We start from the raw sequence: 52,195 nt of genomic DNA, 5'->3' as shown, positions 1-52,195 counted from the left end.
TCAAGGGCGCAAACCTTATATCCTCCTTCAGCATTACCTTACCAGCATGGCAGAGAAGATAGTCATACCCAAGGATGCCGAGACAATAGCCGACACCTGGGTGCACAGGAATCTCAAAGAGGTCATCGGTGTGAGCTATGGCCTTGTTGCCAAGCACGGCGAGGCCTGGGTTGTGCGCGGCGAGGCCGAGCTCTGGAAGGGGCTCTTTGAGAGTGAGCGCGTACCCTTCGAGATGGAGATAAGCGACGAGGGCGAGATACTCAAGGTTGAGACCCACTAAAGCCTGTCCAGCACATAGTCCGGCTTAATTCTGCTCTTATCCACATCCCCGCGTCTGGTTGCGCCCGTGAGCACGAGGGCTGTGCGCATGCCCAGCGCCTTTCCCATGGCTATATCTGTATCCAGGCGGTCGCCTATAAGCAGAGACTCCTCCGGCTTTGCCCCGAGGTGGCGCAGTATCAGCTCCCCCATTATTTTTGAGGGCTTTCCTATTAGCCTTGCCTGCCTCTCGCTTGCCGTCTCCACGGCAGCGACTATTGCGCCCGCACCCGGAATAAGACCGCGCTCAGTCACGAGCGTGGGGTCGCGATTTGTGGCGAGCAGCTCGGCGCCGTGGAGCAGGTGGTGCTGGGCAATGGCGAGCTTCTTGTAGGTGAAGCGTCTGTCCAGGCCCACAACAACAACACTACACCCGCTCTCCCTAATGCTAATGCCCCGCCACTCAAGCTCCTTCTTCAGCCCTCCTTCTCCTATTACGTAAACCCCCGCCCTGCGGTGGTGCTCTGCTATGTACTGCGCCGCCGCATAGGCGGAGGTGATTATCTCGTCCTCGCCTGCCTCCACCCCAAGCGAGGACAGCTTCTCTGCATACTCCGCTCTGGTCTTTGTGGAGTTGTTGGTGACGAAGAGCACCTTTCCCCGCTTTTTTAGCTTTGCTATCTTCTCCTCCACACCCGGCAGAAGCTCGCGACCGCGGTACACCACCCCATCTAAGTCGAGCACAAAGGCCTTGAAATCCATGGGATAGGCTTAACGCGGTGTCTTAAATAGCTTACTCAGCCATGCCTGCCTGGGCAGAGCTCGCACCTACTCTGATACGGCTCTATTTCTTACTCTTTCCCCGCTTCATAAAAGGCTCAAACAGCTCTATGGGCACTGGCAGGATGAACACACTCGCCTTCTCACTCGTCGCCTCGCGCACCGTCTGAAGGAATCGCAGCTGCATCGCTCCCGGTTCGCGGGCCATAATCTGAGCCGCTTCCGCAAGTTTCTGCGATGCCTGGAATTCGCCCTGCGCCGAGATTACCTTTGCCCTTCTCTCGCGCTCCGCCTCGGCCTGTGCAGCCATGGCGCGCTGCATTGTCTGGGGTATCTCCACGTCCTTAATCTCCACCGCCGTGACCTTGACCCCCCATGGGTCTGTCTGCTGGTCTATAACCTCCTGAAGCTTTTCGTTGAGCTTCTCCCTCTCGGCGAGGAGTTCGTCCAGCTCCGCCTGTCCAATAATGCTGCGCAGCGTTGTCTGGGCTATCATCGACGTAGCTGCGAGATAATTCTCCACCTCAACTATGGCCCTCTCGGGGTCTATAATCCTGAAGTATACCACAGCATTCACGCGCACTGTAACGTTGTCCTTGGTGATAATCTCCTGTGAGGGCACATCCAGGGTAATAGTGCGCAGGTCCACCTTCACCATTCTATCAATCAGCGGTATAAGAAAGAGAATCCCTGGACCCTTGGCGCCTATAAGCCTCCCAAGCCTGAAAATTACGCCACGCTCGTACTCCCGCACAACGCGTATTGCCGCTGACAGCAGCAGGAGCACAACTATAAAAAGCGCAGGGATGGTTATGAAGTCAATCACCTAGCTCACCTCCTCAACTACTAAGGTAAGATTATCCACATCTACTACTTTAATCTTTTTATCCTTGGGTATGCTTCCCTGCTTTGCCGTAGCACGCCACAGCTCGCCCCTCACCAAAACATATCCCTCGGGCGAGAGGTTGGTCTTTGCTACGCCGACCAGGCCAAGCATGGCCCCTTTACCTGTTTTAGGCTCACGCCTCATGGCCTTGATTACCAGACCCATTGCAAAGATGAAGAAGAGTGCCGTAAAGGCGGTTGCTGAGAGTATAAGTTTTATGGAAATTGTGACGAAGGGCTCCTTCTCAGCATCTATGAGCATTAGAGAGCCCAGGAGGAGTGAGGCGATACCTCCAGCTGTAAGAATGCCATGGCTGGGTACCTTAAGCTCTGCTATAAACAGGATTATTGCGAAGAGTATAAGCACCACACCCGTGGCGCTCACACTCAGCGCCTGAAAACTCCAGAGCGCCATAATTAGGGATATCCCGCCTACGACGCCTGGGAGTATTGACCCCGGGTTTGAGAGCTCAAGAATAATTCCATACATGCCTATGAGGAAGAGGAGGTAGGCTATGTTGGGGTCTGAAATTTTGTGGAGCAGAGACTCGCGGGTGCTCATGGGAAGGCGCACCACCTCGGCGTCGCGGGTGCGCAGGACCTTCTTCTCCCCCCTCAGCTCCACCTCCATGCCGTCAAGGCGGAAGAGGAGCTCCCCATAGTTTGCCGCCACCAGGTCTATTATCCCCTGCTCCTGCGCCTCCGAGGCTGAAATAGAGACGCTTTCCACGACGAAACTCTCAGCCATGCTTATATTGCGCCCCCTGAGCTCCGCCAGGCTGCGCATGTAGGCGCGGGCGTCGTTGATCACCTTTTCGCTAACTGCACCCTCACCGCCTATAGCAACAGGATGGGCGGCGCCCACATTGGTGCCGGGAGCCATCGCCGCCGCATGGCTTGCCACGAGTATAAAACTCCCTGCCGAGGCCGCCCTGGCACCCCGGGGATAGACGTACACAACAACGGGCACGCGCGAATCCAGGATGTCCTGAATTATACTCCTCATACTTGCGTCAAGGCCCCCGGGTGTGTCTATTTCAAGGATGAGTGCCTCGGCACCCTGCCCCTCAGCCTGCTCTATGCCGCGGGCGACGTAGTCCTTCACCACGGGGTCAATTATGCCCTTTACCTCCACCACTATAACCTCGGCCCCCTCCGCGTGGGCAGAATTTATAAGAAAGAAGAGGCTCAATAGTATTGCAAAGATGCGCATACTAATAATCTTGTTCCTAGAATTTAAAGTTTTTGAGGTGCTGGAATGATAGAAGCGGTATGGGTTGAGAAGTACCGCCCCTCTAGGCTTGATGACATGGTGGGGCAGCGCGAGGTTGTGGAGCGTCTGAAAGGTTATGTCACCTCGCGCAATATGCCCAATCTTCTCTTCGCCGGGCCGCCGGGCACAGGCAAGACCACCGCGGCCCTGGCACTGGCGCGGGAGTTCTTTGGTAAAAACTGGCGTGCAAACTTTCTGGAGCTCAATGCCAGCGATGAGCGCGGTATAGATGTGGTGAGGGGCAAGATAAAGAACTTTGCCCGCACACAGGCAATAGGCGGAGACTTCAAGATAATCTTCCTGGATGAGGCAGATGCTCTCACCAAGGATGCGCAGCACGCACTGCGCAGAACCATGGAGATGTACACCTCCACCTGCCGCTTCATCCTGAGCTGCAACTATTCGAGCAAGATAATTGAGCCCATTCAGTCCCGCTGCGCCCTGTTCAGATTCCGACCCCTCACAGCAGAGGACATCACCCAGGTGGTGCGCAGGATAGCAATGAAAGAAGGTCTGGACCTCACCAAGGACGGACTGGAGGCGATACTCTACGTCGCAGAGGGCGATATGCGCAAGGCGATAAACCTGCTGCAATCAGCCGCCGCCTTCGGAAAGGACATAGATGCAGAGCTTGTGTACCGCATAGTGGGCAAGGCGAGGCCCCAGGAGGTGAGGGAGATGCTCAGCATTGCAATGCAGGGAGACTTCATAAAGGCGAGGGAGAGGCTGCGAGAGCTGATGATAAACTACGGGATGAGCGGCGAGGACGTCGTGGGGCAGATGCACCGGGAAACCTTCAGCCTCAACATACCGGAGCGTCAGAAGGTTGAACTGGTGGACATAATAGGGGAGTACGACTTCAGGATTAAGGAAGGTGCGAGTGAGCTCATTCAGCTGGAGGCGCTCCTTGCCCAGTTTGTTGCAATAGGAGCCCAGCGGAGTTCCCATCACCTTCCGGCAACCGGGGAACAAGGGGGTGCAGAAAAATAGACGCCCACCTGCATGAGGAAAAGAAAAACCACAGAAGCCACCGGGTGGAGAAGTTGGATTGTAACGCCTGCGAGCAGGAGATGCAGAAAATCCATGAAAAGGTTGGCGACAGGTACCGCAACCTCTTTGTGACAGACGCAAAGAAGATAGACAAACTTATCCAGGAAATAGGCGCGGAGGTCGGCGAGGTCTCGCAGGAGGCGGTGCGCTGCTATGTCTATGAGAACCTCAGCCTGGGCAGGCTTACGCCGCTGATGATGGACGACAACCTGGAGGAGATAATGATTGTGGCGCAGGGTTTGCCGGTGTACATCTTCGACAGAATCGCAGGGATGAAGGAGACCGATGTACTTCTGGAGGAGGATGAAATAGAGAGGATAATAAAGCGGATTGCAAGGTACAACGGCAGGGAGGTGGACGCGCGCTCCCCACTGCTCGACGCCCGCCTTCCGGACGGCTCCAGGGTTAATGCCACCCTCCCTGAGGTTTCGCCGAGGGGCTCCACGCTCACCATAAGAAAGTTCCGCAGAGAGTCCCTGACCATAGTAGACCTCATAAGGTTTGGAACCCTGACGCCAAGGCTGGCGGCCTACCTCTGGCTGGCGGTCGAGGGTCTGCGCACAAAGCCTGCGAACATCCTGATAATAGGCGGCACCGCCAGCGGCAAGACCACAACGCTGAATGCCCTCTCCGCCTTTGTGCCTGAGACTGAGCGCATAATCAGCATTGAGGACGTGCTGGAGATATCCCTGGTACACAGGCACTGGATTCCCATGGAGACCCGACCTCCGGACAGTGAGGGCAATGAGATTACCATGGACGACCTCCTTAAGAATGCGCTTCGCATGCGCCCTGACCGCATACTGGTGGGCGAGGTTCGCGGAAAGGAGGCTTTAACCCTGTTCACCGCCATGAACACCGGCCATGACGGCTGCATAGCCACACTCCACGCAAACTCGGCAAAGGAAACACTTTCAAGGCTAACCAGCCACCCCATGAACATCCCCAAGATAATGATACCCGCTCTGGACATAATAGTCGCCCAGAAGAGACAGCTCGAACGGGGCACCCTCAAGCGCCGCGTTTTTGAAGTGCTGGAAATCTCAGGCACAGAGGGGGATAATATACTCACCAACACCCTTTTCAGGCAGAATCCCAAGACAGGCAAGGTCGAAGAGGTGCTCATAAACGGCAGGTATCTTCAGCAACTATCGGTGATGAGCGACCTCAGCCTCAAGGAGATTGACGCAGAGCTAAAACGTCGAGAAGCTCTGCTCGAGGTGATGGCAAAGAAGAAGCTGAAGATGAAGGACATCCACGAGGTGGTGCAGCTCTACTACTGGAGCCCCAACAGGGCCGTGGAGGTGCTCGAGAGGCACATCACCGGGGTAGGGCAGGAGAAAAAAGGCTGGCTGGACATCTAGTCCAGCCTGATTCTGAGTTCCTTTTTCTTAACAGGTACAAGCTTCTTCAGCTCCACGGTAATCTCGCGCTCAACCACAAATTTATCCATCCCGACCTCAGGGAAGGTGCCATCCACCTCGTATATGTAGTACCCCTCCTCGCCGTCTATGCTCATAACGAACTCCCGCCCGCTGCGCCGCTCTATCTTTATTCCAGAGACCTGCTTGAGTGCCTCAAGCACCGTTGTGCCCTTCTTAACCCTCACCTCATGCCTCTCTGCAAGTTCATCAAGCGCAGAATAAATCACCTCCGGGTTTGCTCTGAGCACGTGGGTCTTCCCGAACTTCTGCCTCTCAACCAGTTTCGCCTGCTCGAGAATTTTTACATGCTTCGCTGCTACGGGCGTGGAGATTCCAAGCTCCTTTGCCAGCCCCGAGATGTGATACTCCCTGCGCAGGATGAGCTTGAGCATTCTGCGCCGGGTTTTGCTTGCCAGCGCCCTGAACATATATTTAGTCTCCATGCAATTAGTATTACCCTTCTGGGTAAGTATACGGCGACAAAGTTATAAAAAGTATGTGGACAACTCTGAATTATGGACATACGTATAGAGAACCTGCATGTTTTCAATGACATAACCTTTGTCGCCCACTCGGCCAGGGTGAGCGGCGTCGGGAAGGTGCCCTGTGAGTGTCGCGGCGAGGGGTGCGAGCGCTGCTCCGGGAGCGGTTTGAGGGAGCCCACCGACGAGGAGATTTTCAACATGATCCTCGAAAATGACTACTCCAGTGCTCTGGAGCATGTGGTCTTCAGCTTTGAGATTCGCGGGCTGAGCAAGGGCAATGCTTTGGAGCTATTGGAGCATCGAATTGCCTCGCATACCGGGCGGAGCACGCGCTACCAGAGCGAGGCAGGCTTCGACTTCAACCTCGCCCCAAAGGTGGAGGAGATTCTCAGAAAGCACGGCATACCCGAGGAGGAGTACAAGCGCTGGGTGCGCACCGGCAGGCTCGCACTGGAGCACCTTCCAGAGCAGGAGCAGGAGATTCTCAAACGCTACGCAGAGGCGATGCGTTGCTCCCGCGAGGTGTATGAAGCTCTTCTCGACCTGGGCGCTGGCAGGGAATCGGCACGCTATGCTACGCCCTTTGCGATGCACACCGCCTATACATATACAATAAACCTGCGCAGCCTGATAAACTTCTTCGGCCTGCGTTTGTGTGTGCGCGCCTCGCCGGAGATGCGTGAGCTGGCGGCGAAGCTCTACCTGGCGGTGCGCGAAAAGTTTCCCCAGATTTCTATGGTGTGGTGCAGGGGCTACAACTGCGCCGCCTGTCCTGAGAATGAGGTGCGCGACTCTCCTCAGGCAAGGGAGTGCCCCTTCAGGAACCCCCAGAGCGAGGTATTCATACCCACGAGGAAGCAGATTCGCAGTGGAATAAATCTCAAAAAATTCGACCGGCGTGTGTTTGAGAGGGTGAGGGAGAAGCTGCTGCGCAGATGGAGCGCTCTGTGAGAACTGTTCTCAGCCCTCTTTCTCCAGCCTGGGCAGGAGCTTGTCTTTGAAAAGCTCCAGGTACTCCCAGGTTCTCCTGGAGAATAGGCCCAGAATGAAGGCAATGCCGTAAAGGGCATAGGCAGGAGTCTGCATCCCCTCTTCCCGGGCTGGAATCATCTCAGAGAAGTTCATGCTTACACCCCCGCCAATGCCAAAGTTGATGCTCACCAGCAGGAAGAGCAGGGCGAGGGCTATGAAAGGTGCCTGGATAGACTTGGAGAGGTACCAGCTGACATGGAGCCTGTTGAAGTCCCTGTCCATTACGTGCTTTGAGGCGGAGTAAATCAGATTGGTCATTACCCCGAAAAAACTCCAGAAGGCTGCATGGATAGTCCAGTGAGAGATGCTTCTGTAGGAGGAGATGTAAAGAACCGCAGCCACACCTGTGGCTATGGCGAGGGTGACTATAACCTTCCATCCCATACGCAGATTTATCTCTTTCGCCTTTTCCAGGGCATCTATGGATAGGAGCCTGAGCTCCCTTGAGATGTTGAGAGCCTTCATCAGGTCGGCTTTGGTCTTGCTCTCTTCATAGGCGAGGACAGCCTCTTCGAGCTCCTTAAACTTCTGGTGCGCCTTCTTTATAAGCTCCTCCGCCTCGGGACTCTTGCCCTCGCACCTTTCAGCCTCGAGGATGTTCTCCCTGGCTGCCTCATAATCCTCCTTTACCTTTGCCTCCAGCTCCAGATCCATAGGATATTCCCCACCTACAATGTAACTTTCTTTTTGCCTGAATATAAAGGTAAAGGTTATTATTACCCTTTCAGGTAACACTTCGCATCTATTTCGTCAAATATTTAAATGAACCTCCGAAAGCATATAACCAGGTGATTATATGCACATTGCTGAAGGATTCCTACCCTCCCCCTGGTGGTACCTCTGGTTTATATTCACTCTGCCGGTGCTGGCTTACGGGCTCGTGAGAATGCGCACCCTTGTGGAGAAAAACCCTGAAATAAAGGTGCTCCTCGCCCTTGCAGGAGCCTTCGCCTTTGTGCTTTCAGCGCTCAAAATACCATCAGTGACCGGCTCATGTTCACATCCAACCGGCACGGGCCTGGCGGTGGTGCTCTTCGGGCCGGCGATTACATCACTTCTCGCGAGCATAGTTCTGCTGTTTCAGGCCCTTCTGCTCGCCCATGGTGGACTCACCACCTGGGGCGCCAATGTGGCAAGCATGGGCATCGCCGGTCCGGTGATAGGCTATGCCGTGTGGAAGCTAACCTCAAAGCTGAGCACAAGAGTTAGGGTATTTCTCACTGCGGCGGTGGCCGACCTGGCAACATATGTGGTAACCTCCCTGCAGCTTGCCCTAGCATTTCCTGCAAGGGAAGGTGGTGTGCTGAAAAGCTTTGAGATATTCATGGGCATATTCGCCATAACCCAGATACCCCTGGCCATAATAGAAGGTGTGCTTACGGTGATAGTGTTCAGGTATATCCTGGAGCTGAAGGGGGATGTGCTCGTGAAGCTCGGGCTGATAGAGAAGAGCACTGCAGGAGGTGTACGCCCATGAGGCTTGGTACTGTCTTCCTTCTGATGCTTCTACTTCCCCTCACCCTTGCGGAAGAGCCAGAACCCTGGAGTGGTGCAGATGCCCTGGCGGAGCAGAAGATAGTGGAGATCACCGGCGGCGAATATGAGCCCTGGTTCTCACCCATATGGGAGCCGCCCAGCAGCGAGATAGAGACCTTCCTTTTCTCTCTCCAAGCGGCGGTGGGCGCTCTTGTAATAGGCTACTTCGTGGGCTACTTCAAAGGAATTAAAGAGGGAAGGCGCAGGACAGAGGCGAGATAGAATATGCACATAGAGCAAGTGTTTGAGGGCTATGCCCATTACAATAAGCTTGGCAGCATTTCCCCCCAGCTCAAACTTTTTCTTGCAGCCTCTGCTCTCCTGGTGGCGGTGTTTTCAACCTCGCCTGTTGCGCCTGTTTTTATTTTTCTGGCGATGAGCACTGCACTTCTTTTTATGGCGGGAATCCCTCTGAAAGCGTACTCAGGCGCCCTGGCAGCGCCAGCACTCTTCACCCTGCCGGTGGCGCTGCTCATGCCCTTTTTTGTGGCAGGGGGTGAACCTGTGTTAACACTGAAGCTCTTCTCCCACGCCTTTATAGCCACGCGAGAGGGGGTAAATGAAGCCCTGCTCCTGGCCTCTCGCGTGCTCGCCGGCAGCTCCTCACTCTTCTTCATAATCTTCACAACGCCCGCCGCAGCGCTGTTCGCGGCGATGCGCTCCCTACGCATACCAGCACTATTCGTGGAGATGTGCATGCTGATATACCGCTTCCTCTTTGTGCTTATAGACGAGGCGGAACGCATGCTCACTGCCCAGAAGCTGCGCCTGGGCTATGCCAGTTACAGGCGAAGCTTTGACTCCTTCGCACTGCTTGCCAGCAACCTCTTCCTGCGCTCATACCTGCGGGCTGAGCACGCCTTCTCCGCCCTTGAGGCCAGAGGTTATGGCGGCAGCCTGGAGTTTGCGGAGCTGAAGAGGGCAAGACCCTCCCTGTCCGCCACCATCTCTGTGCTCACCTTCTCTGTACTGCTCGCCACCCTTGCATACTTTACCAGAAACATGGAGCTGGTGTGAACCATGAACATACTGGAAACCAGGAGCTTAGCCTACGAGTATCCCGACGGTACCCCCGCACTGCGCGGTGTAAATGTGACCCTGAGCAAGCGCAGAATCGCCTTCGTGGGCTCCAACGGCGCAGGCAAGACTACGCTTTTCCTCCACTTTATAGGCATCCTCCGCCCCTCCCGGGGTGAGGTGCTCTTCAAGGGGAGAGCTTTAAGGTACGATAAGGCTTCGCTACTGGAGCTTCGCCGAAGCGTGGGCATGGTGTTTCAAAATCCGGACGACCAGCTTTTTGCGCCCACAGTGGCTCAGGATGTGAGCTTTGGGCCAAAGAATCTGGGCATAAACAACGGCGAGGTCGAGGGGAGGGTGAGAAGGGCACTTAAAATCGCCGGCATAGAGGAGCTCGCAGATAAGCCACCTCACCTGCTCAGCTATGGTCAGAAGAAGCGCGTGGCAATAGCTGGTGTGCTCGCCATGGAGCCGGAGGCACTTATCCTCGACGAACCTCTCGCTGGTCTGGACCCCGCAGGTAAGCGCAGATTCATAGAATTTCTGGATGAGCTTGCCAGAAGGAAGACCATCGCCGTTGCCACGCACAACGTGGACTTCGCATACGAATGGGCAGATTATGTATATGTGCTCCACCGTGGCAGAGTTCTTGAGGAGGGCAAACCCGAGGATATATTCAGCAGAACAACCCCAGCCAGCCTCTCGCCGCCGAAGGTTCTGGAGTTCTACGAGGCACTTGCCCAGCTGGGACTTGCTCTGCCCCACTATAGGCCCAGAAATCTGTTTGAGCTGGTGAAGTGTGCCGCCCTGCCGGGGGTGAGGGTGGCCACCGCTGAAGATGGCCTTGAAGAGGGAGAGGCTGTGAGTATTGAAGTGGAGAAGGGCAGGATTGTAGCTAGGCCAGCGATGGAAAGCAGACCCTCGGGGAGGATAATAAGGAAGCTTGACGCCAGCGTGGTGGTCTCTGCGAAGGGGGATATACCTGCCAGAGGTAAGGTGCTCCTGTACCCGGCTGAGGGCTTCAGCAGGGATGCCTTCAGGGAAACGCTGCTCAAGCATGAGGTTGACTTTGTGGGCGCCCTGGGCAGCGAGGCAGGGCTTCTCGCTGAGAGCGAGGGAATAGAGCTGGACTCTGGCAATGCGGCGCTTGAGAGGTGTCTCCTCAGGGCTCTCGCGGGATACACTGCACTGCTGCTGGTGCCCCGGAGCCTGAGTGAAGAGACCCTTGAGAAGATACGCAGCTACCTCTCCGGCTGCGCCGCGCCTGAGATTGAGATTTTAAAGGATGGTGGTTAGTTTATATTGTTTACAGGGGTTATCCCAGAAAAATAGAGAGGTATTCCAATGAAAACCGGCATAGTTATAGTAGGTCACGGCTCACGCTTGCCTGAGACGCGCGGTATATACGAAACCATAGCAGGTATAGCACAGGCCAGGTCTGGCTACGAGGTGCGCGTGGGATACATGAAGCACCACAGCCCGAACCTGGTGGAGGCGGTTCAGGGGATGATAGATGAGGGCTTCAAGCGCATCGTGGTGGTGCCCCTCTTCATCGTACCCGGCCTGCATGTGCGCGACGATATCCCCATCCTCCTGGGGAATAAGGCCGGAGAGGTGCCGGAGTTTGGCTATGCGCGCGTAAATGCGCCCGATGACGTTGAGATACTATACGCCGAGGCAATAGGCAGCGACCCACGCCTGGCTGAGGTTGTTCTCGACCGCGTGAATAAGGTGTTGAACGGCTCTGAGTGAAAAAGCTTTTTAAGCAGCGCCGACAAGCAAGCTGTGGTTAGCATGGTAGCCCTTGTTACAGGAGGCGCAGGTTTCATAGGCTCCCACCTTGTTGATGCTCTTCTCAGTGAGGGCTACAGCGTGGCGGTGCTTGACGACCTGAGCACAGGGAGGGAGGAGAATCTCGCCGGTGTGAGGGACAGGATAGTCTTTCACAGAGGCAGTATTCTCAGCAGAGACCTTAAGGCTGTAATGCGCGACGTGGAGGTGGTCTTCCACCATGCGGCGCAGATAAATGTGCGCCGCTCCGTGGATGACCCGGCCTACGACCTTAAGGTTAATGCCCTGGGCACCCTTAACCTGCTGGAGCAGGGGCGGGATGTGGAGAGGTTTATATACATCTCCTCCGGGGGGGCGGTCTACGGCGAACCCAGATACCTGCCTGTGGACGAGGAGCATCCCACAGACCCGATTTCACCCTACGGGGCGAGCAAGCTCGCCGGGGAGAAGTATGTCCAGCTTTACGGGTACAACTACGGGCTTAAGTACGCTATCCTGAGATATGCGAATGTGTACGGCGAGAGGCAAGATGCGCGCGGCGAGGCCGGTGTAATATCGATATTCCTGGACAGGCTCAGGGAGGGCAGGCCTCTGACGGTTTTCGGTACCGGCGAGCAGACACGGGATTACATCTACGTGGGCGACGTTGTGAGGGCGAATTTTCTGGCGCTCAGGTGTGAGGGTGTATTCAACATCGGCACCGGCATTGAGACGAGTGTTAATAAACTTATTGAGATAATCTCAGAGGTCACAGGCACAACGCCGGAGGTGGAGCACGCACCCAGGCGAAAGGGCGAGGTTTACAGGATAAGCCTGGATGTTGCCCGTTCGAGGGAGGTGCTCGGATTTGAGGCAGAGACCTCCCTGAAGGAGGGAATTTCGCGGGTCTGGGAATGGATGAAGTGAAGTTTTATCTTGCATGGCGAAGTATTTAGTGGTATGGAGAGCTACGAGGTTATTGTGGTCGGGGGCGGACCCGCAGGGCTGAGCGCCGGGATATTCTGTGCAGAGCGCGGGCTGAGGGTTGCTCTTTTTGAGAGCGGGAGCCTGGGCGGCGCTCTTGCAGCAATATACCCCAACAAGCTGGTGCTAAACTACCCCGGCTTTCCTGCCGGCATTAAAGCAAAGGAGCTGGCAGAGCTTCTGGTTAAGCAGGCACATGACTACGGTGTGGAGTTTCGGCGGGAGCGGGTGCTGGAGATAACCTCCAAGCTGAAGGTGCGCACAGAGGAGGGGGAGTACTCCGCAAAGGCGATAGTCATCGCCACAGGCACCAGACCGAGAGAGCTGGGCATCCCTGGTGAGGCGGAATTCAACTACGCTGACCTGGGGGTTTACTACAGCGTCGCCAGCCCAGAGAAGTTCGCTGGCAAGCGCATTCTTGTGGTTGGCGGAGGAGACTCGGCTCTGGAAGCGGCGGTTGAGCTTTCGCAGGTGGCCAAGGTAACTCTGGTGCATCGCAGAGGCGAGTTCCGCGCCCTGACGAAGAATGTGGAGAGGCTGCGCAAGAGCGGTGTGGAGGTGCTGCTGAACACTGAGCTTGAGGAGATAGGAGGCGAGGGCAGAGTTGAGTGGGTGAGGCTGCGTGCTGAGGAGAGCTTCACCCGCAGCGTCGACGCCGTGGTGCTCGCAGTCGGACATGTGCCCAACACTGAGATCTTCCAGAAGCTGGGCCTTGAATGCGATTCCGACGGGAGGATTAAGACGGATGCAACGCAGGGCACCAGCATCGCCGGTATATACGCAGCCGGAGACATCGTGGCAGGGGTGGGCCATCTTGAGCTTCTCGTCGTGGCGGTGGCGCAGGGTGCTGTGGCGGCGCACAACATCTACCTCAAGCTTTATGAGCCCTACTGGGCATAATACCCCCGGTGCAATAAAGATTATTAATCCCATCACAAGAGTCTAAGTGATGTTCAGGAAAGTAGCTGTGGGCGGAACCTTCGACAGGCTGCACGCAGGCCACAGGAAGCTCCTCAGGGTTGCCTTTGCTTCGGGCGAGAGGGTGCTCATCGGCTTAACAGGCGACACCATTGCCGGTGCAAAGGGGGCGGAGAGCTATGAGAAGAGGCTGACGCAGCTAAGGCACTTCCTCATGGAGGAGGGTTTTGCTGAGAGGGCGGAGATTGTGAGACTCGACGACTACTACGGCCCGGCGATAAGCGACGCAGAACTTGAGGCGATAGTTGTGACAGAGGAAACCCTCGCCAGGGCGGAGGAGATTAACCGGCTCCGCAGAGAGCGGGGGCTGAGGGAGCTGGAGATAATAATGGTGCCCCTGCTTCTCGCCCAGGACGGCAGGCCCATATCCTCGCGGCGGATAAGGAGGGGAGAGATAGACAGGGAGGGCAGGTTATGCGCATAGCTGTGGGCTCAACCAACCCTGTTAAAGTAAAGGCGGTGGAGGAGGTACTCCGCGCATTTTACCCGGAGGCTGAGGTTTTCGGGGTTGAGGTGGACTCAAAGGTAAAGGCGCAGCCTCTTGGCATGGAGGAGACTGTGCACGGAGCTGTGAATCGCGCTCGAGAGGCGCTTGAGCACGGCGAGCTAGGCGTTGGCATAGAGGCTGGCCTTGTGGAGGTGCCCTTCACGCTCACCGGCTACATGGATGTGCAGTTCTGCGCAATTAGCGACGGCGAGGTTATTACCCTAGGTGCGGGCTCCGGCTTCGAATACCCTCCGCAGGTAGCGCGAGAGGTGCTCCGCGGGAGGACGGTGGGCGAGGTTATGGAGGAGCTGAGCGGCATCGCGAACATAGGCAGGAGGGGCGGCGCCATAGGCTTTCTCAGCCACGGGAAGCTGAGCAGGAGAGAGCTTACCAAGCAGGCGGTGCTCATGGCGATGCTGCCCAGGATTAATCGCGAGCTCTATGAGATATAGCTGCATGTAAGGATTAATACTCCTTCATCTACCGCCTCCTAAGGTGTCCAGAAGTTCCTCCATTCTTTCGACAAAATCATAGGCATCTTCTCTGGTTTTTTCAGCAAGGTTCGTAGTGGTGTCTTTGGTAACGCTGTACTGGGCGATTTCCCGCCGCTCCCTCGCAAGTTCGAGCTGTTCCACTTTTTCTTTTTCGAGCCGAGTATCTTCAAGCATTCTAAGATATCTTTCTTCCATGAGCTTTCTTTGAACAAAAAAAGTATCCAGAGCAACAATGGTGGCAGAGTGATTTTTACTCCTGTAGCCTACCTTGGCGATAACAGAAAGGGCTGCCATGTACATGGCATAATAGCCTGTGATGACAACCCACTCTGAAGGGTTGTAGTCATCGGGAAGATTCAATAATTCCATGGCTTCAGGCCTGGATGCATCAGACAAAAGGCTCATAGTAACCAGATTGTATCTGGCTTTCTCCATATACTTCTGGGCCAACCGACGGATAAAGGGAGTCCGGATAAGCAGCCCCTTATTCTCAAACCACTTGATGCTCCTTACCATATACTTTCACCTGTACACCTGCTCAAAGAAATACTCGAAGCCTTTAATAACAACGCCGAAATCCCGAATTTCTTTGAAAAAAATCTTGTTCTCTTCTTTTATGCTTTTAATAGAGGAAACTTTTACCGGATTAAGTCGAAGGTTGTATTTGTGCCTTAAGGCCAGAGCCTTCTTCTCGAAGTCTTCATCGGCAGTTACCAAGAGTAGGTCGATATCGCTGCCCCTTTTCGCGTCGCCCTTGGCGTAACTACCAAATACAACTGCGCATCTGGCATCTATTTTAGAAAGATACTCATCAAGGAGCTTTGAAACTTTCCGGTGGGTCTTCTTGAACTTTTCTTTTTTATTTACCCCATAGTATACAAAAGAAAGCAGGCATTCATCTCTGTTATAATCAAGCTTGAAGGACCAGGTCTTTCCCACTTTTATTCCTTCAACAACTCCCTTCCTCTGAAGGTCCTTGAGGGTTGAATATACTCTTTCATAGGAATACCCAGAAGCTTTCTCGATATCTTTTATGGTGACAGACCCACCTCTGGGAAAAAATCCTGCCATTACTCTGAGTTCAGATTCTGTAATCATTCCTACCAACTTATTGATATTTCAATAACATTATTGATAAATCAATAGATAAATGTTGCTGTTAGGTCCTCCACACATATATGATGGGCTCAAATATACTGAGGGTGCGCAGGACAAAGGCTCAGGCAAAGGAGGCCTACGACAGAATCAGCCGCTTTTACGACTACCTTGCCGGAGTATTCGAGAAAAAATACAGGGACAGGACGCTGGAGCTGCTGGAAATTAAAAGGGGCGAGGTGGTACTGGAAATCGGCTTCGGAACAGGGCACTGTCTGAAGCGGATTGCCGAAGTTGGTGGGCGAGGAGGGCAGGGTTTACGGCATCGACATCTCCTCCGGGATGCTGGAGGTCAGCAGGCGGAGGCTTGAGAGGGCGGGGCTTCTGGACAGGGTGGAGCTGCAGTGCGGAGACGCGGAGAAACTGCCCTACGAGGATAGCAAATTCGACGCCGTTTTCATGAGCTTCACCCTTGAGCTTTTCGATACCCCGGAGATTCCGAAGGTTCTGGGTGAAATTAAAAGGGTCCTGAGGCGGGATGGCAGGCTCGGGGTTGTCAGCATGTCCAGAGAGGATGGAGATTCGATGTTGCTGAGGCTGTACGAGTGGATGCACGAAAGGTTTCCCAGGTACATCGACTGCAGGCCCATCTATGTCGAGCAATCGATAGAGAGCGCAGGTTTCAGGATAAGATACAGAGAGAGGGTGAAGCTGCTCGGCCTGCCGGGTGAGATTGTCATCGGTGTAAAGCCCTAGAGGTACTCCTCCAGGGTGCGCAGCTTCTTCTTTTCAAGTGCCTCGGCATAGAACCCCCGCGCTTTAAGCTCCTCTGCAAACTCATCCGCGAAGCCGTGAACCGTGTAGACAACCTGAGGCGAGGCCTCCTCCACGTAGCGCAGCAGGGAGCAAAAATCGCTGTGGTCGCTCAGAGGAAAGGCCTCATCCACCTTCATCCTGTACCTCGTAGAGTCGTGTACCGCCCAGCCGCTCATAAAGGCAAAGCTGGGATTGAGCTTTTCCAGCAGCTTTGACTTTCGCGCCGCCGGCGGGAAGATTACAACTCTATCCTCACGGCTCTCCTCTGAGAAGGAGCTGTACTCGCCCAGGGACACGCCCAGGGCTTCATACTTGCGGTTGTTCTCATAAATCGCCGAATGAACCTCCACTGCAAAGTCCTCCGAAAGGTAGCGGGTAAGCTCCTGGGCCTTGCCCAGGGAGTAGCCCAGCACCACAGGCGTCGCGCCGCGGGAGTGTTTTTCCTCAATCCAGTCCTTCAGCTCGGCGATCACCTCCTCTCGGGGAGGGAACTCGTAGTGGGGGCTGCCGAAGGTGGACTCGATTATAAGAACATCGCACCGCTCTACCCTGGCAGCATCGCATGTAGCTCCACCCTCAAGGTGCAAATCACCGGTATAGATGACCTTAAAGCCGTTCTCAATAACCAGCTGACTCGCGCCCAGGATGTGCCCCGAGGGTACTGCGCGAAGATTAAAGTCGTGCATCTCGCAGGTTTCGCCCATTTCCAGGCATCTGCCCTCCACGCGTCTGCGCAAAAGCCTGGCCGTGGCCTGCGAGAGCAGAACCTCACCTTCAACGCTTCGCGGGGAGTGGTCGGCATGGGCATGGGAGATAAAGCTGGTTTCCCTCGCCTTTCTGGGGTCGAGGTACAGCCTCTCCCCGCCTATAGTTATCTCAATGCCGTTGCCCAGCTCTATAATAGCTCTTCCTCCTCCCTCTAACCTTGGTGCGGCGCAATATAAGAGTTGCGATTTTTGCCTGTGCTCCTCTCATCCTCTCCTGTTTGCGAGATGCCTCTCCTTCAGGATTATTGTGCTCGGTATTATCATTGGCACAAAGATGGCACTGTAAAGGAGGCCGATTGCCGTCGCCCTTCCGAAGTCGGCGATTGGGGTTAGGCTCATGCTGATCAGCGACAGAAAGCCCAGCATAGTCGTGGCAGTAGTAGCGAATATCGCCCTGCCGACGCTCTTGGAGGTCTCCTCCAGCGCATCCTCAACGCCCAAACCCTTGTCCCTCTCCTCGTTGTACCTTGCGAGGAAATGGATGCTGTAGTCTATCCCTATGCCGAGGAGCAACGCCGAGGTCACCATGCTAACCACAGTTATGGGCATGCCGAGGAAGCCCATGGTGGCCATGGTGGCGGTGATAGAAAACAGCACAGGTATCAGGGGCAGAACGACCCCCGTGATGTTTCTGAAAGTTGCGAACAGGATGCCAACTATCAGCACCAGGCTAACCAGAAAGCTCCTCTCCTGACCGATACCCATGAGCTCAAGCAATCTGGAGTCCAAAACTGAATATCCGCTCAACGTGTAGGAGGCATCCCCGGGCTTCTCCACATAATTTATCCTGTCCTGGAGCTCCCTTACCAGTACTGAGCTGGCCTCCTCCTCGCCCCCCAGGTCCTCGGTATTTATGTATATGACCCCTGCGGTATAGTCATCATTCACATACCTCCCCCTTACCTCTGCGGGAATGGCGTAGATGAGGTCCCTTATTTCCCCGACATTCTCTGAGCTGTCCAGGTAATCGGCTATGCTGGAGGTAGAATACACGCTGTCCACCTCCCTGAACTCCCTCTGCATCTCAGCCATCGCCCTGATTATCCCTGGCTGGCGGATATCGTCCGCCTCTATCAAAACATAGAGCACATTGGTGCCGCTGAACTCGTCGCCCAGTATATCTGTAGCTCTGGAAATGGGCTCACCCTCAGGAAGCCATTGATTGGGGTCGGTTAGAAAATAGAGCTTCCCCATACCCAGGGACACGGGAAGCAGAAGTATGAGCAGCAGTATCGGCACAACCATCGGCTTCCTTATAGCAAAACCCGAGATGCGCGCAATGACAGAGGATATGTTCCTAATACCCAGGAACTCCCCTATGCCGTCGAAGTTCTTTCTATTCCCACCCAGCCTCCTTTCCAGGAGAAGCAGAGAGGGAAAGAATATCATAACCGCCAGAGCCGAGAAAATTATGCCAAGAACAGATATAATTCCGTACTCAGCGCTTATGCGCATCTCCGAGAACAGCATCGATGAAAAGGCTGCTCCCGTGGTGACGCTCGTTGCAATTATAACCCGCCCTATCCTCCTCAGGGTGATGGACAGCGCCTCGGCGTTGCCCCTGTCGAGCTCCTCGTAGTAGCGGTGCATCATGTGCACAGCGTAGTCTATTCCAAGACCTATGGACACGGCACCAAAGACGGCGGTCATGGCGGTGATGGGGATATTGATAAAGTGCATGAGTCCGAAGGCTGAAACCACGCCCACTACTACGGGTATCAGGGGGAACACCGCACCCGTGAAGGTCCTGAATATTAGGAGGAGGGTCATGGTTACCAGACCCGCGCTGATAAGCAATGCGCTCTTCTGTCCAGAGCTAACAGCTTTATTGAAGGCATAACCGTAGGCCAGACCTCCGGCAAGCGTGGCCTCTACCCCCTTGGGCTTGTTTGCGGCGTCCACCACCTTTATAAGCTTCTCAACAAAGAGGTCGCTATCAGGTACCTCGGCCGTATTAACCTCAATTTTAAGAAGGGCGTATTCCTCATCCTTATCAACAAACTCCAGCCTCTTCTCAAAGGGCTTTTCCAGTATCTCCGCCCTGCTCCCGCCGAGGTTCAGAACAGTATCAACCCTGGTAACCCCCTCGATGAGGGATATATCCTCGGAGAGTTCATCCATGAGGTTTAGGACCTCTTCCTCAAGGACGCTTTTTACATTGACACCGTCCACCTCCAGCAGCACAAACACCATCCCCGTACCCCCGAATTCGCTCTCTATGGTGTCAAAAACTTTGACCTCCTCCATGTCAGGCGGGAAGTACTCCTTGTATTCGTTCTCCATCTTCACCTGCTGGGCATACTGGAAAGCAAGGAAAGAGAGGAGTAAAGCCGACAAAATGAAGAGGGGGTAAGCCTTCTTCGATGCTGCAACGATAGCGTTGAAGAGGCGGTCAATCACCTCTTCTTCCTCCATAAAATCAGACCGCCAACTATGGCCGCTGCCAGGGCTCCTGCCAGCTTTATGGGCGCCATGTTATTCTTTGCCTGCACTGTTATTCCGAAGGAGTGTATCTCCTCCAGCCTCTTGTCTCCCTCGCTCCAGATTATCTTAATATCGTTTCCATAGTTGTCCGGCATGGTATCCCTGTCTGCCTCGAGCTCAAAGGTGGCTATCCTGCTCTCGCCCACCTCGATGTCCCCGAGGTAATCGGTCTTAACGCCTGTGAAGTAGGATTTGGTCTTGAGCACCGCCTTAACAGATTCTGCATCCCGCTGACCGCTGTTCACCAGCACCACATTTATTCTGAAATCGTCTCCGGGGGTGATAAGCTCAGGCTCAGTTTTTACCTCGCGGACCTCGAAGGCTGCCCTGGACTCAACCTCTAGGGTTAACTCTTCCTCAATGGTGTACTCCCTGTCATCGTCTCTGTAGGTTACCATCAGGGGAAAGGTATACCTGCCGGCTTCTGCATTCTCATCTATATCCACGCTCAGGACGAAATCATGGGTCATGTCCTTGGGTATCTCAGCCACGAAGTCTGAGCCGGAGCTGGAGTAGGCCTCAGAAAAGGGCTCCTCCAAGGCCACCGTTACCCTGACAGATTTTGCTGCTGCATTGCCTGAATTTTCCACTGTAACTATTACGTCGCTGTTCTCGGTATCGCTCTTAAGTTCCTGAGGCACAGTTCGAACCTTCGCTATCCTCAGCTCGGGCTCGCCCCTAACATACAGCGCAATTTTAAGGGTCTGATTTTTATAAGCTAAATCTGCGTCCTTCCACTCAATGAGAAGAGGAGTCTGGTATACATCCTCAGCAGTATTTCGGTTTACACGAATGGGAAAAGAGATATCCACCTCATCCCTCTGTAAGATGAGTCCAAAGTACTCTGTACTCTTCTGAGCCCGTTCTGCCTTGTTCAGATACTTCTTCGATATGCCAACCGGGTCTATGGGCGAGGTATCGTAAGGGTCCAGAGTTGCTCTGACATAGGCTGCGAATTCAGGGCCCAGGTTTTTAAGGGTGATGTTAAGGGTGGTGGTCTCACCCGGATGCACCTGCTTCGGCTGAACATCCACCACATAGAAATCCGCCTCTATAGCTCCAAACACCCCTGGCATCAGCAGAACCAGGGATAATAAACCTATGCCAGAACTCAGGAATCTTTTTCCCATTCGCCTCACCTCCTCTTCTTACTGAATGCCTGCCTGTCCAGCGTCCCCCTCGTAATGCCTATGTCCATAACACCGAGTTTCCCCTTTATCTGGAGGACCACCCCCTCAATGAAGTTTATCTCCTCTATCTCACCTATTGAGCCTTCAATAATAACCTGCTCCTTACCTCCAGCCTTAAGGGTGACTTCTTTGACAGCATCCATATCCGAGAGGACGATGGAAAAGGCGCATTCACCTTTTGATTTGACCATAACCCCATGTAAGAGGGGAAAAATATAAAATAAATCTGGAGTAACTATTTACCTGCTTAGCATCGCTGGCATCAGGTTAGCAAAAGTGTGACGGGGGAATAAAAACGGAGCCCCACGAGCTATTCACAGAGTTATCGTCAAAGAAAAGGCTGGACATCCTCCAGACTCTGAAAAGAGGTCCAATGAAGTTTACGGAGATGTGCAGCAAATTTGGCATGACCTCGCCGGAGGCGTCGAGACAGCTAACGCGACTGAGCAATGCCAGCTTTATTGAGAAAAGGGCGGACGGCAGATACCATATGACCTCCTTCGGCAGAGCTGTTCTCGACTGTCTGCCCAGCTTGGGTTTCATCGCCAGGGAAAGGGACTATTTTTTAAAGCACGACCCCTCGCCCATACCCCAGAGCCTGTTACGCAGGATAGATGACCTCTCAGAGGGAGAGGTAATAAATGGCTTCATGGATATCTTAAATACTGTGGACAGGTACTTTGATGATACAAAGGAATTCTTCTGGTTCATGTCTGACGATTTCCCCCGGTACTTCCTGCCTAAATGTGAAGAACAGCTGAAAAGAGGTGTTGAATACAGGGTTATATTGCCAGAAGACTTTGACCTTACCTTTGAGGTTAAGAATATCAAGCCACTGGAATTGAGGTCTCTGGGTGAGGTGAACCTGGGCATCGAAGTTAGCGATGGACTCTGCCTTCTGGCGCTGCCATTTGAGGACGGAAAAATAGACCACTCCGCCTGTTTAATGAGCTTCAACTCGAAATTCCGTGAGTGGTGCATGAACCTCTTCAACTATTACTGGCAGAAGGCGAAACCTTGCAATGTCCAATAAGTCTCCCGAGGGAGTTGGCTACATGTACCCCAGGTCGCGCAGGCGCTTCATTATCCCCTCCTTGTCCTGCGCCCTTCCGGCACGCTCCGGCACGGCGTCGAGGTCCTGCTCCCAGGCAGGGAGATCGCTCACCCTCTGCGTTGTCGCCTTTGCTCCTAGACTACGGTAGCCCTTGGCGTAGAGCTCATTCACAGGTACGCGATTCTCGCGGAGCACCTGCCATACCTCACGCTCTGTGAAGTGGAGTATTGGGTGCACTCGCATGTGGGTAGGGTCGCTGCGGGGTGAGAAGTACACCTCATCGCTCCTCGCCTCCTGCTCATCCCAGCGGATGCCTGTCATTACCGCTTTTATACTGCGCTCCTCTATGAACATGTTCATGGCTACGGTCTTCATCAGGTGGTTGCCCTCGAAGCTTTCCGGGTTGAAAACAAAGCTTTCGCCGCGGAAGCCTATCTTTTCAAGCTCCTTGCGGTTACGCTCATTCAGCTTTGCCACGTGAACAATATCGCCAACCTTGGTAACCTGCCTGAGCACATCCTCATTCTTGACCTCATGGATAACCAAGTCCCACTCCCTGCGCATCCTCTCCACGTAGTCCAGCACCTCCTCAAAGACGCTGCCCTCGTTTATAAACATGCACTCGGGCATAGCATAGCCCTCCTCCTCGCACACCTGCTTCACCAGCCAGAGCATGAGCGTAGAATCCTTGCCTCCCGTAAACGCCACCACAAGCTTATCGCCGTAGCGCTCTATCGCCTCGGCTATCACCGCCTTGCTCTTCTCTATCTTCTCCTCCATTGGCATTATCCTCGCGTTCATTCAATCACCCAGGTAGCGTGCTTTAATGCACCGAAAGACGTCAGTGGGCTGGGAAATCTCACAGGGTATGTTCTTCTTTATCAGAATCGCATCCGGATGGTGGTCCCCCTTTATCTCACCCTTGGGCGTTCTTCTCGGCAGGGTGCGTATGGGCGCCGCGTCATAGTCGCAGAAGCCGTGGTCGGAGATGACGAGAACCTCATCGTCGTAGGGCAGTAGCTTTCCTATCGCCTCGTCCACGCGTTCATAGAACTCGACAAGCACAGGTTCGCCCCAGTGAAGGTGGGAGAGCTTGTCCAGCGCAGTGTAGGCGACTATGAAAACCTCGGGCTTATCGTTGCGCAGCACCTCCAGCGCCTTCTCGGTGACGCGCTCAATCTCTTCGAGAAGTTCGTCCTGCTCCACCGGCACACCCCCCGCCACCGGCGTAAAATCCAGATTGAAGTTGTAGGGGGGCACTATAAAGGGCACATTGAGCGCCTTCACCTCTATCCCTCTCCTGTCGAGCAGCTCCCAGATGAACTCCGCCTTGATATCCTCCCTGCGCACAATCTCGCCCTCGACGACAAAGTCGTGGTGCCCGTGCTCCTCAGGCATTAGGCCTGTGAACATGGAGCACCAAACCTCAGGCGACCAGGGCTTCTGGTTCAGGTGAATCGTAGAGTACTCGCCCTCCTCCATGAGCCTCTTAAAATTCGGCAGTCTCTCGAGGTTCGGCAGGATAACATCCCAGGTTGCAGAGTCTACGCCTATTATGAGCACAGCTATTCCTCCTTCAGGTACCCCAGGGCGCGCAGTCCTTCCATCATCTTGCGCTCACTTCGCTCCATGAGCAGTAAGCGCAGGGTGAAGATTATGAACTCCGTGGGCGAGCGGAAGCTGGTGTCTTCAATCATCTCAGCCACTTTCTCATAGAGCTCGCGGGGTATGCTTATGGTAACATAATTCTTCTTCATTTCCATTACCTGTAATTGATATTTAATGGATAACCAATAAAAAGGTTGCTGCTGTGCATCTTGTACCTGAATATCCCTCTTGAACCGTTGGCGATTTTGTTCCTAAGTACCTGCCAGGTGAGTCTAATATAATATTTTGCCAGCACTCTTAACTCATGCTATAACTAATTAACCATTTTCGCTTTGGTAAGTTTGACATTAAGAGCTTATGAAAATTAATACTTAATTAGAAAATAATCCTCGGGATACTACATCAGGCCTACCAAAATGATAAATTATTTATATGCAAAACCAAAAATCTGAAAGCATGGGGGAGTTAAATTTAGCTGTGCCTAATAAAATCTTCCGAGACCCTGTACATAACTATATTGAAATTACCGAAATTGAAAGATGTATGATAGATACCCCATGGATGCAAAGGCTCCGTAATATAATCCATATGGCGACCGCTCAAAAAACATATATGTCTGCTCATTGTTCACGATTTGAACATTCAATTGGAGTTTTATATGTTACTGGAAAAATTATTGAAGTTTTAGATAAAAAATGGATACTTGATGAAATTATTGAAAAATGTGCAAAAAATATGGATATAAAAAACAAAATGCCTTTTTTTAATTTTGATTCTTCAGAAAGAGATTTACTATATCAAAAAAAGTGTGAATTAAAACAGATGGTAAGGCTAGTAGCTTTATTGCATGACATTGGCCATGGTCCTTTTTCTCATACCTCTGAGGAATTTCTTAGATATGGAAAAAAATATAACAAATTCAATGAAGCAAAAGGTGGTGATTATGACCTAAGGCCTCATGAGATTGTAAGCTTAGAGATGATGTTGGATTATCTTCCAAAAGGTATTGAAAAGATTATTAAACTTCATGATCTTACAGAAAAAGAATTGTATTCATTTAATTTTGTTAAAAATTTTCTATCACAAAAAGAATTACTACTTTCACTGTTTGTACCAGAATATGCAACACAATTTGATGATGAAGGAGCACTAAGGCCTCTAAACATGATTATTAACAGTCAATTAGATGCTGACAAACTTGATTACTTATTGAGAGATTCCTATACTACTGGGGCTGAATTCGGAAAAATTATTGATTTAGGAAGATTAGTTATGAATTATGATATAGATTCTGAAGGTTACTTGTGTTTAGATAAAAAAGCGCTAAGTGCTGCAGAAAGTCTAGTTGTAGCAAGATATAAGATTTATAAATACTTGTATCATCATCATGTTGTATGTCTTACCGATGAAATATTAAGAAGAGCAATATTGCATGGAATTAATGGGGGCCTTTTCGACTCAACATATCCATTTTCATCTGAGAGATTTGGCAACATAGAAGTAGATGAAGAAGAAGGCATGATTAAATACGACAGTGTCGATGATTTCTATGTATATCAAAAGATCCGTGAAGCAGAAGCAAACAATGATGAAATTTCAAAAGCAAAATTTTACCTTAAAATGTATGAAGAGCGGAAGCTACCAAAAGCTTTATGGAAAATTTCTGACCCTCCTAGTTTGGTTGACAAAAATTTCTTCGAAAATGGGAATGCATTTAATCGTTGGAAAAATTTATGGATTCAAGTGATGATAGAAATAAAAAGGTTATGGCAGACCGGAGAGAAAAAAGAATTTATTAAAAAATTTGAAGATCTGCAAGAAGAAATTTGGAAAATAAGTAGTCTAGGACGATTAGGATATAAAATCGACTCTGAAGATACAGAAAAAGTGGATGAAGTTATTCTAAAAAAATTAAATGAAAATTACTCAATGAGATTGGATTATAAGGATATAATAACAGCACAAAAAAGCTTTTCTCCTTATTCTTCTCCATTTCAATTTGAAAAATCAAAAAGAATTAATATAATAATTGAAGCGGATGGAAGAAGAAAATCTGTGGATCTAGAAGAGTTATCTCCACTTATAGAAAGTCTTAGTTTGACGTGGTCTCTTTATCAGGGATCATATGGAGTCTACGTTTATGTATCTAAAAATATCAAAGAAATGTACAAAAATAAAATAGCAAAAGCAATTAAACAAGCTATTAGAGATTAAGTTTTTCTTTTAAAAAGTATTTACTCTTTTCTGAACCATAGTATTTTTCAATTATTTTTATAAGTTCTCCTTCAATCAACTTGAAATCATCAGTAATTTCATATTTTTCTCCTACTTTTTTAATAAATCCCTTCTCCGATAAATACATAAAGATATGTAGTAACGCTCTCTCCGAAGAATATCTTGGAGACGCTTCAATTTTAAGATCTATATCATAATTTTCAAGTAATTTTCTCCTAAATTTAAAGATACTATCCTTTAACTCGCCAAAATCAAATGGTCGCTCAAATCTACTGATAGTATATAATAATGGTGCCTTAGTATTAGATAAACTCAACCCATCCATTCCAATACCTCCTCCAAAATCCTTCGTTACTTAATTATTTTATTGCTCACATTTAAATTTTAAACCTACCAGAGTAATCAATGGTAACCTTTATATACCATGGTAACCAAAGTAACCAATAGGTTACCAATAAAAATAAGGAGCACAATGCATGAAATCACGTCAAAATGTTGTAAAAATTCCTGAATGGGTTGATGAAAATGCTGAGTACCTAAGAAAACAATTGATTAGACATGGGCTTGACTCGTTGCCTGAGGAAATTATTGAGCCAAGTCGCTGCCCTCTTTGTAAAAGTAAACTAAAGGAACATAAACTCCGAAATATATATTTGAAATGTGAAAATTGTGGATATTCGCAACAATCTTTTCTCTACTCAACTAACTTCTCTAAAGGTGTCATATTAGGACTTGGAATTGCTACAACAATTTATTTACTAAAAAATATTAAGACTTTGCAAAGATAGTTTTTCTAAAAACCATGTGGCACAACCCAAAAATATTTATCCCGCTGTGGGAGATGCTGGAGCATGCTTGTTCGCGAAGAGCGGTGCGTGGGCTGCGCCGCATGCATGCCCTTCTGCCCTAATGATGCCATCACTGTTTACGGCGTTGCAGAGATACACCAAGAGCGCTGCAAGAACTGCAGGCTTTGCATAGCCTACTGCCCAAACGATGCCATAGAGGGTGATTAGGTTGCGTGCATGCATTATAGGTGCCGGTTTAGGAGGTATGCTCGCCGCAGCAAACCTCGCCAGGGAAGGCTTTGAAGTCGTGGTATACGAGAAGCTTCCCTATGCTGGCGGAAGATTCACCAACATGGAGTACAAAGGCTATCAGCTCTCCACGGGTGCACTGCACATGATTCCCCACCGCGAGCGCGGTCCTCTCGGTAAGATGCTCCACCAGCTAGGTGCCAGAGTGGAGATAATTCCCTCCCAGCCCCAGGCGGTGTTCCGCATCGACGGCAGGGACTATACATACCATGAGCTTCCATCGCTGTTCCCAATACGCGACAAGCTCAGGATAACCAAAATTGTGGCGATGCTAAAGCTGGGCAGGGGAGCGGGCAGGGAAAGCTACCACTCGTGGCTGGAGAAGCAGGTCAAGAATGAACTCGTGTTCAAGATAGCGGACTCCTTTACAGGCTGGTCTCTGAGCTTGAAGGCGAGTGAGGTGCCAGCCAAAGAGGTAATCGCCCAGAGCAGGAACATCAGCAAGCTGGGAGGACCGGGGATACCCGCCGGGGGATGTGGCGGCGTCACGCAGGCGCTGGTAGAGGTGCTTAAGAGTGAGGGGGTAGAGCTTCACCTTAAGCAGCGGGTAAAGGCGATTAAGCGCCGCGAGGAAGCCTTTGAGGTGGTGGCAAAGGAGAGGCAAAGCTTTGACATAGTGGTAAGCAACGCAGGGCCTAAGGTAACATCGGAACTGGCGCAGGAGATTTTGCCCAGGGAGTATGCCCGCTCCGTGTCGCGCATCCGCGGTGCGGCTGGCATCAAGATAAGCGTTGCATGCAAAAAAGCAATGCTCGGACACAGCGGCGTGCTGCTTACGCCGGAGGCAGAGAGGATAAATGGGATAAATGAGGTGACCAACGCTGCGCCAGAACTCGCCCCTGAGGGAGAGCATTTGCTGATGTCCCACCAGCGCCTGCCCGAGGGCGCTGACATAAAGCAGGAGATTGAGCTAGGGCTCAGAGACCTGCGCAGGTTGTTCCCTGAGTTCAAGAAGTACTGCCGCGTACTCGCGGTGCAGGTTTACCACAGCACCTGGCCCGTGAACCGCGCCCCCAGCGGCACGCATCTCTCGCCGGCAACGCCGGTGAGGGGTCTCTACATGGTGGGCGATGCAGTTAAGCCGGAGGGCTGGATGGAGACCGACGGCGTGGCCGCTGGCGTAGATGAAGCACTGCATCACATAAGGGCGAGCTACTGAGGCTTGAGCTGTGCTGCCCGCTTCTTCCAGGAAATTGCCTCCTCCAGGTAGCTGTTCGCCTCCTGTGCTGCGATATTGGCCCTGTCTCTATCTCCGTTGAGCATAAGCTCTGCGTACTCGCGGTACTTCTGCGTCGCCTCCGCTGAGTTCTCCACATATCTCAGCATGTACTGGACGTAGAGCCTCTCCTCCTCGGTCTTCGCAAGCTGCGCCGCCTTCGCCAGATGTTCCTTTGCCTTTGCGTCCACCCCGGCCTTGGTATCGCAGGTTTCCATGATTTTCTGGTAGTCGTTGCTGGATATTATCCCTCCCCACAGAGTGGTGGCCTCAGAGATAGACTTCTCTGCCTTTGAAATCTCGCCCGCGTAGCTGGAACCCACGCAGGCACTCGTCAGCAACAGGAGTGACAATAGAAGTAATCTGCTCATGCCTCCTTACTCATGCTTGTAGCATAAAAATTTACTGATGGTTAGCAATATTTCATCTCTTTTGAAATGGAATCCTTTCGAGTCGCATAATACGAGAATACAATGTAGGCGACAATGACTAGACCAAAAATAGACCACCACATATAATCATGATTATATGAGTATATCGTGGGATTAGAGATAACTGTCAATAAAATTGAGAGATTGGCGACAAGAATGCCACCAGTTGCTCCATAAAACAAAAGCTTTGATGTACCTATTATCATTTTCCCCCTCTGCCCTGCCATCTCTGTACTACATTATTTTCTTCTAAATCTACTAGGGCAGAGACTGCCATCTTGTTCTCAAAATCAGCCCAGGTAACGCTGAAAAGCTGCTTTGGAGCATAGAATTTCGCCGCAGTATCGGGAAGCACTCTCCTCACTGTGGGTTCCCCCGGGTTAAAGTTTGCGGAGTAGAAATACTGCTGCACTTCCTGGTCTCTCAGGGCAATGGCTATTACCCTGCTCCTTATCTCTTCTGGAAGTGCCTCTAAGAGGTAGCCTTTGAGCAGAAGCTCGCCCTTTTCTGGATTATAGAAAAACCTGTAGGCATCAACGTAAGGCGATAGCTCAGTAGCAGCGATAACCCCCAGCTCATAGGCATTGCTTCTCTCAGCGACGGTTATGTTAATTCTGCTGTATTCAATCCCTTCATAAGGCAGCAGGGCATCCTTCACCTCTGCCTTTATCTGCTCCCTCAGAGTTTCGTTAACGCTGTCAGGGGCGATGATGTTTATCAGCACCCCTCCGCTCTCGTTCTCCGAAACTGTATTAATGGGCGTCTTAGATGCGCAACCGAGGAATAAGAGCACCAAAAATAAAAGAAAAAGAAGGCGCAGGCTCCTGACCTCCTACTCGAGTATTATGGAGTACTCAAAGTTGCTGGTGTTGAAGGGCATTATCCTCGCCTTCCACTTCCCGGCCTCTGGAGCCTCTATGGTGTACGAAGCCATGTACTCTGTGCTCTGCACCGTGTATATGCCCTTGCTGTCAACCTCCCAAGGTGGCGAATACCAGGAGCCCAGGTCAACTCTCCCCTTTAGCACGCTCTTTACTTGCTTTGGCTTTAGCTCCTCTTCTCTGGGACTTACCAGTGTAACCTCGAAGTTGGGCTCCTCCGCTTTTCTTTTTATCCCGGAGGCGAACTTCCGGAAGGCGTAGTTGCTCGCACCAATCTCAAGGGTTAGTTTTTCTATGCCCTCGCTGACTTCAAACTCCTTCTCGAAAGGCGCAGTCGGCTGCTGCCATATCTCCAGGCTGAGGGTTACAATCTTCCACCACCTGTCGTAATAAGCTCTTGCCGGGTCCTCGATTCCCAAGTCTACCTTACCCTCATACCTACCTTTTACATCCTGTGGCATTGCAACCTGTATTTTCACAGTTGCCTTTGTACCTGGAGCTATGTTGCCTGGCGAGGTGATGCTCACCCAGCTTTCATCCAGCTCACTCGGACAGCCCATACCCCTGCATCCGCTGTATTCCTCTGTCCCAAACCGTGGGCGTAAGGACACCGTTTCGCTACCTGTGTTCTCTATCTCTATTTCATAGGTGTAGCTCTTTCCCGCTTCCACACGGTCGTGAATGAAGCTGGGCACGATTTTGACGGTGGGCTCTTTCCAGACCCTTATGTTGAGGTTGAGCGCATTTATAGCCCTAGGGAAGCCCGTAGGGTAAGTGAGGGTCTCGTTGGTGAAGGCGATTTGTACAGAGTAAGACCCGATCTCTGCATCTTCAGGAATAGATACAACAACTTTGAACTCCTGCTCATCTCCAGCCCCAGCCTCCGCCTTTTCTGGTGTAATAGTAACCCAGCTTTCGTCCAACAGAGACTCGCCAAAGGGCATAGCGACAAGATGAGGTTCTAAGGTTATTGGCTCTTCCTCCCTGTTCTTCACCTTAACTTTAAACTCCCTCTCCTCTCCCGGCTTTAAGCCCAGATGTTTTTGCTTTGGTGAGATGCTCAGTTTTGTGAAGTCACCATAAGAAGGCTGCGGTGGCGCCGGCATTTCGCTAACCACAACTCTTTTCTCTTCTATAACCTGCGCATTGCTCAGCGGGATAAAACCCGCCAAAATCAGAGCAATAATCACATACTCTAACCTCATCTCAAACACCTCTACATTTAATCGACCTGGCAACCTTCAGAAGCTCCAGTAAATTCCTTGCCCAAAGGTTCATCTTTGTTTCAGTTTAATTCTCTATATCAAGAAGTCACTTTTATATTTTCTGACCATTTTGTGCAACTGTTCTTCGAATACATCTTTCGATGCCTCTATCGCACTTCCTGTAGCCATTTTTCATCACCCCTTTTTACTTTTTAACATTTTGAATCCATTAAAAAGACTTACCTCCTAACCTTCCAAAACAGAGCAAATAAAACAGCTGACAAAGTTATTAGCGTTGGGCCGCATACCCCTTGCCTTGGCTCTGGTATTGTTTTTTCCTGCCTCGGCTCAGACATCATTGCAAATGCTATATATATCTCAAAACCCTCGGTCATATCCTCCCTAGGTTGATAATCGCTCCATGTTAACCACAATCTTCCCTGGCTAAGGCATGCCGAGGGTCTGTCGAGAATTGAAATAGGCTGGCCCTTATATTTATAGAGAACTTTTTCCTCTGACCATATCTCGCCGTTGTCTGTTGAGACTTTGTAATACAGGTAGGTATCCGCCTTGTAGCCTCCTCTCCTGGCACTGTAGATAAGCCAGAGCCTTTCTGCAACATCGCGGATAATGACTGGATAACCTGTGTAGTCCTTCTCCATGGTGGCTATCAGCCTTTTCTCCCTAGACCACTGCCCGTTGTATAGATAAATCATGTAGACATCCAGTCCTCTCCTATATAGTACTATGATTTTCCCGTCGGAGGCTTGAACGATGGATGAAGCCTGGCCCTCTGTCAGCTTGATGTCCTTGGACCAGCGGCCATCGTATACCTTGTAATAAACACTTAGGTTCTCCTCACCATCCCTGTCGGAGGTCCATACAACCCATATCCTTCCGTCAGCGCTCTGAGCTACCGAAGGCATGAAATCTCCTCCGGGTGAATTCGTTAACCTGATATCACCAAACCAAGCTCCATCGAAGATTTTGTAGTAAATCTCAGTGTTCCCCTTGTAAGGGTCATAAACCGTGTCCCTTGAGGATCGAAAGAACAGCCAAATCCTGCCATCATTAGCCAGTATCCCGGTAGGCTGGTCATCTATGCCCCTGGAAAAGGTTAATCTCTCTTCAGCTGACCATCTTATTCCATCCTCAGAAGCGCGATAATAAATCTCCTCGGAGCCGTTTACAGTGCCTCTGACGGTGATTAACCATAGTTCCCCGTCTTCCCTGCAGATTATAAACGGAGGATGCATAGCCTCTGCGCCTTCGATAATCTTCAGAGGAGTTTCTAGGGATATCTCAAGGGCAAAGCCAGTAATAGGGAGAAATACGACAATTGTGAATATGGAAAAAATATTTTTCATCTTTCCCTCAAATAAAAAAGAGAGCAAAGGAGTTAAAAAATGTTTGCATCTTGTTTTCTCCACAGGAGTATTCCAAGGGTGACTGGTCTTCCTAGGGTATCAGAGGATGCGTCATATCCCTCGCTAACTCTGCTCGCAAGAGTGCCATTCAAGTCGTACTGCGCTGCCATTACTACCGGTCGCCAGCTCGTATCGAATGACGCCCAGTTTGCATCGACGTATTTTGCCAGCCAATCCATAGCTGTGCTGTTTGCGGTGGTCTCACCAACTGCTATTTCCCTCAGCCAGAAGCCAAAGCAACACATGGCAACATATGCGTCACTGATATTCCACGCAGCAGAGCCTCTCGATGGACAGTGCCCATCGTAAAATGCTCCATCTTTACCGTTATTCTCCCATGTATTCCTTGTGCCCACGTCCAGCTGTTGGTTATAAAGCCCCTGATGAAGTCTCCCCACCTCTGTGTCGTTGTAAACAACGCTTGCGAAGTACTGGGCAGATTTAATCCCTAGATAGCCGATACTGACCCTATTAGGGCTTGCGATGCATGGGCAGTCCTGGGTGTTAACCTCACCAGCGACTTGAACCCTTGTATCGCCGCATCGGTGAATATCATTGCAGTAATCGTATTCTTTGCAGGGCAGGTTGGACGTTCTATGGTTCCTCCACCAAGTATCTAACGTTTCTGCGCAATATCTTGCATCAATTTTCCCAGAGTTCTCCTTTATTCCGTGGGTGCTTTCAGTGAGGCAGTCCCGTTGCGTAACCGAAATTGTACTACCAAAGGTATTGACACCGTATCCGAGGGCCCAACCACCGTATTCGAGTAAGAAATGAATCTCATTCGGCTTCGGCGTGTAATCGTGAATCGCTGCAAGCCCAAATTTAGCGAAATCCTCACATTTCGTTTGATACTGCCACCCAGTTCCTGAGGCTCTATTTGCTAAAATTGTTAGAAACGCCGTACGAATAGCTACCTGCCCTTGTCTACTTGCGTCGCCGCTCCCTAACTCGGTGCATACCCAAGTGACGTACTCGTCGTACGTTCTTCCTGCATAATATGCCCCAAAATGTTCTTTTGCTTTATCCAGAACAGTCACCATCTATCTACCTCCTCTTTTGCTTTTGCCACCTCTTATTGGCTATATTTTCTAATTTCTTCTAATATAAACACTTTATGACCATAATACGCAACTGTCACAAATTTACTACAAAAACACCCTAAAATTTAAAATCTGGAAAGTTTCATCGCCGCTCATATTTTTCCAGATTAAATTTATGCCTATTCCAGAGAGTGATAATTGAAAATAGGCTTATGAGTAAAATTAGTAAAGGTCCACAGACTGTTTTCTTTTTCGTCTGTACCTCTTCTTCTGCAGTTCGACTTTCCTTCTGTGTCATTTTTGCTGGCTGTATTGTGAGACTCAGCACCTGATATGTCAGGTCTTCAAAGGCAGAGCCGTCGTACATCAGAAACTTTCCATCAGCACTGATTAGCCAGTAATCGCCATTCAACTTTACCTCATCTACGGTGAACTCATGCCCTATCTCACTGAAAATATCATATGGAGTGATATCGTAGAGTTTTTCCCTATCAAATCTCATTATAACGCCCCGGGGAGTAGATGGATGAAAATAAGCTTTATATCCTGCTATAAGCCAGTATTTGTCCTCTGGATTGTAGACCACATCACTAATACCAAATCCTTCCCAGGGGAGAGGGTAGAGTTCTGACATCTCAGCGAGAACAGTAAAACTGCCATTGAAGTACCTCCCGATTATTCCATTACCACCGGTAATCACCCAGTATTTTCTGCTCGGATCCCAGTTAACTCCTGTGACTACCGGTTTAAGTTCAGTTCTGTTAAAAATTTCAGTCAGATCAGTAAATTTATAACCATTGTATTCCAGAACTTTCTCGCCGTATACTGCATACTTCCCTTTAAATGCTCCATTTATAACAATTAACCAGCTCGTGCCATTGAAAGCTATGTTGGTGACTGCCGTAGAAAAATCCTCCGGCACACCTATTTTATCTGAGAGATCAACAATCTTTTCGCCATCATATTTCAGCAGCTTTCCATAATTTGCTCCTATAAGCCAGTAATCGCTATTAAAGACTACAGACTTGATTTCGAGATATTTAAAATCGTAACCGGCAGTGATCGTTTTAAATCCAGAGTTATCCTCATACACCACTATTTTATCTGAATCTTCAGACATAGAATGAATAATTATCAGCCAGTATCTTTCGCCCCACCCAATGTAATGGACAGTGGACCAGTTCCCCACAAGACTGTTCAGCTTTCCAGAGAGGTCAGTAATTTCTTTACCATCGTATTTCCACAGGGTATTCCGCCCACCAAGAAGCCAGTACCTGCCATTCCATGCTATATAGCTTGTTTTTGCAAGCAGATCCTCGTTGCCTCTCTCATACTTAACCAAGACAAAGTTACTCCCGTCGTATCTGACAAGCCTGTATTCGCCATTTATACCTGTGGCGTTGTGCCAGTCCACACTTGCTATAAGCCAGTATTTGCCGTTCCATTCAAAAGTGTAATCGAGAACAAAAGCATGTGCGGCAGGTAGGGATAGAAAAAGAAGGGAAAAAATAATAAATTCACTTACTATAGTTAGACTCCTGCGCATGTATCGTATCCACCTGAGGGGCATGAGTTCTGATTGTAGTAGTTTTTAACTGTTCTGTAGTTGTTTATATCATTACTGAAGTAGTGGTATATATAGGTGAAGCCGCCCACAGCATTAGATGCGCAGTAGTAGTTTGCTCCTCTCTTGGTGCACACCCAAGAAAGCTTGCACATGCAGTTCTCGGTTTCGCCTTTCACCGCATTGTCGCACTCGAATTCCACACCCCAACCCCGGGCTTTGCAGTTCTGCATGAAGGTTTTTAAATCACTATAGCTCATTCCATTTGGCCTTTTTGCATCGCCTGTGGTATCTGTAACCTGATAGTAATGCGGCTGAGGCGCAATGTTCGTAAAACCTATGTATGACTGGCACTTGTCCATCCAGTTAAAGCTCAGATTGCCCTCTACAGGAATCCAGACTGCATACTTGTTCTTCTGCTTTATATCATCAACGATTTTCTTCACATTCTCTCTGCATGGATTTCCATCACTAGCTTGGGCATTGTACATTGTCCATGAACCTTCTGGCATTAAGCAGTATCCTCTAACCTTCGAGCCTGCCTGAGATTCCACTGAGTCTAACCACTGTTTCATTTGATTATAACCACACTCTCCACGCGGATTAGGAATTTCCGCTATAATCTGATACCCCGGAGACTGATTCCAGAAGTCGTTGATTCTCTGTATCAAAGTGCCGAGATCTGTAGTATCGCATCTCTGATTGGTCTCTGTTCTCAGCAGTATAACTCCATTGAATTCTTGTATGAAAACATCTATTTGGCTCACAGGGGTCGTTTTACCGGCATAGTAGAAAATTCCTACTCTCCATACCATCTCTATCTACCTCTTTTGCTTTTGCCACCTCTTATTGGCTATATTTTCTAATTTATTATAATATAAACACTTTATGACCATAATACGCAACTGAAGTTGTGTTATCTGTCAAAGATTTCGCTTATGCAGGTTACGTCACGAGCGTTGCTTCTTGATGAAACTTTGTTAGTGTGTGATCGAATGTTAAACTTAGTCTATATTTCCACTATTCTCATTTAACTAAGTATTCTATTTCATTTTTTCCATTTTCTCCCCATATAACTTTTATTATCATCTGAAAATCACTTTTTGAGTATTTACTATAGGATGAATTCAAATGAAATTTAGCTGCCTCACCGGTCTCTAATCTTTCAAAATAAGCCTGATCCAATATCTCATCGTCTTTTGTTTCTAAAAATAACTGATGTTAGATGCTGCCTGGGGTCCCTTGTTCCATACTGTACCCTCCACCAATACCCGATTTCCTACTGAAATAGTATAGTCTGAAAGGATCAGGCTTGATGTGGATTGATAATCCGAAGTGGGATGCTGAATGCATCCTAGAGATAAAATTAATACCAAAATTATACCATAATCCAAAATTTCAGCCATTATATTTCGCCACCTTATGATCATATCCCATTTCTTTTGACTTATTACGATTTCATCATAAATTTAACTATAAATACATCATTATATATGCTCTTGACAATTATCATCCTTTCATCAAGATTTAAAGAAATATCTGCAATAATACTTCTCGGTAATTCAGTTATCAGGTTAAAATTGCCCAATATTCTTCCATTCATATCAAATAACGTTACATCGCCAGAGGCCAATCCTGCTAAAACGTAATTTCCATCTGAAGATATTGAAACTGCTCTTGCTGTACTTCCTGAGAATCTTGTATAATTCCATAGCTTATGTAGCGATGAGTTCATATAGGATATATCCACACCATTTGAAAACATTGCAACAATTTCTCCACCATCTTGGGATAGATCTACATCCCAGAAGCCATTCAGCGAGTATAAAGCTCTTTTATCTCCGTTCAGGTCGTAATAGACCAGAGGTACGTCCATATCATATGCGGAGAGAAGATGTGTAAATGCGCAAACAAGATTTCCGTTGTTGGCTACAGCTATTGCCTTACCAAGGTATTCGTTACTGTCGTTTAAAAGTAGATTCCCATCCTTATCCAGCAGATAAATATAGGTTGTTGTGTTTGTTCCGAGATAACCTTTCTTTTTCTCAGGGTCTGTATAAATTGGCTTCCTTATACTGGATAGTACCCCAAAATATTTCAAATTCTTTGATATTGAAACATCTGTTACTTCCCCATTGACAGGGAAATCCCAGAGAAGCTCACCATTGCTACTGTAAACTTCTATTTTTCTTGGAACGCCCACAACTACAATCTCTCCGTTATCTGAAACTGCTGTAGAGGTAATATTGCGGTCAAAACTTTTACTCCATAATAGTGTTCCATTTCTGTAAAATTTTACCTCGTTGTCTCTGCCTACACAGTAATACAATCCATCTGGAGAAATAGAAATCTTATCTTTCGCGTGAAATCTTTTTATTTCTACAAGCTCAAAGGTGGCCCTTTGTGAAGTTTGATTGGTGTTTTTCTCATAACTGTAGTTGTGCTCTTGAGATGGATAGATAATATTGGTGACATTCTCATGTTTTTCTAATGGCAGGAGACCAGTACAGCCAGCTACAAGGGTCAATATAAGCGTCAGCAGTGTCAACATTCCAAACTTCAACCAACTACCTTCCATCCTAGATTTTCCTCCCTTCTCTTGGATAAATGCTGGCATAAACCCTACCTTTCACAATATTTCATATTCATCCTCCAGGAACTATCAAAAATGAAAACCATATCAACATGAATACAAATGACATGGCTATCGTGATTTTTCCCACATTTTTCAGCTCTGGCTCAGTAAATAATACATAGCCAAGTACTAATCCAGTAGGAACTGGATTAAAAATCGACGATATTATGCCTACAATTAACCATTTGGTGACTCTTTCCATTCATATTACCTCTTAATTTTAATTATTTTGCCATATTTCATTTGAATTATTCTTGTAGCATTTCTCAAGAGCTCATCATTTCCCTCCCCTTTTATAATTCTCTTTCTGGTATAAGGATTTAATTAAATTAAAAGTACTTAAAATTAAAACACTTACAAACAGCAGCCAAGTAAATCCACCATAGTATATCATAACTAAACGTGGAAAAGGAACAAATATATTCAAAAATGACAATGAAAAAGTGAGAATAATTATCAACGGAATGCCTATTACTATGGTAGATGCCATAAATTTTAAATAAGATGTGAAGGCTGCTTCGAAATCTTGAACATTAAGCTTTGCTTTAGTAGAAATGTAGTATTTCTTCATTTTTAGCGTAATTAGGTAAATAAATGCGATATTCACAAATATGAATATCCCAAATAAAACCAGAATTGTCAAGTCTTCTACAGTCATCATTTTTAGAGCCTCTCTAAATATCTGTTTTGGACATAAATTGTTCCATTAAAATGGAAAACAACCCGCCCATAATTCCGATTCCAATTATGAAGATGTTAGATAATATAAAACCAAAAACCATCGATGCCCTAAACGCGATTTTTGGTGTCGAATGAATCTGTGATAGAATTTCATAGATTAAAAAGTATTGAATCAAAAAATTAATCCAATTAACAACAGCGACTATAATGAGAAAAGATATTGTAATCCTAGCCCAGCTCATATCTTTTGAAATGGGAGAATCCTTTCGAGTCGCATAATACGAGAATACAATGTAGGCGACAATGACTAGACCAAAAATAGACCACCAAATATAATCATGATTATATGAGTATATCGTGGGATCAGAGATAACTGCCAATAAAATTGAGAGACTGGCGACAAGAATGCCACCAGTTGCCCCATAAAACAAAAGCTTTTTCCAAGTAATCATGATCCCATCTTCCTTAGGCACATCCTGCACTGAGGTAAAGGGTATATTCATAGTCCCATCCTGCACCCTTTGGTACTCTAAACTCCAAACCGCTTCTCTCACCTTGGCTGCCTTCATAATTCCCATCCCAGTGTGCCCAGAATTCATCACTGTCACCATAAACGGGTCCTACATGGTCTTTATTTAGAGTAAATGTTTCTGAAATGCCAGCAGAAACTCCGTTATGTTGGACTTGCAATGATACTGTTACTTGCTTTGGGTCATTTGTGTTGATGTCTGATATTGGTTCCCAATCGGTAACAACTCCTGTGTTCAAATTAACGCCTGTTTTCACTTCATAGAGATTGCTGTCGTCAGTGCCGAACAAGCAAACATCCTGCTTATTATATCCTGTCGCTTGCATCCATACGATATAGTAATCGTAGTCATTATCAGGCACATCTTCTTTATAGAGTTTGAAATAGGCATATGCATCTGCCTTATCAAGATGCACTTCCAGTGTATCTGTTCGGATATATTGCAGGTTTTCTGTACTAAGAGAACTCGCTGTAACTTCCGCTTCTTCTTCAGCCTTTTTGTCTATGGGAGAATTCGAATGTACTCTCTTGGTAATTTGTCCCTCACTTATATCCTTGTTTTTTACTTTATCTTTTGCAATCTCATTTGCATTGTCGCTGGATGCTGCCAGCACGCTCCCAAGCATCAGCACCGCAAGCAGTGCCGGTATTCCCAACTTTAACCAACTGCTTCTCATCTATCTAACCTCCTTTTGTTTTTATTTCGATCAAAAAGGAGGCACTTTCCAGTCGTTATCTTTGGGCATTTTTGTGCCTCCATTGCGGGGCGGCGGTGTCCTTCTTGCTTTCTCTGCGGGTGAGGACACCGCCTCGTATTCATGATTGAATACTCGTGATTCATTTTGCTAACACCAGCCCGTAGCCATACACGTTATCCTTTCCCTCCTCACCCAGATCCAGAGCGGTGTTTCTCAACAACTCCCTTAACTCGGAATTGCTCAGCGTTTTATTCTCACTCCAGTACAGTGCTGCCATACCGGTGACAAAGGGCGCTGCCATTGATGTGCCGCTGGCATAAGCGTAGGTATCCCTTGGCCATGTAGAGTAGATTTCAACACCGGGTGCTACAAGCTCAACCTCCGGTCCGCTGGCACTGAAATAAAGTGTGGTATCATTCCTGTTAATCGCTCCCACCGCGATTACAGAATCGAATTTCGCAGGATACATAACTTCATCGGTAAAGGCGTTGCCATCGCCGCTGTTGCCTGCAGCTGCAATGAGAAGAACCCCGTTGGCGTAAGCAGCATCGCAGACTTCTTCCAGAGCCTGGGAATATCGAGATGTCCCGAGGCTCATGGAGATGATGCTCATATTGTTGAGTACAGCCCACTCGATAGCTTCAATGATGTCGCTGATATAACCGCCACCGTATTTATCTAAAGCTTTGACGGCATAGAGTTGTGCATCAGGAGCAACACCCACCACGCCGATGTTGTTGTTACTGGCGGCGACTATACCTGCGACATGGGTGCCGTGGCCATTATCGTCATTGTAATTCCGGCCCTTCTTTTTGCCTACGAGGTTAATACCCCAAGTGAGCTGCTGAGGTGGCTGACTTGAAGGCCTGCCCAAGGCATGGACAAGAATATCCGGCTCAACATATTTTATGTGAGGATTTTTCTTGAGGTTTTGAATGGCGGATGCAGGAAGGTCCACATAACCTGCCTTAATAAGATTATAGTACGAGATGTTCCTTGCACCATGATTCTCTAATAAAGCCTCATTAGGTTCCCCATTGAATCCAATGATTACAGGCTGGGCCGAAACAAGAGTCACGGAGGGAAGGGCTGTTATTAGGATGTTTATTGAAATCTCATTCGGGATTTTATCCTTCATATTTTTCTCCCCTATTTTATAATCCAAATTTGGCCCCATAAAGCTGGTTGTCATTCTAGATCTTTGCAAGCTTCGCCGCACTTTCTAGTTTTTCCTCAATTAAGTGAGCTCTTCTAATATAAACGCTTTATGACCATAATACGCAACTGAAGGTGATTTTGAGCAACAGTTGTACAAAATGGTCATAAAACATAAATATAAATTGAATGTTCATAATTTTTGGTGGTGATATGTGGGGAAAGGTTTCGTGGCTTTTAGTTGTAGCTCTCCTTTGCAGTGGAATGGTTTTTGCAGTACCTGCAGGTGAGAACATTAAAAATACAAAAACTGAGAGCTACATTGTAAAGAAGGCTAAAGATGCAGGAAAAGATAGTGTAAATGGGGATATAGGTATCCAGCGGGTATATGACACTATAACTCAGGGGGAAACAAACTGGCACACCAGAGAAATAACAGGTGGAAATTTGATGACAGTCGATTTAAACTGGGGGGACACGAGCGATTCGCTCAGACTTACAATTTATACAGCCGATGGCTATAAACTGGGACCGTACTACGATAATTCTGACGGAGCAACAGACGGCAGAATTTACTTGGACATATACAATCCCAATGGATTGGGGGTGGGTACCTGGTACTTTGAGGTCTATGGTTACAGTGTCCAAGGAACAGAAGACTATTATATACAGTAAACGTAAAAATTTATACTCATGAAGCTGGCAATTTTCCTTTCCGTTCTTTTATTTTTCAATTTTATAGCTCCAGTCTATGGTGAAGCTCAGGGCGGATATGTGGTCAGACCCCACGGAGACCCCGAGTTAAATAAAATTGATAATCTGGAGGTAGACAACAGCGAAGTCGAAACGACTATTTCTTTCTGGGAACTGCCCATGTGGATCAAGCTTGCATATTTAACTGGCTTGGTTGTTGGAGCTTTTAGCCTTCTCAAGACGCTACCTGTTATTGTCGGAAGGATTAAAAATATACTGGAGAATATTCAGCGCCAGAGAATCTACAAATATGTGCTGAATAATCCTGGCACAAATATAGAGGAGCTCTCCCGTAATTTACGTATTAACAGGAGCACCCTGCGTTACCACCTAAAAGTCCTAGAGTATAGCGGTAAGCTGACTATCGAAAAAATAGGACGTTATACGAGAATCTATCAAAATTCAATGATATTTGACAATAATCAAAAATTTATTGCTGCTGCAATGAGAAAAGAGTCTGAAAGTAAGATTTTAAAAGTTATTCTTGAAAATCCAGGAATAAATAATAGAGAGATCTCAAAAATCACAGGGCTTGATAAAAGTACGGTGTCGAGACACATTAAAACTCTTATTGACGCCGGATTATTGGAAATTAAAAATGATGGAAAATTTAGGAGATATTTTATCAAAGAAAATGCTACAGATTCTGTAATTAGATTTAACTCAAGTAACTAAAATATTCTCAGGTTTCTCTTTTTATTAAATTAATAAACCGCCTCGCATCCTCGCCCATATATATGTTGTTGAAGAGCACATATGCAGCGTCGAAGCCGAGCACCTTCTCCCTGAGCCTTCCCAGCTCCTCATCGCTGTACCTGTGGCGGTAGTTTATCCTCCTGCCCTCGTAGCTCCCGTGGAGACGGAAGTAGGCAGAGCCAGAGGTAACCGGCTCCTCGCGCAGGGGGTCGACGCAGTGCACAAGCTTAAGCTCTCTGCAGAGCTCCCCCAGAAGTTCGCGATCCCAGGGAGAGCGAAGCTCCAGCGCGAGGGTCAGCCCTTCCCTGCGAATACCGCCGAAGAAGTTTTTAAGGTTTGAGATGTTTTCCTCGCTCTGGACAAAGCGCGGCGGACACTGGAAAACCACCACGCTGGCGCGCAGAGCCTGAGCTATCTCCCTGGTCCTCTCCCAGGCTGAGAAAACCTCCTCGCTGGGTTTGAAGAACCCATACCTATCCTTATCTTTAACCTCTATTCCCGCCTTCCTGTAGGTGGGACTGCTCGGCGGGTGGGTGATGAGCTGCCAGGCCTTGAGGGTGAATTCGAAGTCCTCTCCTGCGAGGTCGCGCCACCTTCGAGCTGTTTTAACCATCGGCGGAGAATAAAAGGTCTTCTGGACCTCCACCAGGGAAAACTCCTGGAAATACTTCTTCATCCCTCCCGGAAAGCCGCAGCAACCAACCTTCACCCACATCTTAATATTTAGAGAAAATTCGCCTCAGCAAGGAGTCAAAGCCCGTCTTTCTCGCCCCTTTGCCACGCCTTCTCTCGCGCACAACCTCAACACTCGCACCCCCATGGCGGGAGCGCTTTACGCGCACATCCACAAATATCGGCTGCTCCACCACATCGCCAACCACAAGAGCTTCACCGGGCTCAAGCTGCTTTATCTCCTCCTCCAGGTCAGAGGTAAAGCCCTCTATGCTCTGGCTTATGGCCTTTAAGTCATTGGGGTTGGTGACCTTGAGAATAATCTGGGTGTTGCACTGGCTTAGAACGCTCTTGTCTATCCTCGCCGGGCGCTGGGTTACAACGCACAGCCCCATTCCAAACTTTCTGCCCTCACTGGCTATTGTGCGTATAATCTTGTTGGAGGCACGCGCTCCGAAGCCGCGCTCAGGAGCAAAGTTGTGCGCCTCCTCTATGAGGAAGAGCAGAGGCGGAACCTTGCCCCTCTTACGGTCATCAAATATCTCAGCAGCTATTCGGGAGACCACGATATCCTGAATCTCAGGCTGAACGCCGCGCAGGTTGATTATGGAGGTAATCCCCCTGTGCACAAGCTCAGAGGTCTTAATAGGGGTACCCTCGAAGATCTTGCTCTCGCGGAGCATCTCAAGGCTGGTGATGAGATTCCACTTTGCCTTGCTCTCATGCTCATGAATCACGCGGATTATGTCCTCTATGCTGTAGCGCCCATAGGTCTCCACAACCTTAAGGGCCTCAAAGAGAATCCCCTTCTGGGTGTCTGTAATCTTTGTGGGGAGCATTTCTATGAAGTCGTTTATTGTAAAGCGGGTGATGTCAAGGCTGAGCTTGCGGTCCGCCTGGGGGTTGATGCTCTGGTTCGGGGTGTATTCCACAATGCTCTCATAACCCCTGGGGCTTACCATATAGTGGTCCATCAGGGAAAGTTCTCTCTGGTTGTCATTGGGATAGCGTAGGGCTGAGTATTCGCCGTGGGGGTCTATTATAACCACGGGCACCTTTTTCTCAATAAGCTCCTCAATCAGAACGCCAACAGTGTAGCTCTTGCCAGCGCCCGTCTTTGCAAGCACTGCAATGTGTTTCTGAATGAGCTTGTTGGGGTTTAGATAGACTGGAATCTTCCTGCTGTGCCCTTCCAGCAGGCCGAGATAAATACCCCTCTTTCCCTCAAGCTTTAGAGACTTTCTTATTATCGTGGCATCTGCCTCGTAAACCTTTTCACCAGGTCTGAAGGGTATCTTGGGCATCTTAAGCAGGCCATCCCTGTCTATATACCCTATAACCTTTGCATTGGCGATTATGCGCTCCTCCTGAACCTTCGGTATGGTGGTACCTGTGATTGCATTGAGAGAATAGAGGTCATTGTAGCGCTTGATTGTACGAACCTGGGCAAGAACCCAGCCGTATTTCTCATGGTTGACCTTTACATACTCCCCCTTCTCGAGGTTGGCATCCCTCGCTACGAGAAAATTGAAATCTCCATATCCAACCTCACCGAAAATCATTCCCACAATCTTTGCCATATTTACCTCATCTTAGCTTTCTTTTCTGCATAGATAAACCTTGCCAACAGGTGTAAAACAAAGGGTGACACCCCATTATTTCCACTGGAAGTCAGAGAAGTGGAGAATAAGATTGTAATAATATATGACGAGAAGTATTCAGATAAGTAATAAAGTTTCTAATATAAAAATTTTACGATTTTAAAATAATGAATTTTTAACGATAATTTTGCCCTTTGGTAAGCATGTAGATATAGAATATATTCTATAAAACGACACTTTCTTGAATTTGCAATAACTAAAAATTTTTCTGTTATAGATCGTTTTTAGAATGACTTTTCAATAATTGCAGATAGGCGGTGTTCTCAGCTCACACACTGTCAACAATTTCCACAGGAAATAAAGGGGTCTCCCAGATCATGGTGCAAAATATTTTGTATTTTGAGTATTTTATCATGATTTATTATATAAATTTATCTATTATTTAAAGGATATTACTTTTTGTAATAAAACTCCAGTGGAAGGACAGGGTGGTAACTCAAAAATATTAAATACGACAGATGTATTATACTAAGTTGGTTTGCCCCAAACCCTTATTTCAAGTGGAAGGTTGAGGAGTATATGAGTATGGAGGTCAGGAATTCCTTTGCAAGAATTTTTGAATCCTTCCTTCATCGACAGCCACTCTTCAGGAATAAAGAAGCTTTGAGGCACAGCTATACGCCAGATGAGCTTCCTCACCGTGAGGAGGAGGTAAATTCCCTTGCGACTATTCTGGCTCCTGCACTTAAGGGAGAGACGCCGTCGAACATACTTATCTATGGCAAGAGCGGTACCGGGAAGACGATTGTTTCAAAATTTATATGTCGGGAGCTGACTGAGACGGGGGAAAAGTACGGGGTTCCCATCTCTACAGTATATTTAAACTGCGAAGTTACAGATACCCAGTACCGCGTCCTTGCAAATTTGGCCAAGCACTTCGGTGAAAATGTGCCCTTCACGGGCTGGCCTACAGACAAGGTCTATGCCACATTCAAGGAAACTGTTGATGAGAGGAGGCACAATGTTGTAATAATACTGGACGAAATTGATCGCCTTGTTTCAAAGGGCGGCGACCGGGTGCTTTACAACCTCACAAGAATCAACTCTGAGCTCAGGCATGCGAGGGTTAGCATAATAGGCATCTCCAATAACCTCAAGTTTACAAGCTATCTCGATACCAGAGTGCAGAGCTCCCTCGGTGAGGAGGAGATAGTATTCAGACCCTACAATGCAACGCAGCTCGAAGATATACTCAAGCAGCGGGCTGAACTTGCCTTTGAGCCTGGAGTACTGGATGAGTATGTAATCCCCCTGTGCGCAGCTCTGGCAGCCCGCGAGCATGGTGATGCGCGCCGTGCTCTGGATCTTCTCAGGGTGAGCGGAGAGGTTGCAGAGAGGGAAAATGCGGAAATAATAACCGAGAGGCATGTTCGCAAGGCGAATGAGAAGATAGAGAGAGACAACGTCGTCGAGGCGGTGCGCACCCTGCCAACGCAGTCCAAGGTTCTCCTGTATGCGGTGATACTGCTGGAAGAGAGGGGTACAAAGTTCATAACCACGGGTAAGATATACCAGGTTTATAAGAACCTGTGCAGGGCGATTGAAATAGACCCGCTTACCCAGAGGAGAATCTCAGACCTGATATCAGAGCTGGACATGCTGGGCATACTGAACTCAACGGTTATAAGCAAGGGCAGGTACGGGAGAACCCGTGAGATAAAGCTCGAGGTCCCCCTCGGGGATATAAAACGGGTGGTGGAAGAGGACATCCGCCTGCGCAGTCTTTCAAAGTTTACTCTAGCCCAGACTAGGCTTCTTTAACTTCTTCTCACTTTTACGCTGCTCCCATTGACATTATATAGCTCACAGATGAGGATTAAAAGGGTATGAACGACGCGGAAATAGTGTCAAAATTTGTGGAGTGCGGGGTCAACCTTCACCCTGAGGTTCTGGCAGAGATAAAGAGGAGCCCTGACAGGGAGGAGGTGATAAGCAGACTTATCAATATCGCCAGAGAGGAGTCTGCAAGTGTTTTAACAGTCGAAAAGCTCAGAGAAATAAGAAAAGAGGAAAAGGTGGTTGTGCATAGGCGCTCTGAGAAAAGACTGTCTCAGGAGTACGATTCAAATCTTAAGATTAAGCGCGAGCAGGATATAACAAAGAAATCTTACTGTGAGGGCAGTATTGAAAGCTTTGTAAGCTACTTCAACAACCGCTTCGAGAGGCTGGCGAAGCTGCTTAAAAACCGTACCTCTCTCAAGGAGTCGGTGATGATAGAGCACATCAAAAGCTCCCGCTACTCCGGAGAGGTTAAGCTCATAGGCATGGTCAACGATATTCGCACAAGCAAGAAGGGACACCTTATACTGGAGCTTGAGGACCCCAGTGGCGTTGTTCCTGTGCTCATCCTCAACCAGGACAGAGGGCTTCTTGAAGAGGCAAAGGAGATAACAAAGGATGAGGTAATAGGCATAGCCGGGGTGCTCCCCAATGGGCGCGATATTGTTATAGCAAAGGAGATATTTTTTCCCGATGTGCCTGTGAACAGGGAGCCACGGAGAAGCGAGGAACCTGTGGCAGTGGCTTTGATCTCTGACACTCACGTGGGCAGCACCCAGTTTATTGAGGAGACCTTTGTGCGCTTTATTAAGTGGCTGGCCGGCGAAATGGGCACACCCAGGCAGCGTGAGCTTGCCTCCAGGGTGAAGTACCTGGTTATCGGCGGCGACCTTGTGGATGGGGTTGGAATCTATCCGGAGCAGAAGGACGAGCTTACCATCAAGGACATTCATGAGCAGTACGCTGCCTTCAGCAGATTTCTGGAGGGCGTGCCGGAGTACATTGAGATAATAATTACGCCAGGAAACCACGACGCTGCGCGTCAGGCTGAGCCCCAGCCGGCGATTGAGGAGGAGTTTGCTCCTGCTCTGTACGAGGACCCCAGGGTGCACATGGTGGGCAACCCCTGCTTTGCCAGTTTGCATGGTGTTGAGCTGGTGAGCTACCACGGCAGAAGCCTTGACGATATTATAGCGAGTATACCCGGACTGAGCTATTCTTCGCCAGCAAAGGCGATGCAGTCGATTATAAGAAAGCGCCACCTTTCACCGGTGTACGGGGGCCGAGTACCTCTCGCTCCCGAACTCTTTGATTACCTTCTGCTGGAGGAGCCTCCCGATATACTCCACATGGGGCATGTGCACAGTACGGAGGTTGAAAACTACAGGAACACCCTACTGGTCAACTCAGGCACCTTCCAGGAGCAGACCAGCTTTCAGAAGAAGATGAACATCCGCCCCACACCGGGCAAGATACCCATAATAGACCTTCAGTATATGCGAACCACAATTATGAGATTCTGTTAGGCGAGTTTTATGGAGATGGAGGAGTACTTTTCACAGCTTGAGGAGAATGTGAGGAAGGGGCTGAGGATAGCTCGCTCAGCAAGAAAGCTGGGCTATGACCCATCGCTGGAGGTTGAGATACCCCTCGCCAAGGACATGGCAGAACGTGTCGAGGGTTTGGTTGGCCCGGCGAAGGTTGCTCCGCGCATCCGCGAGCTCTGCGCAGAGATGAGCGCCGAGGAGGCGGCGATAGCCATAGCGAGGGAGATAGTACAGGACAGGTTCGGTGGCTTCGATTCGAGGGAGAAGGCGGCGGAACAAGCGCTGCGCACAGCGCTGGCAGTTCTCACCGAAGGTATAGTTGCCGCACCCCTCGAGGGCATAGTCAAGGTGAAGATAAAGAGGAACGCCGACAACAGCGAGTATCTCGCTATCTACTTCGCCGGTCCAATACGCTCTGCCGGTGGCTCTGCACAAGCGTTGGCAGTGCTTGTTGGCGACGCCATAAGGCAGGCGCTTTCGCTGGAGCGGTACAGAGCCACGGAGGATGAGGTGGAGCGGTTTGTTGAGGAGGTTGACCTTTATCACCATGAGGCAGCTCGCCTTCAGTACTACCCCAAGGCTGAGGAGGTGCGCAGGGCGGTGCGCTCTCTGCCCGTGGAGGTTACCGGCGAGCCCACCGACAGGGTTGAAGTTGCCGGCTACCGCGACCTGCCGAGGGTTGAGACCAACCAGCTTCGAGGTGGGGCTGTTCTCGTATTAGCCGAGGGTCTGCTCCAGAAGGCGGCGAAGGTGCTCAAGTATGTGCGCAAGCTCAACTTTGCAGGATGGGATTGGCTGGCTGAGCTCGTCTCGGGTAAGGTGGAGCAGAGCAAAGATCCCGGCGAGGTGGAGATAAAGCCCAACTTTAAGTACATCGCAGACCTGGTTGCTGGCAGACCTGTGCTCTCACATCCCTCTGCCAAGGGTGGTTTTCGCCTGCGCTACGGCAGGAGCAGGGCTTCAGGCTTTGCGAGCATGGCAATTCATCCTGCAACGATGGTTATAACAGACGGTTTCATCGCCATAGGTACGCAGATGAAGACTGAGCGCCCCGGTAAGGGCACCGCCGTAACGCCGTGCGATACCATCGAGGGGCCTGTGGTGAAGCTGCGCAGCGGCAGTGTTCTTCGCGTCTCCACAGTGGAGCAGGCTCAAGAGATTAAAGATGAGGTTGAAGAGATTCTGTTTCTGGGCGACATTCTAGTGAACTACGGTGATTTTCTGGAGAACAACCATCCCCTTATTCCAGCGGGCTACTGCGAGGAGTGGTGGGTGCAGGAGCTGGAGCAGGCGCTGAAGGGCAGAGAGCACTCAAAATATAGCCGCTACCTTGACCCCTCTCAGGTGCCCGGTGAGGAGGAGGCGCTGGAGTTGAGCACAGAGCTGGGCATACCCCTCCACCCCCGCTACACCTACTTCTACCATGACGTTACCAAGGAGGATTTGAAGGCTCTCGCCGAGTGGCTGTTCACCGGCAAAACCGAAGACGATGCGCTTATTCTGGATATGAGTCCCGAAAAGCGCGTCCTGGAGCTTCTTTGCGTGCCTCACCGTGTTGTTGATGGCAGGGTGGTTCTAAGGGAATACAGGGCGCTGCTTCGCTGCCTGGGCGAGGGCATGGAAGCCTTCAACGCCGCATATGAGCGTGCGAGCAGCACCATTGAGCTGGTGAACTCCTTCGGGGTGAGGGTACAGGAGAAGGCGCCAACCTACATAGGTGCAAGGATGGGACGACCCGAGAAGGCGAAGGAGCGCAGGATGTCGCCCCCTGTGAATCTGCTCTTTCCCATAGGGCGGCACGGGGGCAAGACCCGCGATGTCAAGAAGGCAGCGCAGGCTGGCAGGATAAGCGTTGATGTGGCTTACCGTGAGTGCGAAAGCTGCGGCGAAGTTGGGATTTTTACGCGCTGCGAGCGCTGCGGTGGCGAGACGAGGCTTCGCAGGGTTTGTGCATCCTGCGGGTTTGTGGCCAAAGATGAGCATGAAGCCTGCCCAAAATGCCACGGAAGGCTGAATTACTACAATCAGCGTGAGATTGACCTTAAAAAGCTGCTCTCCAGGGCGGAGGGACGGGTTGGAAGCACCGGCAACAACCTGAAGGGGGTTATAGGTATGACCTCCAGCTACAAGATGCCTGAGGCGCTGGAGAAGGGCATACTGCGCTCCCGCAATGAGGTTTATGTGTTCAAAGATGGTACAGTGCGCTTCGACGCCACCGATGTTCCGGTTACCCACATCAGACCCAGGGAGATAGGGGTAAGTGTTGAGAAGATGCGGGAGCTTGGCTATACCCGCGATTATAAAGGCAACCCCTTGGAGAGCGAGGAGCAGATAGTGGAGCTGTTTCCACAGGACATAATCCTGCCCGAGAGCGGCGCTGAATACCTTCTCCGCGTTGCGCACTTTGTGGATGAGCTCCTTGAGGAACTTTATGGGCTGGAGCCCTACTACAATGCCACCACCAGGGAGGACCTGCTGGGCCACCTGGTGCTGGGCTTAGCGCCGCACACCTCGGCGGCGATACTTGGCAGGATAGTGGGCTTCTCGCGGGCGAGCGTGGGCTACGCTCACCCCTACTTCCATGCAGCCAAGCGTCGCAACTGCTTCCACCCAGATGAGAAGATTCTTGTGCATGGGGCGGGCCACCTCAGCCTCAGGGAGCTTATAAGGTTGTGCACACTCAGAGATGAAGATAGCGTTGGAACTAAAATAATGACTCCTAAGGAGAGACTTTTTGTTACCTCCTTTGACCCAGTGACGGGTAAGGTGATTAAGGGCGAGGTAAAGGAGGTTTCTGTTCATCCTGCGCCTGAGCATCTTATCTATCTGAAAACCCGCAGCGGAAAGGAACTGCGGGTTACCCCTGACCATAGATTCCCTGTTTTCTCAGGAGGCAAGGTTGTCAAAAGGGAAGCCAGAGAAATTAAAGTTGGCGAATTACTTGCTTCCCCAAAGGAAGTTGAATGTGAAGAAAAGATTAACAAAATAGACCTTCTTGACCTAATATTGGGCAATGAGGTAGAAAAAGATATAATGATAAGAGGTTTCAGCAGAGAGGAAATTTTAGATATATTGATAAAGTTCTCAGGAGAAAAAAGTAGATACCTGTCAAAGGCATCTGAAAAACTTGGTATAAATAAAAAGCTTCTTTTTAACTATATAAGCAGGGGAAGTATGCCTCTTTGGATATTGGAGAAAATTTTTGGGGATAAAATTAAGGAATCTCTGCCGGATAGAATAAAACTCTCGATAAAGAGAGATAAAATCACCGTAAACAGATTTATCAATGACGTATCTGCTCTCGGTGAACTTCTTGGCTTCTACGCAGCAGAAGGATATACAAGATGCAAGAATAGGAATTTCTATCAGGTTAGCTTTGCTTCTAGCGATGAAGAAATTAAAGAGAGAATCACTGATCTTATTAGAACTGTTTTTGGAGTAGAAGCATCCAGAGAAGGCAAATGGAAGATTACTATTTCAAGCAGGCTTATTTATTGGTTTTTTAAAATCATTGGCGCTGGAGAAGGCGCTCATAAAAAGCGCATTCCAGCTATTATCTTTTCCAGCAGTAGAAAGGTGAGGATAAGCTTCCTTAAGGCTTACTTTGAAGGAGACGGCTTTATTGCAAAAGACCGCTATGATATCCGCTCAACTACTGTTAGCAGGAATTTGGCTCTGGACATTGCGATTCTTTTGAAAAGCCTGGGGATTGCCTGTAAGGTGACAGAAGAAAAAAGAAGGATATGTAAAGGATATGTGTATGAATTTTACAATAGAAAGGGTAAAAAAATAGAATTTAATGGATATATAATTAGAATTTCCTCTGGGAATGCATATAAATTCCTATCAGAAATAGGATTTTTAAGCTCAAGAAAAAAAGCGAGGGTTAGGGAGGTTATTGAAAATGTTCCGTTGCGTTCTGTAAGGGCAATGGCAGATGGAGGCAACGTGTGGCTTGAAGAAATTGTAGAAAGAAGAATAGTTGCTACAGATACAGAATTTGTAATTTCCTTGAATGTGGAGCCAAGTCATGTGGTGCTTATAAATGATATCTTCGCCTATAATTGCGACGGCGACGAGGACAGCGTTTTTCTGATGATGGATGCCTTCCTCAACTTCTCAAAGGCCTTCCTCCCTGCCACCCGTGGCGGGACAATGGACGCTCCCCTGGTTTTAACCACCCACCTTGACCCGAGCGAGGTGGACAGTGAGGCGCACAATATAGATGTGGTGGAGCGCTATCCTCTGGAGTTCTATGAGGCAACGCTGCGATATGCTAAACCCCAGGAGTTTGAGGGTAAGATAGAGACTGTGAGGCGGCGTCTGGGCAAACCCCATGTTTATCATGAGCTTGGCTTCACCCACGATACCAGCGACATCTCCGCTGGAGTTACTGTCTCAGCCTACAAGACGCTGAAGGAGATGGTGGACAAGCTTGAGAAGCAGCTCTCCCTCGCCGGGAAGCTGCGCAGTGTGGATGAGCGTGACGTGGCGAGAAGGGTGATAGAGACCCACTTTCTGCCCGACTTGGCTGGAAACCTGCGCGCCTTTGCCACGCAGAAGGTGAGGTGCGTCAACTGCAATGCAAAGTACCGCCGGGTGCCTCTGCTGGGGCGCTGCCGGCGCTGCAACGGAAAGCTGGTGCTGACTGTGGCAAGGGGAAGTGTGGAGAAGTACCTGAATGTGACCGAGAGGCTTCTGGATAAGTATTCGCTGGAGGACTACCTGAGGCAGCGCGTGAAGATACTGCGCATGAGCATAGAGAGCATATTCACCGACGAGAGTGTGGAGCAGAAGAAGCTGGGGGATTATTTTGGGTGAAA

At 49.2% G+C, this 52,195-nt stretch carries 55 protein-coding genes; 25 read left to right on the top strand and 30 right to left on the bottom strand.

Annotated elements, in window-relative coordinates; genetic code table 11:
• A partial coding sequence (locus ACXJJW_RS02770; RefSeq protein ID WP_456474194.1) for a hypothetical protein occupies positions 1–280 on the top strand: 280 nt, incomplete at its 5' end.
• Here the strand turns inward: ACXJJW_RS02770 and ACXJJW_RS02765 are convergent.
• The 3 genes from ACXJJW_RS02765 to ACXJJW_RS02755 form a co-directional block, all read right to left on the bottom strand.
• Positions 277–1,020, bottom strand: a complete 744-nt coding sequence (locus ACXJJW_RS02765) for an HAD-IIA family hydrolase (RefSeq protein ID WP_456474193.1) — start codon at positions 1,018–1,020, stop codon at positions 277–279. The genes ACXJJW_RS02770 and ACXJJW_RS02765 overlap by 4 nt on opposite strands.
• An 82-nt stretch (positions 1,021–1,102) precedes the next feature.
• The gene (locus tag ACXJJW_RS02760; protein ID WP_456474199.1) at positions 1,103–1,861 is read right to left on the bottom strand and encodes a slipin family protein; all 759 of its coding nucleotides are present in this window, start codon (positions 1,859–1,861) and stop codon (positions 1,103–1,105) included.
• 3 nt (positions 1,862–1,864) lie between these two features.
• The gene (locus ACXJJW_RS02755; RefSeq protein WP_456474192.1) at positions 1,865–3,136 is read right to left on the bottom strand and encodes an NfeD family protein; all 1,272 of its coding nucleotides are present in this window, start codon (positions 3,134–3,136) and stop codon (positions 1,865–1,867) included.
• Positions 3,137–3,181: 45 nt separating this feature from the next.
• On the opposite strand from ACXJJW_RS02755, the gene ACXJJW_RS02750 reads away from it, so the two are divergent.
• Both ACXJJW_RS02750 and ACXJJW_RS02745 read left to right on the top strand, forming a co-directional pair.
• Positions 3,182–4,186, top strand: a complete 1,005-nt coding sequence (locus tag ACXJJW_RS02750) for a replication factor C small subunit (protein WP_456474191.1) — start codon at positions 3,182–3,184, stop codon at positions 4,184–4,186.
• A gap of 80 nt (positions 4,187–4,266) precedes the next feature.
• Entirely contained in the window at positions 4,267–5,610 is a 1,344-nt protein-coding gene (locus ACXJJW_RS02745) for a TadA family conjugal transfer-associated ATPase (protein ID WP_456474190.1), read from the top strand.
• Here the strand turns inward: ACXJJW_RS02745 and ACXJJW_RS02740 are convergent.
• Positions 5,607–6,113 carry an ArsR/SmtB family transcription factor gene (locus ACXJJW_RS02740; protein ID WP_456474189.1) on the bottom strand — a complete coding sequence of 169 codons (507 nt, stop codon included), beginning with the start codon at positions 6,111–6,113 and terminating at the stop codon, positions 5,607–5,609. The two genes, ACXJJW_RS02745 and ACXJJW_RS02740, sit on opposite strands and share 4 nt — an antisense overlap.
• A gap of 72 nt (positions 6,114–6,185) precedes the next feature.
• Between ACXJJW_RS02740 and thyX the strand changes: the two genes are divergently transcribed.
• Positions 6,186–7,106 (top strand): FAD-dependent thymidylate synthase, encoded by a 921-nt coding sequence (gene thyX / locus ACXJJW_RS02735; RefSeq protein ID WP_456474188.1) that lies wholly within the window; start codon positions 6,186–6,188, stop codon positions 7,104–7,106.
• A 9-nt stretch (positions 7,107–7,115) separates the two neighbouring features.
• On the opposite strand, the gene ACXJJW_RS02730 is transcribed toward thyX, so the two are convergent.
• Complete coding sequence (locus ACXJJW_RS02730) at positions 7,116–7,841, bottom strand: hypothetical protein (protein ID WP_456474187.1); 726 nt, start codon at positions 7,839–7,841, stop codon at positions 7,116–7,118.
• Positions 7,842–7,983: 142 nt separating this feature from the next.
• Here ACXJJW_RS02730 and ACXJJW_RS02725 point away from each other — a divergent pair, with 142 nt between their 5' ends.
• Genes ACXJJW_RS02725 through yjjX form a run of 9 tightly spaced genes read left to right on the top strand, consistent with a single transcriptional unit; the run spans position 7,984 to position 14,411 of the window.
• The gene (locus tag ACXJJW_RS02725) at positions 7,984–8,664 is read left to right on the top strand and encodes an energy-coupling factor ABC transporter permease (RefSeq protein ID WP_456474186.1); all 681 of its coding nucleotides are present in this window, start codon (positions 7,984–7,986) and stop codon (positions 8,662–8,664) included.
• Positions 8,661–8,945, top strand: a complete 285-nt coding sequence (locus ACXJJW_RS02720; protein ID WP_456474185.1) for an energy-coupling factor ABC transporter substrate-binding protein — start codon at positions 8,661–8,663, stop codon at positions 8,943–8,945. Before ACXJJW_RS02725 ends, ACXJJW_RS02720 begins: the two co-directional genes overlap by 4 nt.
• 3 nt (positions 8,946–8,948) lie before the next feature.
• On the top strand, positions 8,949–9,740 hold the full coding sequence (gene cbiQ / locus ACXJJW_RS02715; protein ID WP_456474184.1) for a cobalt ECF transporter T component CbiQ: 792 nt from the start codon (positions 8,949–8,951) through the stop codon (positions 9,738–9,740).
• 3 nt (positions 9,741–9,743) lie between these two features.
• Positions 9,744–11,036, top strand: coding sequence for an energy-coupling factor ABC transporter ATP-binding protein (locus tag ACXJJW_RS02710; protein ID WP_456474183.1), 1,293 nt, complete (start codon positions 9,744–9,746; stop codon positions 11,034–11,036).
• A gap of 48 nt (positions 11,037–11,084) precedes the next feature.
• On the top strand, positions 11,085–11,492 hold the full coding sequence (locus ACXJJW_RS02705) for a CbiX/SirB N-terminal domain-containing protein (protein ID WP_456474182.1): 408 nt from the start codon (positions 11,085–11,087) through the stop codon (positions 11,490–11,492).
• A gap of 42 nt (positions 11,493–11,534) precedes the next feature.
• A complete protein-coding gene (locus ACXJJW_RS02700) occupies positions 11,535–12,437 on the top strand; it encodes an NAD-dependent epimerase/dehydratase family protein (RefSeq protein WP_456474198.1) in 903 nt (300 codons plus the stop codon).
• Between the two features lie 33 nt (positions 12,438–12,470).
• Positions 12,471–13,394, top strand: a complete 924-nt coding sequence (locus ACXJJW_RS02695) for an NAD(P)/FAD-dependent oxidoreductase (RefSeq protein ID WP_456474181.1) — start codon at positions 12,471–12,473, stop codon at positions 13,392–13,394.
• A 49-nt stretch (positions 13,395–13,443) separates the two neighbouring features.
• Positions 13,444–13,896: a pantetheine-phosphate adenylyltransferase gene (locus tag ACXJJW_RS02690; RefSeq protein ID WP_456474180.1), complete on the top strand. Its 453-nt coding sequence runs from the start codon at positions 13,444–13,446 to the stop codon at positions 13,894–13,896.
• Positions 13,887–14,411, top strand: coding sequence for an inosine/xanthosine triphosphatase (gene yjjX / locus ACXJJW_RS02685; RefSeq protein ID WP_456474179.1), 525 nt, complete (start codon positions 13,887–13,889; stop codon positions 14,409–14,411). Before ACXJJW_RS02690 ends, yjjX begins: the two co-directional genes overlap by 10 nt.
• A 24-nt stretch (positions 14,412–14,435) precedes the next feature.
• Here the strand turns inward: yjjX and ACXJJW_RS02680 are convergent, their stop codons facing one another.
• Together ACXJJW_RS02680 and ACXJJW_RS02675 are read right to left on the bottom strand one after the other, a co-directional pair.
• The gene (locus ACXJJW_RS02680; RefSeq protein WP_456474178.1) at positions 14,436–14,969 is read right to left on the bottom strand and encodes a HEPN domain-containing protein; all 534 of its coding nucleotides are present in this window, start codon (positions 14,967–14,969) and stop codon (positions 14,436–14,438) included.
• A gap of 6 nt (positions 14,970–14,975) precedes the next feature.
• Positions 14,976–15,551, bottom strand: coding sequence for a nucleotidyltransferase domain-containing protein (locus ACXJJW_RS02675; protein ID WP_456474197.1), 576 nt, complete (start codon positions 15,549–15,551; stop codon positions 14,976–14,978).
• 80 nt (positions 15,552–15,631) lie between these two features.
• Here ACXJJW_RS02675 and ACXJJW_RS02670 point away from each other — a divergent pair, with 80 nt between their 5' ends.
• The gene (locus ACXJJW_RS02670; protein WP_456474177.1) at positions 15,632–15,919 is read left to right on the top strand and encodes a class I SAM-dependent methyltransferase; all 288 of its coding nucleotides are present in this window, start codon (positions 15,632–15,634) and stop codon (positions 15,917–15,919) included.
• On the top strand, positions 15,834–16,304 hold the full coding sequence (locus ACXJJW_RS02665) for a class I SAM-dependent methyltransferase (protein ID WP_456474176.1): 471 nt from the start codon (positions 15,834–15,836) through the stop codon (positions 16,302–16,304). The genes ACXJJW_RS02670 and ACXJJW_RS02665 overlap by 86 nt, the downstream gene beginning before the upstream one ends.
• Here ACXJJW_RS02665 and ACXJJW_RS02660 read toward each other — a convergent pair.
• From ACXJJW_RS02660 to ACXJJW_RS02645, 4 genes are all read right to left on the bottom strand, one after another.
• Positions 16,301–17,068: an MBL fold metallo-hydrolase gene (locus tag ACXJJW_RS02660; protein WP_456474175.1), complete on the bottom strand. Its 768-nt coding sequence runs from the start codon at positions 17,066–17,068 to the stop codon at positions 16,301–16,303. The two genes, ACXJJW_RS02665 and ACXJJW_RS02660, sit on opposite strands and share 4 nt — an antisense overlap.
• 267 nt (positions 17,069–17,335) lie before the next feature.
• On the bottom strand, positions 17,336–19,546 hold the full coding sequence (locus ACXJJW_RS02655; protein WP_456474174.1) for an efflux RND transporter permease subunit: 2,211 nt from the start codon (positions 19,544–19,546) through the stop codon (positions 17,336–17,338).
• The gene (locus tag ACXJJW_RS02650) at positions 19,528–20,745 is read right to left on the bottom strand and encodes a COG1361 S-layer family protein (RefSeq protein WP_456474173.1); all 1,218 of its coding nucleotides are present in this window, start codon (positions 20,743–20,745) and stop codon (positions 19,528–19,530) included. Before ACXJJW_RS02650 ends, ACXJJW_RS02655 begins: the two co-directional genes overlap by 19 nt.
• 5 nt (positions 20,746–20,750) lie before the next feature.
• Positions 20,751–20,996, bottom strand: coding sequence for a hypothetical protein (locus ACXJJW_RS02645; protein WP_456474172.1), 246 nt, complete (start codon positions 20,994–20,996; stop codon positions 20,751–20,753).
• 98 nt (positions 20,997–21,094) lie between these two features.
• Here ACXJJW_RS02645 and ACXJJW_RS02640 point away from each other — a divergent pair, with 98 nt between their 5' ends.
• Entirely contained in the window at positions 21,095–21,838 is a 744-nt protein-coding gene (locus tag ACXJJW_RS02640) for a helix-turn-helix transcriptional regulator (protein ID WP_456474196.1), read from the top strand.
• A gap of 18 nt (positions 21,839–21,856) precedes the next feature.
• Here the strand turns inward: ACXJJW_RS02640 and ACXJJW_RS02635 are convergent, their stop codons facing one another.
• From ACXJJW_RS02635 to ACXJJW_RS02625, 3 genes are read right to left on the bottom strand one after another with little or no spacing between them, the layout of a single operon-like run.
• Entirely contained in the window at positions 21,857–22,660 is an 804-nt protein-coding gene (locus tag ACXJJW_RS02635) for a phosphoadenosine phosphosulfate reductase family protein (RefSeq protein WP_456474171.1), read from the bottom strand.
• Positions 22,661–23,422 (bottom strand): alkaline phosphatase family protein, encoded by a 762-nt coding sequence (locus ACXJJW_RS02630; RefSeq protein WP_456474170.1) that lies wholly within the window; start codon positions 23,420–23,422, stop codon positions 22,661–22,663.
• Positions 23,423–23,424: 2 nt separating this feature from the next.
• Positions 23,425–23,616: a CopG family transcriptional regulator gene (locus ACXJJW_RS02625; protein WP_456474169.1), complete on the bottom strand. Its 192-nt coding sequence runs from the start codon at positions 23,614–23,616 to the stop codon at positions 23,425–23,427.
• Between the two features lie 307 nt (positions 23,617–23,923).
• Between ACXJJW_RS02625 and ACXJJW_RS02620 the strand changes: the two genes are divergently transcribed.
• Positions 23,924–25,681: an HD domain-containing protein gene (locus ACXJJW_RS02620; RefSeq protein ID WP_456474168.1), complete on the top strand. Its 1,758-nt coding sequence runs from the start codon at positions 23,924–23,926 to the stop codon at positions 25,679–25,681.
• Here ACXJJW_RS02620 and ACXJJW_RS02615 read toward each other — a convergent pair.
• Positions 25,671–26,027 (bottom strand): hypothetical protein, encoded by a 357-nt coding sequence (locus tag ACXJJW_RS02615; protein ID WP_456474167.1) that lies wholly within the window; start codon positions 26,025–26,027, stop codon positions 25,671–25,673. The genes ACXJJW_RS02620 and ACXJJW_RS02615 overlap by 11 nt on opposite strands.
• 151 nt (positions 26,028–26,178) lie before the next feature.
• Here ACXJJW_RS02615 and ACXJJW_RS02610 point away from each other — a divergent pair, with 151 nt between their 5' ends.
• The 3 genes from ACXJJW_RS02610 to ACXJJW_RS02600 all read left to right on the top strand — a co-directional run bounded on the left by ACXJJW_RS02610 (position 26,179) and on the right by ACXJJW_RS02600 (position 27,958).
• A complete protein-coding gene (locus ACXJJW_RS02610; RefSeq protein WP_456474166.1) occupies positions 26,179–26,490 on the top strand; it encodes a hypothetical protein in 312 nt (103 codons plus the stop codon).
• 63 nt (positions 26,491–26,553) lie between these two features.
• On the top strand, positions 26,554–26,718 hold the full coding sequence (locus ACXJJW_RS02605) for a 4Fe-4S binding protein (protein WP_456474165.1): 165 nt from the start codon (positions 26,554–26,556) through the stop codon (positions 26,716–26,718).
• 1 nt (position 26,719) lies between these two features.
• Positions 26,720–27,958 (top strand): phytoene desaturase family protein, encoded by a 1,239-nt coding sequence (locus ACXJJW_RS02600; protein WP_456474164.1) that lies wholly within the window; start codon positions 26,720–26,722, stop codon positions 27,956–27,958.
• Here ACXJJW_RS02600 and ACXJJW_RS02595 read toward each other — a convergent pair.
• The 13 genes from ACXJJW_RS02595 to ACXJJW_RS02535 form a co-directional block, all read right to left on the bottom strand.
• Entirely contained in the window at positions 27,952–28,386 is a 435-nt protein-coding gene (locus tag ACXJJW_RS02595) for a hypothetical protein (protein WP_456474163.1), read from the bottom strand. The genes ACXJJW_RS02600 and ACXJJW_RS02595 overlap by 7 nt on opposite strands.
• A 262-nt stretch (positions 28,387–28,648) precedes the next feature.
• The gene (locus tag ACXJJW_RS02590) at positions 28,649–29,170 is read right to left on the bottom strand and encodes a hypothetical protein (RefSeq protein ID WP_456474162.1); all 522 of its coding nucleotides are present in this window, start codon (positions 29,168–29,170) and stop codon (positions 28,649–28,651) included.
• A gap of 108 nt (positions 29,171–29,278) precedes the next feature.
• Positions 29,279–30,532 carry a COG1470 family protein gene (locus tag ACXJJW_RS02585; protein WP_456474161.1) on the bottom strand — a complete coding sequence of 418 codons (1,254 nt, stop codon included), beginning with the start codon at positions 30,530–30,532 and terminating at the stop codon, positions 29,279–29,281.
• Between the two features lie 239 nt (positions 30,533–30,771).
• A complete protein-coding gene (locus ACXJJW_RS02580; protein ID WP_456474160.1) occupies positions 30,772–31,962 on the bottom strand; it encodes an exo-alpha-sialidase in 1,191 nt (396 codons plus the stop codon).
• Entirely contained in the window at positions 31,932–33,002 is a 1,071-nt protein-coding gene (locus ACXJJW_RS02575; protein WP_456474159.1) for a hypothetical protein, read from the bottom strand. The genes ACXJJW_RS02580 and ACXJJW_RS02575 overlap by 31 nt, the downstream gene beginning before the upstream one ends.
• A gap of 142 nt (positions 33,003–33,144) precedes the next feature.
• Positions 33,145–34,548, bottom strand: a complete 1,404-nt coding sequence (locus ACXJJW_RS02570; protein WP_456474158.1) for a hypothetical protein — start codon at positions 34,546–34,548, stop codon at positions 33,145–33,147.
• A complete protein-coding gene (locus tag ACXJJW_RS02565) occupies positions 34,533–35,381 on the bottom strand; it encodes a hypothetical protein (RefSeq protein WP_456474157.1) in 849 nt (282 codons plus the stop codon). The genes ACXJJW_RS02570 and ACXJJW_RS02565 overlap by 16 nt, the downstream gene beginning before the upstream one ends.
• A 635-nt stretch (positions 35,382–36,016) precedes the next feature.
• Positions 36,017–37,183: a hypothetical protein gene (locus ACXJJW_RS02560; protein ID WP_456474156.1), complete on the bottom strand. Its 1,167-nt coding sequence runs from the start codon at positions 37,181–37,183 to the stop codon at positions 36,017–36,019.
• A 28-nt stretch (positions 37,184–37,211) separates the two neighbouring features.
• Positions 37,212–37,403, bottom strand: a complete 192-nt coding sequence (locus ACXJJW_RS02555; RefSeq protein ID WP_456474155.1) for a hypothetical protein — start codon at positions 37,401–37,403, stop codon at positions 37,212–37,214.
• A 75-nt stretch (positions 37,404–37,478) separates the two neighbouring features.
• A complete protein-coding gene (locus ACXJJW_RS02550) occupies positions 37,479–37,862 on the bottom strand; it encodes a hypothetical protein (RefSeq protein WP_456474154.1) in 384 nt (127 codons plus the stop codon).
• Between the two features lie 13 nt (positions 37,863–37,875).
• A complete protein-coding gene (locus ACXJJW_RS02545; RefSeq protein ID WP_456474153.1) occupies positions 37,876–38,355 on the bottom strand; it encodes a hypothetical protein in 480 nt (159 codons plus the stop codon).
• Positions 38,348–39,088, bottom strand: a complete 741-nt coding sequence (locus ACXJJW_RS02540) for a hypothetical protein (RefSeq protein WP_456474152.1) — start codon at positions 39,086–39,088, stop codon at positions 38,348–38,350. The genes ACXJJW_RS02545 and ACXJJW_RS02540 overlap by 8 nt, the downstream gene beginning before the upstream one ends.
• Before the next feature lie 160 nt (positions 39,089–39,248).
• Positions 39,249–40,247 carry a S8 family peptidase gene (locus tag ACXJJW_RS02535; RefSeq protein ID WP_456474151.1) on the bottom strand — a complete coding sequence of 333 codons (999 nt, stop codon included), beginning with the start codon at positions 40,245–40,247 and terminating at the stop codon, positions 39,249–39,251.
• A 206-nt stretch (positions 40,248–40,453) separates the two neighbouring features.
• On the opposite strand from ACXJJW_RS02535, the gene ACXJJW_RS02530 reads away from it, so the two are divergent.
• Complete coding sequence (locus ACXJJW_RS02530; protein ID WP_456474150.1) at positions 40,454–40,939, top strand: hypothetical protein; 486 nt, start codon at positions 40,454–40,456, stop codon at positions 40,937–40,939.
• Between the two features lie 18 nt (positions 40,940–40,957).
• Positions 40,958–41,692, top strand: a complete 735-nt coding sequence (locus tag ACXJJW_RS02525) for a winged helix-turn-helix transcriptional regulator (protein ID WP_456474149.1) — start codon at positions 40,958–40,960, stop codon at positions 41,690–41,692.
• A gap of 7 nt (positions 41,693–41,699) precedes the next feature.
• On the opposite strand, the gene ACXJJW_RS02520 is transcribed toward ACXJJW_RS02525, so the two are convergent.
• Together ACXJJW_RS02520 and ACXJJW_RS02515 are read right to left on the bottom strand one after the other, a co-directional pair.
• Positions 41,700–42,428: a DUF72 domain-containing protein gene (locus tag ACXJJW_RS02520; protein ID WP_456474148.1), complete on the bottom strand. Its 729-nt coding sequence runs from the start codon at positions 42,426–42,428 to the stop codon at positions 41,700–41,702.
• A 1-nt stretch (position 42,429) separates the two neighbouring features.
• Positions 42,430–43,965, bottom strand: a complete 1,536-nt coding sequence (locus ACXJJW_RS02515) for a helicase HerA domain-containing protein (protein WP_456474147.1) — start codon at positions 43,963–43,965, stop codon at positions 42,430–42,432.
• 606 nt (positions 43,966–44,571) lie between these two features.
• Here ACXJJW_RS02515 and ACXJJW_RS02510 point away from each other — a divergent pair.
• The 3 genes from ACXJJW_RS02510 to polC all read left to right on the top strand — a co-directional run bounded on the left by ACXJJW_RS02510 (position 44,572) and on the right by polC (position 52,193).
• Positions 44,572–45,807 (top strand): ORC1-type DNA replication protein, encoded by a 1,236-nt coding sequence (locus ACXJJW_RS02510; protein WP_456474195.1) that lies wholly within the window; start codon positions 44,572–44,574, stop codon positions 45,805–45,807.
• A gap of 65 nt (positions 45,808–45,872) precedes the next feature.
• A complete protein-coding gene (locus ACXJJW_RS02505) occupies positions 45,873–47,351 on the top strand; it encodes a DNA-directed DNA polymerase II small subunit (protein ID WP_456474146.1) in 1,479 nt (492 codons plus the stop codon).
• A gap of 9 nt (positions 47,352–47,360) precedes the next feature.
• Positions 47,361–52,193, top strand: a complete 4,833-nt coding sequence (gene polC / locus ACXJJW_RS02500) for a DNA polymerase II large subunit (RefSeq protein WP_456474145.1) — start codon at positions 47,361–47,363, stop codon at positions 52,191–52,193.
• Positions 52,194–52,195 lie beyond the last annotated feature (2 nt).

Source organism: Candidatus Pyrohabitans sp. (assembly GCF_054014795.1).
Note: the sequence above shows the minus strand (reverse complement) of the source record. Positions and strands in the feature narration are given on the sequence as shown.

Excerpts from the sequence above, each read along its gene's own strand:
- ACXJJW_RS02765 (WP_456474193.1), bottom strand. The coding sequence starts at position 1,020 with ATGGATTTCAAGGCCTTTGTGCTCGACTTAGATGGGGTGGTGTACCGC.
- ACXJJW_RS02755 (WP_456474192.1), bottom strand. The coding sequence starts at position 3,136 with ATGCGCATCTTTGCAATACTATTGAGCCTCTTCTTTCTTATAAATTCT.
- ACXJJW_RS02750 (WP_456474191.1), top strand. The coding sequence starts at position 3,182 with ATGATAGAAGCGGTATGGGTTGAGAAGTACCGCCCCTCTAGGCTTGAT.
- ACXJJW_RS02745 (WP_456474190.1), top strand. The coding sequence starts at position 4,267 with ATGCAGAAAATCCATGAAAAGGTTGGCGACAGGTACCGCAACCTCTTT.
- ACXJJW_RS02740 (WP_456474189.1), bottom strand. The coding sequence starts at position 6,113 with ATGGAGACTAAATATATGTTCAGGGCGCTGGCAAGCAAAACCCGGCGC.
- thyX (WP_456474188.1), top strand. The coding sequence starts at position 6,186 with ATGGACATACGTATAGAGAACCTGCATGTTTTCAATGACATAACCTTT.
- ACXJJW_RS02730 (WP_456474187.1), bottom strand. The coding sequence starts at position 7,841 with ATGGATCTGGAGCTGGAGGCAAAGGTAAAGGAGGATTATGAGGCAGCC.
- ACXJJW_RS02725 (WP_456474186.1), top strand. The coding sequence starts at position 7,984 with ATGCACATTGCTGAAGGATTCCTACCCTCCCCCTGGTGGTACCTCTGG.
- ACXJJW_RS02720 (WP_456474185.1), top strand. The coding sequence starts at position 8,661 with ATGAGGCTTGGTACTGTCTTCCTTCTGATGCTTCTACTTCCCCTCACC.
- cbiQ (WP_456474184.1), top strand. The coding sequence starts at position 8,949 with ATGCACATAGAGCAAGTGTTTGAGGGCTATGCCCATTACAATAAGCTT.
- ACXJJW_RS02710 (WP_456474183.1), top strand. The coding sequence starts at position 9,744 with ATGAACATACTGGAAACCAGGAGCTTAGCCTACGAGTATCCCGACGGT.
- ACXJJW_RS02705 (WP_456474182.1), top strand. The coding sequence starts at position 11,085 with ATGAAAACCGGCATAGTTATAGTAGGTCACGGCTCACGCTTGCCTGAG.
- ACXJJW_RS02700 (WP_456474198.1), top strand. The coding sequence starts at position 11,535 with ATGGTAGCCCTTGTTACAGGAGGCGCAGGTTTCATAGGCTCCCACCTT.
- ACXJJW_RS02695 (WP_456474181.1), top strand. The coding sequence starts at position 12,471 with ATGGAGAGCTACGAGGTTATTGTGGTCGGGGGCGGACCCGCAGGGCTG.
- ACXJJW_RS02690 (WP_456474180.1), top strand. The coding sequence starts at position 13,444 with ATGTTCAGGAAAGTAGCTGTGGGCGGAACCTTCGACAGGCTGCACGCA.
- yjjX (WP_456474179.1), top strand. The coding sequence starts at position 13,887 with ATGCGCATAGCTGTGGGCTCAACCAACCCTGTTAAAGTAAAGGCGGTG.
- ACXJJW_RS02680 (WP_456474178.1), bottom strand. The coding sequence starts at position 14,969 with ATGGTAAGGAGCATCAAGTGGTTTGAGAATAAGGGGCTGCTTATCCGG.
- ACXJJW_RS02675 (WP_456474197.1), bottom strand. The coding sequence starts at position 15,551 with ATGATTACAGAATCTGAACTCAGAGTAATGGCAGGATTTTTTCCCAGA.
- ACXJJW_RS02670 (WP_456474177.1), top strand. The coding sequence starts at position 15,632 with ATGATGGGCTCAAATATACTGAGGGTGCGCAGGACAAAGGCTCAGGCA.
- ACXJJW_RS02660 (WP_456474175.1), bottom strand. The coding sequence starts at position 17,068 with ATGGGCGAAACCTGCGAGATGCACGACTTTAATCTTCGCGCAGTACCC.
- ACXJJW_RS02655 (WP_456474174.1), bottom strand. The coding sequence starts at position 19,546 with ATGGAGGAAGAAGAGGTGATTGACCGCCTCTTCAACGCTATCGTTGCA.
- ACXJJW_RS02650 (WP_456474173.1), bottom strand. The coding sequence starts at position 20,745 with ATGGGAAAAAGATTCCTGAGTTCTGGCATAGGTTTATTATCCCTGGTT.
- ACXJJW_RS02645 (WP_456474172.1), bottom strand. The coding sequence starts at position 20,996 with ATGGTCAAATCAAAAGGTGAATGCGCCTTTTCCATCGTCCTCTCGGAT.
- ACXJJW_RS02635 (WP_456474171.1), bottom strand. The coding sequence starts at position 22,660 with ATGAACGCGAGGATAATGCCAATGGAGGAGAAGATAGAGAAGAGCAAG.
- ACXJJW_RS02625 (WP_456474169.1), bottom strand. The coding sequence starts at position 23,616 with ATGAAGAAGAATTATGTTACCATAAGCATACCCCGCGAGCTCTATGAG.
- ACXJJW_RS02620 (WP_456474168.1), top strand. The coding sequence starts at position 23,924 with ATGGGGGAGTTAAATTTAGCTGTGCCTAATAAAATCTTCCGAGACCCT.
- ACXJJW_RS02615 (WP_456474167.1), bottom strand. The coding sequence starts at position 26,027 with ATGGATGGGTTGAGTTTATCTAATACTAAGGCACCATTATTATATACT.
- ACXJJW_RS02610 (WP_456474166.1), top strand. The coding sequence starts at position 26,179 with ATGAAATCACGTCAAAATGTTGTAAAAATTCCTGAATGGGTTGATGAA.
- ACXJJW_RS02605 (WP_456474165.1), top strand. The coding sequence starts at position 26,554 with ATGCTTGTTCGCGAAGAGCGGTGCGTGGGCTGCGCCGCATGCATGCCC.
- ACXJJW_RS02595 (WP_456474163.1), bottom strand. The coding sequence starts at position 28,386 with ATGAGCAGATTACTTCTATTGTCACTCCTGTTGCTGACGAGTGCCTGC.
- ACXJJW_RS02585 (WP_456474161.1), bottom strand. The coding sequence starts at position 30,532 with ATGAGGTTAGAGTATGTGATTATTGCTCTGATTTTGGCGGGTTTTATC.
- ACXJJW_RS02575 (WP_456474159.1), bottom strand. The coding sequence starts at position 33,002 with ATGGTGACTGTTCTGGATAAAGCAAAAGAACATTTTGGGGCATATTAT.
- ACXJJW_RS02570 (WP_456474158.1), bottom strand. The coding sequence starts at position 34,548 with ATGCGCAGGAGTCTAACTATAGTAAGTGAATTTATTATTTTTTCCCTT.
- ACXJJW_RS02565 (WP_456474157.1), bottom strand. The coding sequence starts at position 35,381 with ATGGTATGGAGAGTAGGAATTTTCTACTATGCCGGTAAAACGACCCCT.
- ACXJJW_RS02560 (WP_456474156.1), bottom strand. The coding sequence starts at position 37,183 with ATGCCAGCATTTATCCAAGAGAAGGGAGGAAAATCTAGGATGGAAGGT.
- ACXJJW_RS02555 (WP_456474155.1), bottom strand. The coding sequence starts at position 37,403 with ATGGAAAGAGTCACCAAATGGTTAATTGTAGGCATAATATCGTCGATT.
- ACXJJW_RS02550 (WP_456474154.1), bottom strand. The coding sequence starts at position 37,862 with ATGATGACTGTAGAAGACTTGACAATTCTGGTTTTATTTGGGATATTC.
- ACXJJW_RS02540 (WP_456474152.1), bottom strand. The coding sequence starts at position 39,088 with ATGAGAAGCAGTTGGTTAAAGTTGGGAATACCGGCACTGCTTGCGGTG.
- ACXJJW_RS02535 (WP_456474151.1), bottom strand. The coding sequence starts at position 40,247 with ATGAAGGATAAAATCCCGAATGAGATTTCAATAAACATCCTAATAACA.
- ACXJJW_RS02530 (WP_456474150.1), top strand. The coding sequence starts at position 40,454 with ATGTTCATAATTTTTGGTGGTGATATGTGGGGAAAGGTTTCGTGGCTT.
- ACXJJW_RS02525 (WP_456474149.1), top strand. The coding sequence starts at position 40,958 with ATGAAGCTGGCAATTTTCCTTTCCGTTCTTTTATTTTTCAATTTTATA.
- ACXJJW_RS02520 (WP_456474148.1), bottom strand. The coding sequence starts at position 42,428 with ATGTGGGTGAAGGTTGGTTGCTGCGGCTTTCCGGGAGGGATGAAGAAG.
- ACXJJW_RS02515 (WP_456474147.1), bottom strand. The coding sequence starts at position 43,965 with ATGGCAAAGATTGTGGGAATGATTTTCGGTGAGGTTGGATATGGAGAT.
- ACXJJW_RS02510 (WP_456474195.1), top strand. The coding sequence starts at position 44,572 with ATGGAGGTCAGGAATTCCTTTGCAAGAATTTTTGAATCCTTCCTTCAT.
- ACXJJW_RS02505 (WP_456474146.1), top strand. The coding sequence starts at position 45,873 with ATGAACGACGCGGAAATAGTGTCAAAATTTGTGGAGTGCGGGGTCAAC.
- polC (WP_456474145.1), top strand. The coding sequence starts at position 47,361 with ATGGAGATGGAGGAGTACTTTTCACAGCTTGAGGAGAATGTGAGGAAG.